The 57,521-nt window shown below is 55.4% G+C and carries 51 protein-coding genes (1 of these 51 only partly in view); 25 read left to right on the forward strand and 26 right to left on the reverse strand.

Features of this window, described 5'->3' with window-relative positions; translation table 11 throughout:
* Window positions 1–50, forward strand: the 3' end of a protein-coding gene (gene rhaR, locus OGX80_RS00280; protein WP_115182257.1) for an HTH-type transcriptional activator RhaR. Its footprint begins 799 nt before the window's first position; only the last 50 of its 849 coding nucleotides appear in the window; its start codon lies off the left edge, out of view; the stop codon is at window positions 48–50.
* Here the strand turns inward: rhaR and rhaT are convergent.
* Complete coding sequence (rhaT, locus tag OGX80_RS00285) at window positions 47–1,081, reverse strand: L-rhamnose/proton symporter RhaT (protein WP_049009553.1); 1,035 nt, start codon at window positions 1,079–1,081, stop codon at window positions 47–49. The genes rhaR and rhaT overlap by 4 nt on opposite strands.
* Window positions 1,082–1,369: 288 nt before the next feature.
* On the opposite strand from rhaT, the gene sodA reads away from it, so the two are divergent.
* Entirely contained in the window at window positions 1,370–1,990 is a 621-nt protein-coding gene (sodA, locus tag OGX80_RS00290; protein WP_115182256.1) for a superoxide dismutase [Mn], read from the forward strand.
* A gap of 389 nt (window positions 1,991–2,379) precedes the next feature.
* Window positions 2,380–3,363 carry a 2-keto-3-deoxygluconate transporter gene (gene kdgT, locus OGX80_RS00295; RefSeq protein WP_115182255.1) on the forward strand — a complete coding sequence of 328 codons (984 nt, stop codon included), beginning with the start codon at window positions 2,380–2,382 and terminating at the stop codon, window positions 3,361–3,363.
* Window positions 3,364–3,415: 52 nt separating this feature from the next.
* Here kdgT and OGX80_RS00300 read toward each other — a convergent pair whose 3' ends face one another.
* Window positions 3,416–4,306, reverse strand: a complete 891-nt coding sequence (locus tag OGX80_RS00300) for a dihydrodipicolinate synthase family protein (RefSeq protein WP_024130663.1) — start codon at window positions 4,304–4,306, stop codon at window positions 3,416–3,418.
* A gap of 153 nt (window positions 4,307–4,459) precedes the next feature.
* On the opposite strand from OGX80_RS00300, the gene yiiM reads away from it, so the two are divergent.
* Window positions 4,460–5,131: a 6-hydroxyaminopurine reductase gene (gene yiiM, locus OGX80_RS00305; RefSeq protein WP_047459839.1), complete on the forward strand. Its 672-nt coding sequence runs from the start codon at window positions 4,460–4,462 to the stop codon at window positions 5,129–5,131.
* Between the two features lie 351 nt (window positions 5,132–5,482).
* Here yiiM and cpxA read toward each other — a convergent pair whose 3' ends face one another.
* Together cpxA and cpxR are read right to left on the reverse strand one after the other, a co-directional pair.
* Entirely contained in the window at window positions 5,483–6,856 is a 1,374-nt protein-coding gene (gene cpxA / locus OGX80_RS00310) for an envelope stress sensor histidine kinase CpxA (protein ID WP_012133887.1), read from the reverse strand.
* A complete protein-coding gene (gene cpxR / locus OGX80_RS00315; protein ID WP_012133886.1) occupies window positions 6,853–7,551 on the reverse strand; it encodes an envelope stress response regulator transcription factor CpxR in 699 nt (232 codons plus the stop codon). Before cpxR ends, cpxA begins: the two co-directional genes overlap by 4 nt.
* A 150-nt stretch (window positions 7,552–7,701) precedes the next feature.
* Here cpxR and cpxP point away from each other — a divergent pair, with 150 nt between their 5' ends.
* From cpxP to OGX80_RS00345, 6 genes are all read left to right on the forward strand, one after another.
* Complete coding sequence (gene cpxP / locus OGX80_RS00320) at window positions 7,702–8,202, forward strand: cell-envelope stress modulator CpxP (protein ID WP_012133885.1); 501 nt, start codon at window positions 7,702–7,704, stop codon at window positions 8,200–8,202.
* A gap of 148 nt (window positions 8,203–8,350) precedes the next feature.
* Window positions 8,351–9,253 (forward strand): CDF family cation-efflux transporter FieF, encoded by a 903-nt coding sequence (fieF, locus tag OGX80_RS00325; RefSeq protein WP_049011792.1) that lies wholly within the window; start codon window positions 8,351–8,353, stop codon window positions 9,251–9,253.
* 190 nt (window positions 9,254–9,443) lie between these two features.
* Window positions 9,444–10,406 carry a 6-phosphofructokinase gene (gene pfkA / locus OGX80_RS00330; protein ID WP_012133883.1) on the forward strand — a complete coding sequence of 321 codons (963 nt, stop codon included), beginning with the start codon at window positions 9,444–9,446 and terminating at the stop codon, window positions 10,404–10,406.
* Window positions 10,407–10,613: 207 nt separating this feature from the next.
* On the forward strand, window positions 10,614–11,603 hold the full coding sequence (sbp, locus tag OGX80_RS00335; protein ID WP_012133881.1) for a sulfate/thiosulfate ABC transporter substrate-binding protein Sbp: 990 nt from the start codon (window positions 10,614–10,616) through the stop codon (window positions 11,601–11,603).
* Window positions 11,604–11,706: 103 nt separating this feature from the next.
* Window positions 11,707–12,456 carry a CDP-diacylglycerol diphosphatase gene (locus OGX80_RS00340; RefSeq protein ID WP_115182254.1) on the forward strand — a complete coding sequence of 250 codons (750 nt, stop codon included), beginning with the start codon at window positions 11,707–11,709 and terminating at the stop codon, window positions 12,454–12,456.
* 73 nt (window positions 12,457–12,529) lie between these two features.
* Entirely contained in the window at window positions 12,530–13,834 is a 1,305-nt protein-coding gene (locus OGX80_RS00345; protein WP_012133878.1) for an SLC13 family permease, read from the forward strand.
* Between the two features lie 83 nt (window positions 13,835–13,917).
* On the opposite strand, the gene tpiA is transcribed toward OGX80_RS00345, so the two are convergent.
* Window positions 13,918–14,685 (reverse strand): triose-phosphate isomerase, encoded by a 768-nt coding sequence (gene tpiA, locus OGX80_RS00350; protein WP_024130662.1) that lies wholly within the window; start codon window positions 14,683–14,685, stop codon window positions 13,918–13,920.
* 114 nt (window positions 14,686–14,799) lie between these two features.
* Window positions 14,800–15,396, reverse strand: coding sequence for a YiiQ family protein (locus OGX80_RS00355; RefSeq protein WP_115182253.1), 597 nt, complete (start codon window positions 15,394–15,396; stop codon window positions 14,800–14,802).
* Between the two features lie 100 nt (window positions 15,397–15,496).
* Between OGX80_RS00355 and OGX80_RS00360 the strand changes: the two genes are divergently transcribed.
* A complete protein-coding gene (locus tag OGX80_RS00360) occupies window positions 15,497–15,943 on the forward strand; it encodes a DUF805 domain-containing protein (RefSeq protein ID WP_047459829.1) in 447 nt (148 codons plus the stop codon).
* Window positions 15,944–16,018: 75 nt separating this feature from the next.
* Here OGX80_RS00360 and fpr read toward each other — a convergent pair whose 3' ends face one another.
* The 4 genes from fpr to OGX80_RS00380 all read right to left on the reverse strand — a co-directional run bounded on the left by fpr (window position 16,019) and on the right by OGX80_RS00380 (window position 20,432).
* Window positions 16,019–16,765, reverse strand: a complete 747-nt coding sequence (gene fpr, locus OGX80_RS00365) for a ferredoxin--NADP(+) reductase (protein WP_012133874.1) — start codon at window positions 16,763–16,765, stop codon at window positions 16,019–16,021.
* Window positions 16,766–16,860: 95 nt separating this feature from the next.
* Window positions 16,861–17,871 carry a class II fructose-bisphosphatase gene (gene glpX / locus OGX80_RS00370; protein ID WP_012133873.1) on the reverse strand — a complete coding sequence of 337 codons (1,011 nt, stop codon included), beginning with the start codon at window positions 17,869–17,871 and terminating at the stop codon, window positions 16,861–16,863.
* A 183-nt stretch (window positions 17,872–18,054) separates the two neighbouring features.
* Window positions 18,055–19,563 carry a glycerol kinase GlpK gene (glpK, locus tag OGX80_RS00375; RefSeq protein WP_012133870.1) on the reverse strand — a complete coding sequence of 503 codons (1,509 nt, stop codon included), beginning with the start codon at window positions 19,561–19,563 and terminating at the stop codon, window positions 18,055–18,057.
* A gap of 23 nt (window positions 19,564–19,586) precedes the next feature.
* On the reverse strand, window positions 19,587–20,432 hold the full coding sequence (locus tag OGX80_RS00380; RefSeq protein WP_012133869.1) for an MIP/aquaporin family protein: 846 nt from the start codon (window positions 20,430–20,432) through the stop codon (window positions 19,587–19,589).
* Window positions 20,433–20,822: 390 nt separating this feature from the next.
* Here OGX80_RS00380 and zapB point away from each other — a divergent pair, with 390 nt between their 5' ends.
* Window positions 20,823–21,068: a septal ring assembly protein ZapB gene (zapB, locus tag OGX80_RS00385; RefSeq protein ID WP_012133867.1), complete on the forward strand. Its 246-nt coding sequence runs from the start codon at window positions 20,823–20,825 to the stop codon at window positions 21,066–21,068.
* Window positions 21,069–21,233: 165 nt separating this feature from the next.
* On the opposite strand, the gene rraA is transcribed toward zapB, so the two are convergent.
* The 7 genes from rraA to priA all read right to left on the reverse strand — a co-directional run bounded on the left by rraA (window position 21,234) and on the right by priA (window position 29,241).
* On the reverse strand, window positions 21,234–21,719 hold the full coding sequence (gene rraA, locus OGX80_RS00390) for a ribonuclease E activity regulator RraA (protein ID WP_012133864.1): 486 nt from the start codon (window positions 21,717–21,719) through the stop codon (window positions 21,234–21,236).
* A 92-nt stretch (window positions 21,720–21,811) separates the two neighbouring features.
* The gene (menA, locus tag OGX80_RS00395; protein ID WP_047459819.1) at window positions 21,812–22,741 is read right to left on the reverse strand and encodes a 1,4-dihydroxy-2-naphthoate polyprenyltransferase; all 930 of its coding nucleotides are present in this window, start codon (window positions 22,739–22,741) and stop codon (window positions 21,812–21,814) included.
* Between the two features lie 66 nt (window positions 22,742–22,807).
* Window positions 22,808–24,139, reverse strand: coding sequence for an ATP-dependent protease ATPase subunit HslU (gene hslU / locus OGX80_RS00400; RefSeq protein WP_012133861.1), 1,332 nt, complete (start codon window positions 24,137–24,139; stop codon window positions 22,808–22,810).
* 9 nt (window positions 24,140–24,148) lie between these two features.
* Entirely contained in the window at window positions 24,149–24,679 is a 531-nt protein-coding gene (gene hslV, locus OGX80_RS00405; protein WP_012133860.1) for an ATP-dependent protease subunit HslV, read from the reverse strand.
* Between the two features lie 91 nt (window positions 24,680–24,770).
* A complete protein-coding gene (ftsN, locus tag OGX80_RS00410; protein ID WP_024130660.1) occupies window positions 24,771–25,775 on the reverse strand; it encodes a cell division protein FtsN in 1,005 nt (334 codons plus the stop codon).
* An 86-nt stretch (window positions 25,776–25,861) separates the two neighbouring features.
* On the reverse strand, window positions 25,862–26,887 hold the full coding sequence (cytR, locus tag OGX80_RS00415) for a DNA-binding transcriptional regulator CytR (RefSeq protein WP_233644236.1): 1,026 nt from the start codon (window positions 26,885–26,887) through the stop codon (window positions 25,862–25,864).
* A 155-nt stretch (window positions 26,888–27,042) separates the two neighbouring features.
* Complete coding sequence (gene priA / locus OGX80_RS00420) at window positions 27,043–29,241, reverse strand: primosomal protein N' (RefSeq protein ID WP_115182252.1); 2,199 nt, start codon at window positions 29,239–29,241, stop codon at window positions 27,043–27,045.
* A gap of 206 nt (window positions 29,242–29,447) precedes the next feature.
* Between priA and rpmE the strand changes: the two genes are divergently transcribed.
* Complete coding sequence (rpmE, locus tag OGX80_RS00425) at window positions 29,448–29,660, forward strand: 50S ribosomal protein L31 (protein ID WP_024130659.1); 213 nt, start codon at window positions 29,448–29,450, stop codon at window positions 29,658–29,660.
* Window positions 29,661–29,777: 117 nt separating this feature from the next.
* Here rpmE and metJ read toward each other — a convergent pair whose 3' ends face one another.
* Window positions 29,778–30,095, reverse strand: a complete 318-nt coding sequence (gene metJ, locus OGX80_RS00430; RefSeq protein ID WP_012133855.1) for a met regulon transcriptional regulator MetJ — start codon at window positions 30,093–30,095, stop codon at window positions 29,778–29,780.
* 267 nt (window positions 30,096–30,362) lie between these two features.
* Between metJ and metB the strand changes: the two genes are divergently transcribed.
* Together metB and metL are read left to right on the forward strand one after the other, a co-directional pair.
* Entirely contained in the window at window positions 30,363–31,523 is a 1,161-nt protein-coding gene (metB, locus tag OGX80_RS00435) for a cystathionine gamma-synthase (protein WP_047459810.1), read from the forward strand.
* Window positions 31,524–31,525: 2 nt separating this feature from the next.
* Entirely contained in the window at window positions 31,526–33,958 is a 2,433-nt protein-coding gene (gene metL, locus OGX80_RS00440) for a bifunctional aspartate kinase/homoserine dehydrogenase II (protein WP_060815949.1), read from the forward strand.
* Window positions 33,959–34,038: 80 nt separating this feature from the next.
* Here metL and OGX80_RS00445 read toward each other — a convergent pair whose 3' ends face one another.
* Window positions 34,039–34,410, reverse strand: a complete 372-nt coding sequence (locus tag OGX80_RS00445) for a carboxymuconolactone decarboxylase family protein (protein ID WP_012133851.1) — start codon at window positions 34,408–34,410, stop codon at window positions 34,039–34,041.
* Window positions 34,411–34,501: 91 nt separating this feature from the next.
* On the opposite strand from OGX80_RS00445, the gene OGX80_RS00450 reads away from it, so the two are divergent.
* From OGX80_RS00450 to katG, 3 genes are all read left to right on the forward strand, one after another.
* Window positions 34,502–35,410 (forward strand): LysR family transcriptional regulator, encoded by a 909-nt coding sequence (locus OGX80_RS00450; protein ID WP_115182251.1) that lies wholly within the window; start codon window positions 34,502–34,504, stop codon window positions 35,408–35,410.
* Window positions 35,411–35,567: 157 nt separating this feature from the next.
* On the forward strand, window positions 35,568–36,458 hold the full coding sequence (gene metF / locus OGX80_RS00455) for a methylenetetrahydrofolate reductase (RefSeq protein ID WP_012133849.1): 891 nt from the start codon (window positions 35,568–35,570) through the stop codon (window positions 36,456–36,458).
* A 162-nt stretch (window positions 36,459–36,620) separates the two neighbouring features.
* Window positions 36,621–38,801: a catalase/peroxidase HPI gene (gene katG / locus OGX80_RS00460; protein WP_115182250.1), complete on the forward strand. Its 2,181-nt coding sequence runs from the start codon at window positions 36,621–36,623 to the stop codon at window positions 38,799–38,801.
* Between the two features lie 98 nt (window positions 38,802–38,899).
* Here katG and gldA read toward each other — a convergent pair whose 3' ends face one another.
* The 3 genes from gldA to ptsP are packed head-to-tail and all read right to left on the reverse strand — an operon-like array spanning window position 38,900 to window position 43,191.
* Window positions 38,900–40,003: a bifunctional L-1,2-propanediol dehydrogenase/glycerol dehydrogenase gene (gene gldA, locus OGX80_RS00465; RefSeq protein ID WP_012133847.1), complete on the reverse strand. Its 1,104-nt coding sequence runs from the start codon at window positions 40,001–40,003 to the stop codon at window positions 38,900–38,902.
* A gap of 12 nt (window positions 40,004–40,015) precedes the next feature.
* Window positions 40,016–40,678: a fructose-6-phosphate aldolase gene (gene fsa / locus OGX80_RS00470; protein WP_058668384.1), complete on the reverse strand. Its 663-nt coding sequence runs from the start codon at window positions 40,676–40,678 to the stop codon at window positions 40,016–40,018.
* A gap of 11 nt (window positions 40,679–40,689) precedes the next feature.
* On the reverse strand, window positions 40,690–43,191 hold the full coding sequence (ptsP, locus tag OGX80_RS00475) for a phosphoenolpyruvate--protein phosphotransferase (RefSeq protein WP_115182249.1): 2,502 nt from the start codon (window positions 43,189–43,191) through the stop codon (window positions 40,690–40,692).
* Between the two features lie 308 nt (window positions 43,192–43,499).
* Between ptsP and OGX80_RS00480 the strand changes: the two genes are divergently transcribed.
* The 5 genes from OGX80_RS00480 to OGX80_RS00500 all read left to right on the forward strand — a co-directional run bounded on the left by OGX80_RS00480 (window position 43,500) and on the right by OGX80_RS00500 (window position 48,526).
* The gene (locus tag OGX80_RS00480) at window positions 43,500–44,579 is read left to right on the forward strand and encodes a PTS fructose transporter subunit EIIC (RefSeq protein ID WP_012133843.1); all 1,080 of its coding nucleotides are present in this window, start codon (window positions 43,500–43,502) and stop codon (window positions 44,577–44,579) included.
* Between the two features lie 14 nt (window positions 44,580–44,593).
* On the forward strand, window positions 44,594–44,914 hold the full coding sequence (locus tag OGX80_RS00485; protein WP_024130658.1) for a PTS fructose-like transporter subunit IIB: 321 nt from the start codon (window positions 44,594–44,596) through the stop codon (window positions 44,912–44,914).
* Between the two features lie 112 nt (window positions 44,915–45,026).
* Window positions 45,027–47,324: a formate C-acetyltransferase gene (locus tag OGX80_RS00490; RefSeq protein WP_115182248.1), complete on the forward strand. Its 2,298-nt coding sequence runs from the start codon at window positions 45,027–45,029 to the stop codon at window positions 47,322–47,324.
* Complete coding sequence (locus OGX80_RS00495) at window positions 47,290–48,168, forward strand: [formate-C-acetyltransferase]-activating enzyme (protein WP_115182247.1); 879 nt, start codon at window positions 47,290–47,292, stop codon at window positions 48,166–48,168. Before OGX80_RS00490 ends, OGX80_RS00495 begins: the two co-directional genes overlap by 35 nt.
* 1 nt (window position 48,169) lies before the next feature.
* Window positions 48,170–48,526 (forward strand): PTS fructose-like transporter subunit IIB, encoded by a 357-nt coding sequence (locus OGX80_RS00500; protein WP_112001499.1) that lies wholly within the window; start codon window positions 48,170–48,172, stop codon window positions 48,524–48,526.
* Here OGX80_RS00500 and OGX80_RS00505 read toward each other — a convergent pair.
* From OGX80_RS00505 to argE, 4 genes are all read right to left on the reverse strand, one after another.
* On the reverse strand, window positions 48,513–49,373 hold the full coding sequence (locus OGX80_RS00505; RefSeq protein WP_049008124.1) for an AraC family transcriptional regulator: 861 nt from the start codon (window positions 49,371–49,373) through the stop codon (window positions 48,513–48,515). The two genes, OGX80_RS00500 and OGX80_RS00505, sit on opposite strands and share 14 nt — an antisense overlap.
* Window positions 49,374–49,511: 138 nt before the next feature.
* Window positions 49,512–51,245, reverse strand: coding sequence for a phosphoethanolamine transferase CptA (locus OGX80_RS00510; RefSeq protein ID WP_115182246.1), 1,734 nt, complete (start codon window positions 51,243–51,245; stop codon window positions 49,512–49,514).
* A 218-nt stretch (window positions 51,246–51,463) separates the two neighbouring features.
* The gene (gene ppc, locus OGX80_RS00515) at window positions 51,464–54,115 is read right to left on the reverse strand and encodes a phosphoenolpyruvate carboxylase (protein ID WP_115182245.1); all 2,652 of its coding nucleotides are present in this window, start codon (window positions 54,113–54,115) and stop codon (window positions 51,464–51,466) included.
* A gap of 287 nt (window positions 54,116–54,402) precedes the next feature.
* The gene (argE, locus tag OGX80_RS00520; protein WP_024130656.1) at window positions 54,403–55,554 is read right to left on the reverse strand and encodes an acetylornithine deacetylase; all 1,152 of its coding nucleotides are present in this window, start codon (window positions 55,552–55,554) and stop codon (window positions 54,403–54,405) included.
* Window positions 55,555–55,708: 154 nt separating this feature from the next.
* Here argE and argC point away from each other — a divergent pair, with 154 nt between their 5' ends.
* Complete coding sequence (argC, locus tag OGX80_RS00525; protein WP_115182244.1) at window positions 55,709–56,713, forward strand: N-acetyl-gamma-glutamyl-phosphate reductase; 1,005 nt, start codon at window positions 55,709–55,711, stop codon at window positions 56,711–56,713.
* Window positions 56,714–56,720: 7 nt separating this feature from the next.
* Entirely contained in the window at window positions 56,721–57,497 is a 777-nt protein-coding gene (gene argB, locus OGX80_RS00530) for an acetylglutamate kinase (RefSeq protein ID WP_012133833.1), read from the forward strand.
* Window positions 57,498–57,521 lie beyond the last annotated feature (24 nt).

Raw genomic sequence — 57,521 nt, forward strand, 5'->3', positions numbered from 1 at the left:
CCGGGATGACGCCCAGCCAGTGGCGTCATCACAGTACGCAAAACGATTAGCTTGCCATTCCCATGCCGACGATGTTGGCGGCGATAATAATGACCACGCAACCCAGACTGAGAACGCTGACAGGACGACGACCCGCGTTTTTCCACTCTTTCAGCACCAGACCCACAATCCCACCACACAGCACGTAGAAGCTCATGTGCAGCATCCAGCTGATGTAGTCATACTGCGGCGGAATGCGAGCGTGGCCCCAGGCGTAGAAAAAGAACTGCAAATACCACATCAGGCCACCCAGCGCGGACAGCAGGATATTGGTGATGATCATCGATTTTGCCAGCGAGAAGTCGGCTTTTATCGACAAGTTTTTCACTTTTGCCAGACGAATGAAACAGAAGCCCAGGTTGATCAGCGCGCCGCCGCCCATGATGACCACGTAGCTTGGCAGAGCGACATACAGCGGATCGACGCCGAGCGCGGCGGCGGCTTCATGCATCGGTTTGGCGGCGTTCATTGCAAAGGACATCCCGGCGGAGAAAATACCGCACATCACTGCCAGCAGCAGACCTTTTTTCAGGTTAAACTCCTCGGCGGTGATCCCCATTTTGCGCTCTTTTAACTGCCCGGCGCGGGTGACGATGCCAACGCCGATCAGCGCCACCAGGACGCCCAGCAGCGTCATTCGTCCGCCTTCGGTATTGATCAGCACATCAAAGTTTCCATTGATGATGGGGGTCATCAGGGTGCCGACGATCAGCGTAATACCAATCGCGATGCCGATCCCCATCGACATGCCGAGATAGCGCATGGTCAGGCCGTAGTTAATATTACCGATGCCCCACATTGCGCCGAACAGAAATACGGGCAACAGGGTGGAGAGGTTGAAGGAACTGTAATAGGCCCAGAAATCCGGGAGCAGCAGGGCGCTGATGGTCCAGGGCAGGATAAGCCAGGAGACAATCCCACCGATTGACCACATGGTTTCCCAGGACCATTGTTTAACTTGTTTGAACGGGGCATAAAAACAGGCTGCACTGGCCGCACCTATCAAATGCCAAAAGATACCCATCGTAATCGCGTTACTCATGACTTAATCCTCATCGTTTTTATTGCCGGTGTGACCCTCCCGACCTGATGAGTGTAAAAATTGCGCAGTTGATTAACCTTTTGAGGATTGCCGACATTTCTTCCTTCCTGGCAACCAGCACGTTATACGGGTGATTTGGCTCACATATTCAAGAACATAATGAAAAGTTATATCCTTATTAAAACTACGGCATTGATAAGCATTTTCAATATCATTTAATTAACTATAATGAACCAACTGCTTACGCGGCATTAACACTTCAGCCGCTCGACAATAATGGAGATGATTATGAGTTATACACTGCCATCCCTGCCGTACGCTTATGATGCGCTGGAACCGCACTTCGATAAGCAGACGATGGAAATCCACCATACCAAACACCATCAAACTTATGTCAACAACGCTAACGCGGCGCTGGAAAACCTGCCTGAATTCGCGAACCTGCCGGTTGAAGAACTGATCACCAAACTGGATCAGCTTCCGGCGGACAAAAAAACCGTACTGCGCAATAACGCGGGCGGCCACGCTAACCACAGCCTGTTCTGGAAAGGCCTGAAAAAAGGCACCGCTTTGCAGGGCGACCTGAAAGCGGCTATCGAGCGTGATTTCGGTTCCGTTGATAACTTCAAAGCGGAGTTTGAAAAAGCGGCGGCAACGCGTTTCGGTTCCGGTTGGGCCTGGCTGGTGTTGCAGGGCGACAAACTGGCGGTTGTCTCTACCGCTAACCAGGACTCCCCGCTGATGGGCGAGGCTATTTCCGGCGCTTCCGGTTTCCCAATCCTGGGTCTGGACGTATGGGAACACGCTTACTACCTGAAATTCCAGAACCGTCGCCCGGACTACATCAAAGAGTTCTGGAACGTGGTGAACTGGGACGAAGCTGCTGCGCGTTTCGCGGCGAAAAAATAAGTCTTTTTGCCTGATGGCGCTGCGCTTATCAGGCCTACGAAGAGGATTTGTCGATTTGTAGGCCGGATAAGGTATTAGCCGCCATCCGGCACAGAGTTACAATTTGTAGGCCGGATAAGGCATTAGCCGCCATCCGGCATTGAATTCAGCCCCCGCAGGCATAACCTGCGGGGGCTTTCTTTTAGGCGCTTTTGGGCTTGCCTGGTGTGACTTACGTCAAATTAAAAACATCAATCCATAAAAAATGAAACATAGTTTTGTTATGTGGTTGGGATCACTTTTATTGTTCGAATGAATGTCTATCGTTTCTTCATCAACGCGGGTGTGCCTCAAAGTAAGGCGCATTCGCCCATAAAAATTGCCCGTTTTTATGTCTACAGGTGAAGGAAATGCAGATTAAACGCACGATAGAAAAAGTCCCGGGTGGCATGATGCTCGTTCCGTTGTTCCTCGGCGCGCTATGCCACACCTTCGCGCCAGGTGCAGGGAAATACTTCGGCTCATTCACAAACGGTATGATCACCGGTACGGTGCCGATTCTGGCGGTCTGGTTCTTTTGTATGGGCGCGTCGATCAAACTGAGCGCCACAGGCACCGTGCTGCGTAAATCCGGGACGCTGGTGGTGACCAAAATTGCGGTTGCCTGGGTGGTGGCCGCTATTGCGTCACGCGTTATCCCGGAACATGGGGTGGAAGCGGGCTTCTTCGCCGGGCTGTCGACGCTGGCGCTGGTGGCCTCTATGGACATGACCAACGGCGGGCTGTACGCCTCCATCATGCAGCAGTACGGCACCAAAGAAGAGGCTGGGGCATTTGTCCTGATGTCGCTGGAGTCAGGGCCGCTGATGACGATGGTTATTCTGGGAACCGCCGGGATTGCCTCGTTTGAACCGCATGTATTTGTGGGGGCGATATTGCCGTTCCTGATTGGTTTCGCGCTGGGGAATCTCGACCCGGAACTGCGGGAATTCTTCAGCAAAGCGGTACAGACGCTGATCCCGTTCTTCGCCTTCGCGCTGGGCAACACCATTGATTTGAGCGTGATTGCACAGACGGGCGTGCTGGGGATTCTACTGGGTGTGGCGGTCATTATTATCACCGGCATCCCGTTAATCATCGCTGACAAGTTTATCGGCGGCGGTGACGGTACGGCAGGTATTGCCGCCTCAAGTTCTGCTGGCGCCGCAGTAGCCACGCCCGTGCTGATCGCAGAGATGGTTCCGGCGTTTAAACCGATGGCGCCCGCCGCGACCTCGCTGGTTGCCACATCGGTTATCGTGACTTCGATTCTGGTGCCGATCATTACCTCAGTCTGGTCGCGGAAGGTGAAGGCCAGAGCGGCGGAAATCGATATTCGCGGTACGGTGAAATAAACCCGTTTTGCCGGATGACGGCTTATGCCTCATCCGGCGCTTCCGGTCAGAATTAACGGCCAAACACCTCATCAATTGTGCGACGCTCGTGCTCGTTCAGTTCTCCTCCCGCATTACGCGACACGCCGGTACAATAGCCGAACTTACGCGATACCACGGTTTTAATCGTGGTCACAAAATCCTCGCCAATCGCGTAAATGGACATAAACGTGCCGATTTTCTCCTGGATATCGCGCAACGTTTGCAAATCACCCTGCTTAAACGCCTCCCGCGCGCTGACAAACAGCTCCGGCATCACGTTGTTTAAGCCGGAAATAATGCCTGCGCCGCCCGCCAGCAGGTTGGGGATGTAATACTCGTCATAGCCGGAGAGCACGGCAAAATCGTCGCGTACCGCGCGGGTGGTCTGAATCATGCTGCGGGTATGGGACTGGCAGTCGACGGTATCTTTAATCCCGGCAAAATTCGGGAATTCGGCGGCAAGGGTCGCCACCAGATCCGGCGTTAAATCGCAGCCGGTGCGTGCCGGGAAATTGTAGGCAAACCATTTGCCGCTCAGGGCGTTACCAAGCTGGCGGAAGTAGCTCAGAAGCTGCTTCGACGTCTGCCCGTAGTAATACGGCGGCAGAATCATCACCGCATCGTACCCGACGCGGTACGCTTCCTGCGCCATAAGCAGGATGTCGCCGGTGCAGGTGGAGGAGACATTGGCAACCATCTTCAGCGAACTCATCGCGCGGGCCTCGCGGATCAGCATCAGCCGCTCTTCCAGCGTGAAAGACGCAAATTCGCCAATGCTGCCCATCAGCAAAATAACATCGATGTTGGCCTCGGTAAGACGTTTGAGATGCTGGCTCAGGCCGTTGAGATCGACTTTTCCGTCATTGTCCATCGGCGTAATGGAAGGACACCAGACGCCAGCAAACTGCGATTGTACTGTCACGTTGTTGACTCCTTATTATGAAATGGCGTTTCAAAATCACTTTAATTGATAGCACGTCTGCTGGCGCATCATGTGAACCCGGCTCTCATTTTGAGCGGCTGAGACAAAATAAATATGCTCTAATGAGGATTATTTGTCGGGAGAGGGAAGCTGATGCGATATCCGGTCGAGGTGTTTACGGGCAAAATTCAGGACTATGCGGGAAGTCGTCCCAGCGCCATTGCGAAAATCCAGGTTGATGGCGAGCTGATGCTTAGCGATCTGGGCCTTGCCGGTGATGAGCAGGCCGAGACGAAAATTCACGGCGGGCCCGATCGCGCGCTGTGCCATTATCCCCGTGAACACTATCTGCACTGGGCGCGTCAATTCCCGGCGCAGGCGGATCTGTTTGTCGCGCCCGCGTTTGGCGAAAACCTTTCGACCGACGGTCTGACTGAGCAAAATGTTTTTATCGGCGATATTTTTCAGTGGGGAGAGGCGCTGATTCAGGTGACTCAGCCACGTTCGCCGTGCTTTAAGCTCAACTTCCATTTCGGCATTAGCGATATGGCGACGCAAATGCAGAACGCCGGGAAAACCGGCTGGCTGTACAGCGTTATCGCGCCGGGGCAGGTATCGGCGGATGCGCCGTTAATTCTGGCGTCGCGCGTCAGCGATGTGAGCGTACAGGAGGCGATTGCGATAGCCTGGCATATGCCGTTCGACGACGACCAGTATCATCGGTTGCTGTCGGCAGCGGGGTTATCGAAAAGCTGGACCAGAACGATGCAGAAGCGCCGTTTGAGCGGCAAAATTGAAGATCAGTCACGACGTTTACGTGGATGATGTAATGCCCGATGGCGCTGCGCTTATCGGGCCTACAACGTGCGGTTTCCTGTAGGCCGGATAAGGCGTTCACGCCGCCATCCGGCGTAATGCCCGATGACGCTGCGCTTATCGGGCCTGCAACGTGCGGTTTTCGTAGGCCGGATAAGGCGTTTACGCCGCCATCCGGCGTAATGCCCGATGGTGCTGCGCTTATCGGGCCTACAACGTGCGGTTTCCGTAGGCCGGATAAGGCGTTTACGCCGCCATCCGGCGTAATGCCCGATGGCGCTACGCTTATCGAGCCTACAACGTGCGGTTTCTGTAGGCCGGATAAGGCGTTTACGCCGCCATCCGGCACCACAGCGAGACTTAAGAACGCTTATACAACGGCAGCCAGATCACCAGCCGTAAGCCGCCCAGCGGGCTGTCTTCGGCTTTCACCCAACCGCGATGCTGCTGGATCGCGGTCTCAACGATGGCCAGCCCCAACCCTGTTCCGCCGGACTCCCGATCGCGCGCTTCATCGGTACGATAAAACGGGCGGAAGATCTGTTCGCGGTCTTCAGGGCTAACGCCCGGGCCATCGTCATCAACCGTTATCGTAATGCCGTCTTTATCCACCGCGAAGCCGACTTCAATCTTCGTGTGCGAATAGCGCAGGGCGTTACGGACAATGTTCTCCAGCGCGCTTTCCAGGGTGCTAGGGTTGCCGTATAACGGCCACGGCCCCGGCGGGAAGTTTACCGTTAACGATTTGCCCATCTGCTCGGCTTCGAAGGCGGCGTTATCCAGCACGTCTCCCCACAGATGATTGGCTTTCATCGTTTCGCTGACCAGCGCGTTTTTCTGTTGATTACGCGACATCACCAGCAGGTCGTTGATCATGCTGTCCAGCCGCTGCGCTTCGGTCTCGATGCGCTCCAGCTCTTTACTCTCGCCGCTACGGCGACGCAGCAGCGCGGTGCCCAGTTGCAGACGCGTAAGCGGAGTACGTAGCTCGTGCGAGATATCCGACAGCAGACGCTGCTGCGTGGTCATCATACGTTCCAGCGCGGTCACCATCTGGTTAAAGCTGGCGCCAGCCGCAAGAAATTCCTGCGGGCCTGCTTCCAGTTCTGGATGTTGTCGCAGATTACCCTGAGCCACTTCGTCCGCCGCGTTTTTCAACTTACGCGCCGGTTTCGCCAGGCTCCAGGCCAGCCAAAGCAACAGAGGCGAACTGACCAGCATGGTGACGATCAGCAACAAGAGCGGGCGGTCAAACAGCAGATTAATAAAATCGGATTGGGAACTGCTGGCCGGTCGAATCAGATAAAGCTGGTAGTTATCTTCCCCGTCTCTGACAGAGAACGGGCCTACCATCTCAACGCGGCCATATTTCTTCTTCTGCGGATGATCGGCGTTATCCGCCTGACCAATAAAGTTACGAATGATCTGCATTTCGCTGCGTTCTGCGCCGATCACGCGTCCTTCAGTGGTCACAAGCAATAACCGCTGTCCTGGCGGCGCCCACTTGTCGATCGCACGGAACAGGCGACGCCACCACATTAAATCGTTGGGTGGATCGTTCGCGAGTTCAGCTTCTACATGTTGCTCAATCATCAACCCCTGGCGCTGTTCGCTGTCCAGTAGCTCGGTCATCTGGCGTGAGTCGAGCTTGGGTAACATCAATACCAACATCAGCACCAGCGCCAGCGTCAACCAGAAGATGGCAAAGATGCGCGCGGTTAAACTGCCTATCATGAAGCGGAAACCATCAAATAACCGCGACCACGCAGGGTTTTAAACCACGGGTGCCCGTCTTTACGCTCCGGCAGCTTACGACGCAGGTTGGAGATATGCATGTCGATCGCGCGGTCAAACGGCGTCAGGCGTTTACCCAGCACTTCCTGGCTCAAATGTTCACGCGAAACCACCTGGCCGAGATGCTGTGCCAGCAGATAGAGCAGGGTAAATTCGGTGCCGGTTAACTCCAGGGTTTGACCATCGAAGCTGGCCTCCTGGCGACCCGGATTGAGGCTTAACGCATCCACTTCCAGCGTCGGCGAGCCGTTGTCGTTGTTCTGCTGCTGTTCGCTCCAGTGCGAGCGGCGCAGAATCGCACGGATACGCGCGACCAGTTCGCGGTCGTTAAACGGTTTAGGTAAATAATCATCCGCGCCCAGCTCAAGGCCGAGTACGCGATCCAGTTCGCTGCCGCGCGCGGTCAGCATAATGACAGGGGTCTGGTGTGTCTGGCGAAGCGCTTTCAACGTATCAATACCGTTTTTCTTCGGCATCATGACATCGAGCAAAAGTAAATCAATGCTGTCGTCCAGAAGCTCAAGCGCCTGCTCCCCGTCATGGGCAACCAGCACATTGAAGCCTTCCATTTCGAGCAGCTCCTTTAACAGGGAAGTTAGCTCTCGGTCATCATCAACTAACAGGATTTTATTCATTGTTTAAGTACCTCCGAGGCAGAAATTACGTCATCAGGCGTCGCTAATCCATGACTTTACGTTGTTTTACACCCCCTGACGCATGTTTGCAGCCCGAATCGTAAACTGTCTCTCGTTGAATCGCGACAGAAAAGATTTTGGGAGCAAGTGATGCGCAAAGTTACCGCTGCCGTCATGGCCTCAACGCTGGCACTCAGTCCTTTAAGCCACGCTGCTGAAGTCGTTACAGGCGATAACTGGCATCAAGGTGAAGGACTTACGCAGCGCAGTACGCAGAGCCATATGTTCGACGGCATAAGTTTAACCGAACATCAGCGTCAACAGATGCGAGATCTGATGCAGCAGGCAAGACACGAACAGCCTCCTGTTAATGTTAGCGAAATGGAGACAATGCATCGCCTTGTCATCGCAGAAAAATTTGATGAAAACGCTGTGCGTGCTCAGGCAGAAAAAATGGCGCAAGAACAGGTTGCCCGCCAGGTCGAAATGGCCAGGGTTCGCAACCAGATGTATCGCCTGTTAACGCCGGAGCAGCAAGCGGTTTTAAATGAGAAGCATCAACAACGAATGGAGCAACTGCGCGATGTGGCGCAATGGCAAAACGGCTCCTCGTTGAAGTTATTGAGTAGTAGCAACTCACGTTCCCAGTAACAAACCCTGTTTTCCTTGCCATAGACACCATCCCTGTCTTCCCCTCCATGATGGAGGGGTTTTTTTTGTCCAAAATTTGTCATCCGGTTATTGCCTTACTGTTTTACTCCATCCGTTATACTACCGGCATGGAAAGGCAGGAGTGTTTATGAATCAAACCTATGGGCGACTGGTCAGCCGGGCGGCAATTGCCGCGACAGTGATGGCGTCACTGTTACTTTTGATCAAAATTTTTGCGTGGTGGTACACCGGGTCGGTGAGTATTCTGGCTGCGTTGGTTGACTCGCTGGTGGATATTGCCGCGTCGCTGACTAACCTGTTAGTGGTGCGCTATTCGCTGCAACCGGCGGATGATGAACACACCTTTGGACACGGCAAAGCAGAGTCGCTGGCGGCGCTGGCGCAGAGCATGTTTATTTCCGGCTCGGCGCTGTTTCTGTTTTTGACCGGTATTCAGCATCTGATTACCCCTACGCCAATGAACGAACCGGGCGTCGGGGTCGTGGTGACGCTTATCGCCCTGGTTTGTACGATCATTCTGGTCACGTTTCAGCGTTGGGTTGTGCGCAAGACGCAAAGTCAGGCAGTACGGGCAGATATGCTTCATTATCAGTCTGATGTTATGATGAACGGAGCGATTCTCGTTGCGCTTGGGCTGGCCTGGTATGGCTGGCATCGCGCGGACGCCTTGTTTGCGTTGGGAATCGGCATCTATATTCTATACAGCGCACTACGTATGGGGTATGAGGCAGTGCAGTCGTTACTGGATCGCGCGCTGCCCGATGAGGAACGTCAGGAAATTATTGATATCGTGACATCGTGGCCTGGCGTCAACGGTGCTCACGATCTTCGCACGCGGCAGTCAGGGCCGACCCGCTTTATTCAGATTCATTTGGAAATGGAAGATAATCTGCCGCTCGTTCAGGCGCATCTGGTGGCTGAACAGGTAGAGCAGGCGATTTTGCGGCGTTTTCCGGGTTCGGATGTCATTATCCACCAGGACCCCTGTTCAGTCGTACCCAGGGAAGGCAAGAGGTTTGAGCTTTCGTAATTCGTTGTAAAAAAGTGAGCAAGGCCAGCATTTTGTGTATAAATTACCGCCGTTTGGCCTGACCTGAATCAATTCAGCAGGAAGCGGTTGTTATACTATCTGCATATTCGTTGGATCGTCCCGATGTGCAGTAACAGTATCGGCTTCCGGCAACAGATTTCATTTTGCATTCCAAAGTTCAGAGGTAGTCATGATTAAGAAAATCGGTGTGTTGACAAGCGGCGGTGATGCGCCTGGCATGAACGCAGCAATCCGTGGTGTTGTACGCGCAGCGTTGACGGAAGGACTGGAAGTAATGGGTATTTATGATGGCTACCTGGGTCTGTATGAAGACCGTATGGTTCAGCTCGACCGTTACAGCGTGTCCGACATGATCAACCGTGGCGGTACTTTCCTCGGTTCCGCGCGCTTCCCGGAATTTCGCGATGAAAATGTTCGCGCAGTGGCTATCGAAAACCTGAAAAAACGTGGCATCGACGCGCTGGTTGTTATCGGCGGTGACGGTTCCTATATGGGTGCAAAACGTCTGACTGAAATGGGCTTCCCGTGCATCGGTCTGCCGGGCACGATCGACAACGACATCAAAGGCACTGACTACACCATCGGTTATTTCACCGCGCTGGGTACGGTAGTGGAAGCGATTGACCGTCTGCGTGACACCTCTTCCTCTCACCAGCGTATTTCCATCGTTGAAGTGATGGGGCGTTACTGCGGCGACCTGACCCTGGCGGCGGCTATCGCTGGGGGCTGTGAGTTTGTTGTGGTGCCGGAAGTGGAATTCAGCCGTGACGATCTGGTTGCGGAAATCAAAGCGGGCATCGCGAAAGGTAAAAAACACGCGATTGTCGCGATCACCGAACATATGTGTGACGTTGATGAACTGGCGCACTACATCGAGAAAGAGACTGGCCGTGAAACGCGTGCGACCGTACTGGGTCACATCCAGCGTGGCGGCTCTCCGGTGCCTTACGACCGTATTCTGGCTTCCCGTATGGGCTCATATGCCATTGAACTGCTGCTGGAAGGTTTTGGCGGACGTTGTGTGGGCATCCAGAACGAACAACTGGTTCACCATGACATCATCGACGCTATCGAAAACATGAAGCGTCCGTTCAAAGGTGACTGGCTGGATTGCGCTAAAAAGCTGTACTGATCGTTGTGTGTATTGTGCCGGGTGGCGACTTCGCCTTACCCGGCCTACAACAGTACGGCCTGTAGGCCGGATAAGGCGCTAGCCAGCATCCGGCAATATCCTTCATTTATTCCCTCAAGTTATAGCCAATCTTTTTTTATTCTTTAATGTTTGGATTCCTTTCTGGCACGCTTTACTCATCACAACACTACATAAGAGAGCTGGGCGATGAATAAATGGGGCGTGGGGTTAACATTATTGCTGGCATCGACCAGCGTTCTGGCGAAGGATATTCAGTTACTTAACGTGTCTTACGATCCAACGCGCGAGCTGTACGATCAGTACAACAAAGCGTTTAGCGCGCACTGGAAACAAGAAACGGGCGACAACGTGGTGATCCGTCAGTCACATGGCGGTTCCGGTAAGCAGGCGACGTCAGTCATTAACGGTATTGAGGCCGATGTGGTGACGCTGGCGCTGGCTTATGACGTTGATGCCATTGCAGAGCGCGGCCGTATCGACAAAAACTGGATCAAACGTCTGCCGGACAACTCCGCGCCGTACACGTCCACCATCGTTTTCCTGGTGCGTAAAGGCAATCCGAAGCAAATCCATGACTGGAACGACCTGGTAAAACCGGGCGTGTCGGTGATTACGCCGAACCCGAAAAGCTCTGGCGGCGCACGCTGGAACTATCTGGCTGCGTGGGGATACGCCCTGCACCACAACAACAACGATCAGGCCAAAGCGCAGGACTTCGTAAAAGCGTTATTTAAGAACGTGGAAGTGCTGGACTCTGGCGCGCGCGGTTCAACCAACACTTTTGTTGAGCGTGGGATTGGCGACGTGCTGATCGCCTGGGAGAACGAAGCGCTGTTGGCGACGAACGAACTGGGCAAAGATAAATTCGAAATCGTGACGCCGAGCGAATCAATTCTCGCAGAACCGACCGTCTCCGTGGTGGATAAAGTCGTGGAGAAAAAAGGGACGCAAGCCGTGGCGGAAGCCTATCTGAAGTATCTCTACTCGCCGGAAGGGCAGGAAATTGCGGCGAAAAACTTCTATCGCCCACGCGACCCTGAAGTGGCGAAGAAATATGAAAATGCATTTCCGAAGCTGAAACTCTTCACCATTGACGAGGAGTTTGGCGGGTGGACGAAAGCGCAGAAAGAGCATTTCTCTAATGGCGGTACGTTCGACCAAATCAGCAAACGCTAATGTAAATTGCTTTTCCTGCCCGGTGGCATCGTGCGACCGGGCTTTTTTATTTGTCATCATTTTGCGTTACTCTTGCACGTCAATAAGAGACAGGGAATGAGTAATGAAAAAAACAGGTTATTTTTTGCTGGCGGTTGTGATTGTTGCCGCCGTCGCGGGCATTGGCTACTGGAAGCTGGCCGCTAATCCGAACGCATTGCGGGATATTGTTCTGCAACAATGCGTACCGAACCAATTGCAACAGCAAAATCCTGCGCCATGCGCTGAAGTGAAACCGGATGCCGGGTATGTCGTGTTTAAAGATCGTAATGGCCCGTTGCAGTATCTGTTGATGCCGACGTACCGCATCAACGGTACGGAAAGCCCGCTGCTGGTGGAGTCCTACACGCCGAACTTCTTCTGGCTAGCCTGGCAGGCGCGCAGCTTTATGAGCCAAAAGTACGGCAAAGATATTCCAGACAGCGCCATTTCGCTGGCGATTAACTCACGCTCCGGGCGGACGCAAAACCACTTTCATATCCACATCTCCTGCCTGCGCCCTGATGTGCGAGCGCAACTGGATGATAATCTGGCGAAAGTGAGTACCCGCTGGCTGCCGCTGCCGGGCGGATTGCGTGGGAATGAATATCTGGCGCGTCGGGTGACGGAAAGCGAGCTGGCGCAACGCAGCCCGTTCATGATGCTGGCGGAAGAGGTGCCGGATGCGCGTGAGCACATGGGCAGCTATGCGCTGGCGGTGGTGCGCCAGAGCGACGACTCTTTTGTTTTGCTGGCGACGCAGCGCAACCTGCTGGCGTTTAACCTCGCTTCCGCTGAGGAAATTCAGGATCATCAATGTGAGATTTTGCAGTAACCCCACCTAATCTGGCGTTTACTCCACCTGCCTGTCTCCGTATTCTTGTTGAAAAAAACAACAGGAGACAGGCATGTCGCTCTGGCTTACACACCCTCTGTTCATTCCTTCGCTGGTGGTCGGCGTGACCATTCTGCTCTGGGCAACCTCGCTGTTGCCGGAGTTTATTACCGCGCTGCTGTTCTTTACCGTGGCGATGGTGGCGAAGATCGCGCCACCGGACGTCATTTTTGGCGGTTTTGCCTCGTCGGCTTTCTGGCTGGTCTTTAGCGGTTTTGTGCTGGGGGTGGCGATTCGCAAAACAGGGCTGGCAGACAGGGCGGCGCGCGCCTTATCCGCCAGACTGACCGACTCATGGCCGCTGATGGTGGCGAGCGTGGTGCTGCTCAGCTATGCGCTGGCGTTTGTGATGCCGTCCAATATGGGGCGTATCGCGCTGCTGATGCCCATTGTCGCGGCGATGGCGAAACGTGCCGGGATTGCCGATGGCACGCGCGCCTGGTACGGACTGGCGCTTGCGGTGGGCTTTGGAACCTTCCAGCTCTCCGCGACCATCCTGCCTGCTAACGTACCTAACCTGGTGATGAGCGGGGCGGCGGAAGGCTCGTATGGCATCCACCTGAACTATCTGCCGTATCTTCTGCTGCATACGCCTGTTCTGGGCTGGTTGAAAGGCGCGCTGTTAATCGTCCTGATTTGTTGGCTGTTTCCCGGTAAACCGCATGCGCCTCGCGACCTGACGCCGCCTGCGCCGATGAGCCGTGCGGAGAAACGGCTGGCGTGGATGCTGGCGGTGGTGCTGGCGATGTGGGTCAGCGAAAGCTGGCATGGTATTGGCCCGGCGTGGACCGGGCTGGCGGCGGCGGTGATCACGCTGTTGCCGCGCGTGGGGTTTATCAACGGGGAAGAGTTTTCCAGCGGCGTGAATATCCGCACCTGTATTTATGTGGCAGGCATTCTGGGGCTGGCGATCACCGTGACGCAAACCGGCATTGGCAATGCGGTGGGCGAGGCGCTGCTGCATGTCATGCCGCTGGACCCGGAAAAGCCCTTCACCAGTTTCCTGGCGCTGACCGGCATTACCACCGCGCTGAATTTTATTATGACGGCGAACGGCGTTCCGGCGCTGTATACCACGCTGGCGCAGAGTTTTTCCGACGCAACCGGTTTTCCACTGCTGTCGGTGATCATGATTCAGGTATTGGGATACTCCACGCCGCTGCTGCCGTATCAGGCATCGCCGATTGTGGTGGCGATGGCATTAGGGAAAGTCCCGGCAAAACCAGGCATGACGCTGTGTCTGGCACTGGCGCTGGCAACGTATCTGGTGCTGTTGCCGCTGGATTACGTGTGGTTTAGTTTACTGGGGCGTTTGTAAAAAAAAGCCCGGTGGCGTTAACGCTTACCGGGCCTGTGATTTTGTAGGGCGGGTAAGCGCACGCGCCACCCGCCACAACAGCATTAAGCTTGTTTAGCCGCTTCCGCTGCTTTAACGATCACCGCGAACGCGTCAGCTTTCAGGGAAGCACCGCCAACCAGCGCGCCGTCGATGTCCGGCTGAGCGAACAGTTCTGCCGCGTTAGCTGCGTTTACGGAACCGCCGTACTGGATGATCACTTGCTCAGCGATTTTCGCGTCAGCTTTGGCGATGTGGTCACGGATGAATTTGTGAACAGCCTGCGCCTGCGCCGGAGTGGCGGATTTGCCAGTACCGATCGCCCATACAGGTTCGTAAGCGATAACCACGCCTTCAAATGCCGCAGCGCCCTGAGTTTTCAGTACCGCGTCGATCTGACGAGCACAGACTTCTTCAGTTTTGCCGGCTTCGTTTTCTGCTTCGGTTTCACCGATGCACAGAACCGGAGTCAGACCCTGCTCTTTCAGCACAGCGAATTTCTTTGCGATCAGCTCGTCAGACTCTTTGTGGTAAGTACGACGCTCAGAGTGGCCGATGATGATGTACTGCGCGCCGATATCCTTCAGCATTTCAGCAGAAGTTTCACCGGTGAATGCGCCAGACAGGTTCAGGTCAACGTTCTGCGCGCCCAGAATGATGTGGCTACCGGCAGCGGCGTGTTTCGCCATGTCGATATACATTTCCGGCGGTGCAATCGCAACTGCACAGCCAGCAACGCCAGCCAGTTCTTTACGCAGGTTAGCCACCAGCTCGTTTACCATGTGGCGGCTGCCGTTCAGTTTCCAGTTACCCATCACTAAAGGATGTCGCATTTCATTTCTCCACGCTTTGTCAGCGAATTAAGGAAGATGGCCGCCCTTCAGGGACGGCATGGTCTGTGAAACAGTATAGAGATCCCTCCCTCGAAAGGCTTTGCTTTTTGTCACTTAATTCAGCCCTTCCAGATTCTCCGATAGCGCTAGCTTAATCGGTTCAACAGCGAAGGTCAGCCCTTTTTCCCCGTTGTCTGCGACAACATAGCGAATCGCGCCTTCCGTTTCGGCGTAGTAGTGCTTATTCTTGCCCGCTGTGAGTAATTTTTGCAGTTTTTGCTGGCTTTGCTCTTTTGTCAGAAGCGGGGCGACGGTGCGGATCACCGCCGCCATGTATTCCTGCGCTTTGGCTTTGGCGGTTTTTTGCTCGGGCCCCTGAATGGGAAGCCAGGTAATCTGCATACTTTTGATTTTTAACGTACCGCGCTCCAGCGCCGTTGAGGCGTACAGATTTTCATTGATCTTGCTGGCGGCGCGGGTCAGGTTCGCCCTGTCGCGGCTGCTGTCGATAGCACGAAATTCGTTCAGTGGAAGCCGGGGATTTTGCTGATTAAAGTTTTCGCGAAACTGGCTGATGGAGAGATCAAACGTCGGCGCGCCAGCCAGCAGGTAGGGCGCGGTCGTCGCAGACGGCGATGCCTCCGCCAGCACCGTTGTGCTCGCAGTTATGGCGGAAAACAATAATAAAAACAGTGTACACCCTGGCTTCATCAATCTTACCTTTCGTTAGGACTGCTCACGATTAAAACGATAACTGTCGGGCTTGTCAAAAGGGTAAACTGACAGCGAAGGCAATAATAAAGGAACTTACATGACCATACAGCAGTGGTTATTCTCATTTAAAGGGCGTATTGGACGCCGTGATTTCTGGATCTGGCTCGGTCTCTGGTTTGTCGGCATGCTGGTGCTGTTTTCGCTGGCGAGCAAGAATTTACTCGATATCCAGACGGCGGCATTTTGTCTGGTGTGTCTGCTCTGGCCCACGGCGGCGGTCACGGTTAAGCGTCTGCATGACCGGGGGCGCTCCGGTCTGTGGGCGTTATTGATGATTCTGGCGTGGATGCTGCTGGCCGGAAATTGGATGATGTTGCCGGGAATGTGGCAGTGGGTCGTGGGGCGCTTTGTCCCGACGCTCATTCTGGTCATGATGTTTATCGATCTGGGGGCGTTTGTCGGCACTCAGGGCGAGAATAAGTTCGGCAAAGAAACGCAGGATGTGAAGTTTAAAGCAGAGCCTCAGGCAGGCGATAAACCGTAGGCCGGATAAGGCATTTATGCCGCTATCCGGCAGAGCGCCCGGTGGCGCTGGCGCTTACCGGGCCTGCGACCGTGCTTACCAGTAGTGCTCAGCGGTCATGTGCCCAGGACGACGACGCAGGTGTTTGGTCATGTGCCGGGTCTCCTTCAGCAGCTGTTGCGTATCGCGCACCATCTGTGGATTTCCACACAGCATCACATGGCTGGTCTCGGTGTCCATCGGTAAACCGACCGCCGCTTCCAGCGCGCCGCTTTCAATCAGCGCGGGGACGCGCCCGGTAAGCGAGCCTGCGATGGTTTCCCGACTGACGACAGTTTGAATGCGCAGCTTGCCTTCGTAGCGCTTTTGCAATTCCAGCATTAACGGCAGGTAACTTAAATCAGCGGCGTAACGCGCGGCATGCACCAGTACCAGGTTGTTAAAGCGCTCCAGGTCTTTACCGAGTTGCAGAATCGACAAATAAGGGCCAATGGCCGTTCCGGTCGCCAGCATCCACAGGGTGTCGCAGTCAGGCACTTCATCCAGAACAAAGAACCCCGCCGCTTCACTCACCACCTGTACTTCATCGCCAGGTTTAAGCGCCGCCAGACGTGGGCTGAGTTTGCCTTCGGGAACCGTCACCAGGTAAAACTCTAAATCGGGATTATCGGGCGCATTCACATAGGAATAGGCGCGTTGTACGCGTTCGCCATCGATCTCCAGTCCGAGCTTGGTAAACTGGCCTGCGGTGAAGGGATGAACGGGGGCGTGAACGGTCAGACTAAACAGGGCGTCGGTCCAGTACTGTACCTTCGTGACTTTTCCTGTTACCCAATCTGCCATGATCTTCTCCTGTCTGCTGCAATACCCTTATCTTCGTTCGTTGAACGAAAGATTTCCAGCCCCGAAGGGCCGGAAGGCTCAATCGAACAAATCAGTTACAGGATATGCGCCTGCACATCCGGGTCTTTGCGATCCAGATAGTGGATGGACTGAATACGGCGGATAGTGCGCGATTTGCCGCGAATCAGCAGCGTTTCGGTGGTAGCGATATTGCCTTTGCGGCTAATCCCCTCCAGCAGATCGCCTTTGGTGATCCCGGTGGCGGAGAAGATGACGTTATCGCTGCGCGCCATTTCGTCCAGACGCAGCGCTTTACCGGCGTCAATGCCCATAGCTTTACAGCGTGCCAGCTCCTGCTCGCCAATGCGGCGGTTCTCTTCGCTGTCGCCTTTGACGTCGTGACGCGCCAGCAGACGGCCCTGCATGTCGCCATCCAGCGCACGGATTACCGCTGCGGAGACAACGCCTTCCGGCGCGCCGCCAATGCCGTACAGCACATCCACTTCACTGTCTGGCATACAGGTCAGAATAGAGGCCGCCACGTCGCCATCAGGAATAGCGAATACGCGCACGCCAAGCTGCTGCATCTCTGCAATCACCGCGTCATGACGCGGTTTGGCCAGAATCGTAACCGTCAGTTCGCTGAGCGGTTTGCTGAGGGCGGCTGCGATGTTACGCAGGTTGTCCGCCAGCGGCAGATTCAGGTCGATAGATCCTTTAGCGCCCGGCCCGACGATCAGTTTTTCCATGTACATATCCGGCGCGTTGAGGAAACAGCCTTTGTCGCCGACTGCCAGAACCGCCAGCGCGTTCGCCTGGCCCATCGCCGTCATACGGGTGCCTTCGATAGGGTCGACGGCGATATCTACCGCATCGCCACGGCCGGTGCCGACTTTCTCACCGATAAACAGCATGGGCGCTTCATCAATCTCGCCTTCGCCGATGACAATGGTGCCGTCAATATTGACCTGGTTGAGCATAATACGCATGGCGTTTACCGCCGCGCCGTCAGCGGTATTTTTGTCGCCGCGTCCCAGCCATTTATAGCCAGCCAGCGCCGCCGCTTCCGTTACGCGGGAAAATTCGATGGCAAGTTCTCGTCTCATAGCAAACTCGTAGCAGAAAGGAATGGCGCGAAGTGTAGCACAGGGGAGGGTGGGAATAATTGATATGCTCGGGGGTTACTTCCGCACAGATAACTTGCCGGGTGGCGGCGTTGCCTTACCCGGCCTACACAAGCATGTAGCCTGTAGGCCGGATAAGCGAAGCCGCCATCCGGCAGGTCAGTATTACTCTTCGTGATCTTCCCACGCCAGGGCGCGTTTGACCGCTTTTTTCCAGCCGCTGTAACGGAAGTTACGCTCGGTGGTTTCGATGCCAGGACGGAATTCACGCTCGATGACCGCTTTTTCCTGCAACTCATCCAGGTTCTGCCAGTAACCCACCGCCAGACCTGCCAGATACGCCGCACCCAGCGCCGTCACTTCGCGCACTTCCGGGCGCTCAACGCGCGTACCAAGAATGTCTGACTGGAACTGCATCAGGAAGTTGTTGGCAACCGCGCCGCCGTCAACGCGCAGGGCGTGCAGGCGAATACCGGAGTCCGCCTGCATCGCTTCCAGCACGTCACGCGTCTGGTAAGCGATCGATTCCAGCGTTGCACGGATGATGTGGTTGGAGTTTACGCCACGGGTCAGACCGAAGATGGCGCCGCGCGCATACGGGTCCCAGTACGGCGCGCCCAGACCGGTAAAGGCCGGTACAACGTATACGCCGTTGGTGTCTTTCACTTTGGTGGCGAAATATTCAGAGTCGAATGCGTCGCTGATGAGTTTCATCTCATCACGCAGCCACTGAATGGATGCGCCAGCCATAAACACCGCCCCTTCCAGCGCGTAGTTCACTTCGCCGGTCGGGCCACAGGCGATGGTGGTCAAAAGTCCGTTTTCGGACTTAACCGCTTTCTCGCCGGTGTTCATCAGCATAAAGCAGCCGGTGCCGTAAGTGTTTTTCGCCATCCCCTCTTTGACGCACAGCTGGCCGAACAGCGCCGCCTGCTGGTCACCGGCGATCCCGGCGATTGGAATACGCGTGCCGCCTTTACCCCCGATGTTCGTCTGGCCGTACACTTCTGAAGAACGACGCACTTCCGGCAGCATGGCGCGCGGGATATCCAGCGCATCCAGCATTTTGTCATCCCAGTCCAGGGTATGGATGTTGAACAGCATGGTACGTGAAGCGTTGGTGTAATCCGTGACGTGTACGCGTCCCTGCGTCATTTTCCAGATAAGCCAGGTATCCACCGTACCGAACAGCAGTTCACCGCGACGTGCGCGCTCACGGGAGCCTTCTACGTGATCGAGAATCCACTTCACTTTGGTGCCGGAGAAGTACGGGTCAATCACCAGACCGGTGTTGTTGCGGATGTAATCTTCCATGCCGTCACGCTTCAGGCGTTCGCAGATTTCGGCGGTACGGCGGCACTGCCAGACAATTGCGTTATAAATCGGTTTGCCGGTTTCACGTTCCCAGACGATGGTGGTTTCACGCTGGTTAGTAATACCGATTGCTGCGATCTGATCGGAACTGATGTCTGCTTTCGCCAGCACTTCAACCAGCGTTGAGCTTTGGGTGGCCCAGATTTCCATTGGGTCGTGTTCTACCCAGCCTGCTTTCGGGTAGATTTGCTCAAATTCACGTTGCGACACGCTAACGATATTCGCATCGTGATCCATCACGACGGCGCGGGAGCTGGTGGTGCCCTGGTCGAGCGCAACGATATATTTTTTCTCAGTCATAATTTTTTTGTCCCGTAGTCACATTACAGCGAAGCTTTTTGTTGTGCGGTAGTGGTGGTGTCCTTCTCTTCAACCACGCAAGTATCACACGGCAAATGGCGGCCAATCAGTTTACGATAGGCGAATGCGCCCAGAATGGCGCCCGCAATCGGGCCGAACATCGGCACCAGGAAGTAAGGAATATCCTTACCGCCAGTCAAGGCAACGTTCCCCCAGCCAGCGAGCCAGGCGAACAGTTTCGGGCCGAAGTCACGCGCCGGGTTCATCGCAAACCCGGTCAGCGGCCCCATAGAGGCGCCAATTACTGCGATCAGTAAACCAATGAGCAGAGGAGCCAGTGGGCCGCGCGGCACGCCGTTACCATCATCGGTCAGCGCCAGAATAAGCCCCATCAGAATAGCGGTAATTACCATCTCAACCGCGAAGGCTTGCACAAAATTGATATGTGGATTTGGATATGTTGAGAAAGTGCCAGCCAGATCAACACTTTCGATACTGCCACGGACGATGTGGTGCGTTTGTTCAAAATCAGCGAAAAGATTGTAGTAAAGCCCGTAAACTAATGCCGCTGCGCAAAACGCGCCGGCAACTTGAGAAATGATAAAAGGAACAACTTTGCGTTTGTCGAAACAGGCAAACAGCCACAGTGCGATTGTTACGGCTGGATTTAAATGTGCGCCGGAGACACCTGCTGTCAGGTAGATAGCCATCGCCACCCCCAGACCCCAGATGATACTGATTTCCCACTGACCGAAAGTAGCACCTGCTACTTTAAGAGCAGCGACACAACCCACACCGAAGAAAATCAACAACCCAGTACCGAGAAATTCAGCAATGCACTGGCCTTTTAAGGTTGATGTTTGACTCATAATCGGATCCTGAAGAGAGTTTAATGTTTATTGTTTGCGAAGAGGTCACTGACGCCTTCGATGCCTGTAGGCATACTGTTAATTTATCGTTAACGAGCAAAAACGAGAAATATCGAAATCAAAATGTGTGTACTGCGTCAATAAAATGAGCGTTATCGCGCCATGAAGCGCGTTTTACGACAAACCAGGAGTGTGAGCTGAATTATTTCATTAACCAATATGTTAACACTTTAGAGTTATGTGAGTTATGTCACCAGGACAAGGATGAAAAGTGTTGCAAACCGCAATCTACGCGGTATGTCGCTGGACAGGGATGGCGCGGCTTCATACAATCGGCACTATATATTGTGCGCGTTTACGTGAAGCGTCGCCTTGCAATTCAGGAGAGGTATGGCCATGTCATTAGAAGTGTTTGAGAAACTGGAAGCAAAAGTACAGCAGGCGATTGATACCATTACGCTTTTGCAGATGGAAATCGAAGAGCTGAAAGAAAAAAACAACAGCCTGGCGCAGGATGTACAGTCTGCTCAGCATCAGCGTGAAGAGCTGGAGCGTGAGAACAACCATCTGAAAGAACAGCAGAGCGGGTGGCAGGATCGTTTGCAGGCGCTGCTGGGTCGTATGGAAGAAGTCTGAGCCGTAGCGGTGTTGGCTGTGCTCAGCGTTGTAGGCCGGATAAGGCGTAAGCCGCCATCCGGCACTGCAATATCGCCTGATGGCGCTACGCTTATCAGGCCTACAGTCGGCATCGTTTATGAGCGGCAACGCAATAAAAAAGGCACCTTACGGTGCCTTTTTTGATCACTCGATATCAAGCGGGTCTTCGGAGAGGATTATCCCGGTATTGTCGGCGTAGAGATGATCGCCGGAGAAGAAGGTCACGCCGCCAAAATTGACGCGGACGTCGCTTTCCCCGATTCCTTCACCTGCGGCACCTACCGGAATCGCGGCAAGCGCCTGGATGCCGATATCCAGCTCTTCCAGGTCGTCTACCTGACGCACCGCGCCGTAGATGACCAGCCCTTCCCATTCATTTTGCGTAGCCAGACGCGCCAGTTCGGCGTCGACCAGCGCGCGACGGACAGAACCACCGCCATCGACCAGCAGAATGCGACCACGGCCATTCTGTTCGAGCAGATCGTAGAGCAACCCGTTGTCCTCGAAACATTTTACCGTGATGATTTGTCCGCCAAACGACGACCGCCCTCCAAAGTTAGAGAACAGTGGTTCCACGACGTTGACATCTTCCTGGTAGATGTCACAAAGCTCGGAAGTATCGTATTTCATAGGCTTAACGTTCAGTTGCTGCGAGAATTTTTAGTATATCGCGCTATGCGTACTGTTTGCAAAATCATCAATTGTTCATTGATATTTGTCAGTTAAACCGCCCACTGGCTTAAGAAAATCCCGACGACAAACAGCAGGTTAGTCAACAGCGCGGCTTTAACGGTACGTTCCAGCATCGGACGCATCGCAGCGGGTTCCATTTCGCGCATCACATAACGCGCCTGTTTAATCAGTAACGGTGCGGCCAGGATGAACAGCCATCCCCACAGGCTTTGCAGTGAAATCAGGTTAAACAGCGCCAGGCAGACCAGTGAACCCATCAACAGGCAGGCGTGATAACGACGTGCGTTAACCGCGCCTAAACGTACCACCAGCGTGTTTTTACCGTTTTCTTTATCGCTGTTGATATCGCGCAGATTGTTGATGTTGAGCACGGCGGTCGCCAGCAGTCCGCAGGCGGTAGCAGGTAAGATAAGCGCAGGAATGAGCGTATGCGCCTGTAGATACCAGCTGCCCATTACGCTGAGCCAGCCAAAGAACACCAGCACGGAAATGTCGCCCAGACCAATATAGCCGTAAGGACGGTTCCCGACGGTGTAGGTAATCGCGGCGATAATCGACAGGCCGCCCAGCACCAGGAATCCGACAAAATCCGCCAGCGTATGACATGCGACAGCCACCAGCGCCAGACCGGAGAGGCAAATCAGCGCCACGGTAATGATCAGCGCCCGCTTCATCTCCTGCCGGGTGATCACCCCTTTTTGCATCCCGCGCAGCGGCCCGATGCGGTCAGGCTTATCACTGCCTTTGACGGCGTCGCCATAATCGTTGGCAAGGTTCGATAAGATTTGCAGCAGCCCAGCGGTGATTAACGCCAGCAGCGCAACCAGGGGATCGAAGTACCCTTGCCACCATGCCAGCGCTGTACCGACGATGATTGCCGCAAACGCGAGCGGCAGCGTTTTCGGTCGTAAACTTTCCAGCCAGGCCTGGGAGCGGCTAATTTGTTGTTGTTCAGTCATATTTAGCGCCAATAAAAATGGGGCTTTTCAGCCCCATCAACAGTGATGAAAATGCATTGAACGCGATTATAGGATAAAACGACTCAGATCTTCATCTGCGACCAGCGCATCCAGATGTTTGCTCACATATTCCGCATCAATTGTTATGCTCTGACCATTCAGATCGCTGGCGTCATAGGAGATATCTTCCATCAGACGTTCCAGAACGGTATGCAGACGACGCGCACCGATGTTTTCGGTGGTTTCGTTTACCTGCCATGCCGCTTCGGCAATGCGTTTGATGCCGGATTCGGTAAACTCGATGTCCACGCCTTCAGTCGCCATCAGCGCTTTGTACTGAACGGTAACGGACGCGTTCGGCTCGGTGAGAATGCGTTCGAAATCTTCCGTCGTCAGCGCTTTCAGCTCAACGCGAATCGGCAGACGCCCCTGCAACTCGGGGATCAGATCAGACGGTTTCGCCACCTGGAACGCGCCGGAGGCGATAAACAGGATGTGGTCGGTTTTCACCATACCGTGCTTGGTAGAGACGGTGCAGCCTTCTACCAGCGGCAGCAGGTCGCGCTGTACGCCTTCGCGGGAAACGTCCGGGCCAGAGGATTCGCCGCGTTTACAGATTTTGTCGATTTCGTCGATAAACACGATTCCGTGCTGTTCAACGGCGTCGATAGCTTCCTGTTTCAGCTCTTCCGGGTTTACCAGTTTGGCCGCTTCTTCTTCAATCAGCAGCTTCATCGCGTCTTTGATTTTCAGCTTACGCGGTTTTTGTTTCTGGCCGCCCAGGTTCTGGAACATGGACTGCAACTGGCTGGTCATCTCTTCCATTCCCGGAGGCGCCATAATTTCAACGCCCATCGGTGCGGCTGCGAGATTGATCTCAATTTCTTTATCGTCGAGCTGGCCTTCACGCAGTTTTTTGCGGAATGCCTGGCGCGCGGCGGACGGCTCTTGCTGTTGCTCAGCCTGACCCCAGTTATTTTTCGCCGGAGGGATCAGCGCGTCGAGAATACGCTCTTCCGCCATTTCTTCTGCGCGGTAGCGGTTTTTCTCAATAGACTGAACGCGCACCATTTTGATCGCGGAGTCGGTCAGGTCGCGGATAATGGAATCCACTTCTTTACCCACATAACCGACTTCGGTGAATTTTGTCGCTTCAACTTTGATGAACGGCGCGTTGGCCAGTTTTGCCAGGCGACGCGCGATTTCGGTTTTACCTACGCCGGTCGGGCCGATCATCAGAATATTTTTTGGCGTCACTTCATGGCGCAGCTCTTCGTTGAGCTGCATGCGGCGCCAGCGGTTACGCAGTGCAATCGCCACGGAACGCTTGGCGTTGTCCTGGCCAATGATGTGCTTGTTCAGTTCGCTGACGATTTCGCGTGGGGTCATTTCAGACATGGGAGATCCTTACGCTTTAGACGGTAATTCTTCAATGGTGTGGAAGTGGTTGGTGTAAATGCAGATATCGCCTGCAATATCCAACGCCTTTTCAGCAATTTCGCGGGCGCCCAGTTCGGTATTTTCTAACAGTGCGCGTGCCGCAGCCTGGGCGTAGGGACCACCGGAGCCGATAGCAATCAGATCATTTTCCGGCTGTATGACATCGCCATTACCCGTGATGATCAGTGAAGCGGTTTCATCTGCGACGGCCAGCAGCGCTTCGAGCTTGCGTAGCATACGGTCGGTACGCCAGTCTTTCGCCAGTTCAACGGCGGCTTTGACCAGGTGGCCCTGATGCATTTCCAGTTTACGCTCAAACAGTTCGAACAGCGTGAATGCGTCTGCCGTTCCCCCTGCAAAGCCCGCAATGACTTTATCGTTGTACAGACGGCGAACTTTCTTCACGTTGCCTTTCATTACGGTATTGCCCAGTGTGGCCTGACCATCACCGGCGATTACCACATGGCCGTTACGGCGTACGCTTACTATTGTTGTCACGAGCAGACCCCTTGGTTACAAATGCAGAATACAGGCCCCGCACGCGGTACGGGGCATAATGCAAATATAAATGGGGGGGATTTTGGGGGTTTCAACCCCCGGAGGCGAGTCGAATGCAGTTTGTGTGGCCCGCCATCTTCAGGCGGTTAAGGGTGCTGTCTGCATTCTCTTTGCCTTTGACTGGGCCGATGACCACACGATTCCACCCGTTGTTGGTGGTGATTTTGGAGTCAAAGCCTTCAAAAGCCAACTGGGCGCGCACGGTTTCCGCTTGCTCGGCGCCTTTGAAGGAGCCGCATTGCACCATCCAGCGACGTTCATCTTTTTTCTCTGCCGTCTGTTTTGGCGCTTCAGGTTCACGCGCGATCGGCGCGGCCTGCTGCGTTTTAGGCTGAGAAGTCGTGGTGTGCGCAGGCGTCTGCAACAGGTCCTGATAAGGCTGCTGGGATGTCGTCTGCTTCGGCTGCTGCGTCTGGCGTGGCTGCTGTGCAGGCGCAGTCTGCGCCGTACGCGGTTGCTGCTGTGGCTGTTGGTACGGTTGCTCCGTCACGCGTGGCTGCGTACGCGGCTGTTGAACCGGCTGGGTGTTAGCCCACTGCTGCTGTTGTACCTGCTGCTGTGCCTGACGCTGGCGCTGCAATGTCTGCTGACGCTGTTCAGGCGTCTGTTCGTTCCACGGTACTTCGTTAAGCTGGGTCGGCTGCTGGCGCATATCCGCCTGCATTTGCGCCAGTAGCTGACGCTGCTCGCTGGTGAGCTGCTCCGGGTTCATCACTTCGCCGCCCGCAGAAGGCTCGGTTGGCGCACGCACGCCCGGCTGGCGGCTTTCCAGCTCTTTAATGTAGCGCCAGCGCTCTTCCGGCTTCGGCGGCAGCCCGTTGCCGGTCACTTTCTGGCTTTGCAGCGTTTCGGACTCTTCTTTTTTGTGATGAGTAATGAAGTACAGACCCCCGATAAAGGCCACAAGGACAGCCGCCGCAATAGCGACCATTGCGGGTGAAACCGCAGGCGTGTTGCGTTGCTTTTTCCGTGAGGTGCTCTTTTTGCGCCGCGAAGGTGCCGGTTGACCGCGACGTACATAATCTCGTTGTGCCACTATCGTTTCGCTGTATTTATTCGTTCGTCAGCCCGCCATGTTACTTAAGCGGCGGGCTTTTGACCAGATAGGTGAGTCTTAAAGGTTTAAGTTAAGGCTCGCGTCGAACCACGAATAATTAACTCGCAGTCCAGCAAGCGCGAGCCGCTGCTGACATTTTGCCCCTGTAACTGGTCGAGCAAGAGCAGCATTGCTTCGCGCCCGATATCGAAGCGCGGCTGTGAAACCGTCGTCAGAGGCGGGTCGCAAAATTCCGCCAGCGCAATGTTATCAAAGCCAATGATGGACAGATCGTCAGGGACTTTCAGACCATGACGCTTGGCCCAGGAGAGCGCGCCGAGCGCCATAACGTCGCTGTGACAGAACACGGCGGTCGGAGGCTGCGGAAGCGCAAGCAGCTGTTGCAGCGCGTGACCGCCCGCCTCGTAGGTGAAATCGCCCCGGGCGATATAATGCAGGTCGACGGTAATGCCGCAGCGACGCAGCGCCTGCACATAGCCTTGCAGACGGTAGTGGCACAGCGGCATCTCCTCCGGCCCGGCAATGCATCCGATACGCTGGTGCCCCTGTTCATGCAGATAATTCACGGCGTTAAAGGCCGCAGTCAGGTTATCAATATGAACGGTAGGCAGCTCCAGCTCCGGCGCGAATTCGTTGGCCATCACCATCGGCGGCAGATTTCGTTGCTCTTCAATGCTGGCGTCGAACGGCAGGCGTGAACCGAGCAATAACATGCCATCAATTTGTTTGGTGATGATCAAATTGATAAAGGTCTTTTCTTGCTGATTCTGGTGCGCGCAGTCACCAATCAACACCAGATATCCGTGGCTTGCGGCGGTAACCTCAATGCCCCGGATGATTTCACTGAAAAAGGGATCACAAATATCCGGGACGATCACCAGGATGGTGCGTGATTCATTCCGTTTGCTATTTCGCCCCATTGATTGCGGTAAATATCCCACCTCCATCGCCGCCTGTTCAACCCGGTTACGGGTCGACTGGGAGACTTTATCCGGGTTCATTAACGCACGGGACACGGTTGCTGTTGAGACTTTCGCCTTCATAGCAACATCTTTCATTGTAGCGGCAGCAACCTGTTTCTTCGGTTTCACACTCTCTCCTCGCCTGGGAAATCAGGCGCAGAACTATCCTTGTTTAACTCACATCGAAAACATTTTTATCAGATAGTTAATGGAAGCGGTTACAGAATTTTCATAAAAAGTGTGATGGATATTTAATTTTACGATCCGCCTCGCATCGTGACCCGTTATCCCTCAATGGGATCGACATCCAGCACCCATTTAACCTTGCGGGAATCGGGTAGCGTATTGATGAGCGCCAGCGTGCCGCTGACGATATGTTGCAGACGAATTCGCGACGGATGCTGCAACAAAATTTGCCAACGGTAGCGGCCGCCGCGTTTTGGCGCGAGCGCAGGCACTGGGCCTAATACCCAGAGCTTGTCATCGGCAAGCGGGCTGGCCTGAATCAGATTACGCAGCTGTTGCAGGAACACCGGCGCCTGCTGGTTGTTATGATCTTCCGCCCGTACAATCACATGGCTGGTCCACGGCGGAAGTTGCAGCGTTTGCCGCTCGGCCAGCGCCTGTTCAGCAAAAGCGTCATAGCCTTTGTGCAGCAAGGTTTGCAGCAAAGGGTGCTCTGGATGGTGGGTCTGCAATACCACCTCGCCCTGTTTTCCGGCGCGTCCGGCGCGGCCGGAAACCTGAGTGTAAAGCTGGGCAAAACGTTCCGCCGAACGGAAATCCGCTGAGAACAGCGCGCCGTCAACGTCCAGCAGCGCCACCAGGGTGACGTCCGGGAAGTGGTGCCCTTTCGCCAGCATTTGCGTGCCGATCAAAATGCGCGCGCCGCCGCGATGGACTTCCGCCAGATGCTGCTCCAGCGCGCCTTTACGGCTGGTGGTGTCGCGGTCGATGCGTGAGACCGGCACGCCGGGAAAGAAGGGCGTCAACGCCTGCTCAAGCTGTTCTGTCCCTAACCCGACCGGCACCATATGCGTGGAGCCGCAGGAAGGGCACTGACGCGGTATCGGGCGCTGGCTGTCGCAATGGTGGCAGCGCAGGTGGTGTTGCGCCTGGTGCAACGTGTAATAGTGATCGCAGCGCGGACATTCGGCAATCCAGCCGCAGTCGTGGCATAACAGCGCAGGAGCAAATCCCCGGCGGTTAAGGAAGAGAATGACCTGGTTATCTGCCAGCAGGTGCTGACGCATACGGGCGATAAGCGCGGGAGCCAGCCCGGCCTGGATCTTCTGGCCTTTTAAATCCAGCACATGCTGGAGGGCAGGGCGTGCGTTGCCTGCCCGGCGCGTCAGGCGCAGCATGCGGTACTTTTTTTGTCGCACGTTGCATAACGTCTCCAGCGCCGGTGTTGCCGAGCCGAGAATAATCGGGATTTGTTCGCTGTGAGCGCGGTATACCGCCAGGTCGCGAGCGTGGTAACGCCAGCCTTCCTGCTGCTTATAGGAGCTGTCATGCTCTTCGTCGATCACAATGACGCCGAGGTTTTTAAACGGCGTAAACAACGATGAGCGGGTGCCGATGACAATCGCCGCCTCGCCGTTTTTGGCTTTCAGCCAGGCTGAGAGACGTTCGCTGTCATTTAACCCGGAGTGTAGAACTTCGACGGGGGCGTTGAAGCGCTCGCGAAAGCGGGCGATGGTTTGCGGCGTCAGGCCAATTTCCGGCACCATCACCAGCGCCTGTTTGCCCTGAGCGAGGACGTTTTCCAGTACGCTGAGATAGACCTCTGTTTTACCGGAACCCGTAACGCCCGCCAGCAGCCAGGCAGAAAAGCTGTCCGACGCGCTGTGGATGGCGCCAACGGCGGTGGCCTGTTCGGTATTGAGACGCAGCCGATCGCCACAGACGGCGTAATGGGTGCGCCAGTCGCTAAAGCCGGGCGTTTCGCTCGCCAGCTCGCACAGTCCTTTTTTACGTAGCGCCTGGAGCGCCGCGTCATTAAATTCAAGATCCGCCACCTGGTCGCGCCAGATTTTCCCCTGCCGCAGCGCGGCCAGCGCCTGTTGCTGTTTAGGCGAGCGCTTCAGGCTATTGAGATCGATAGCGTGGCCGTCTTCGGTGGCGAACCAGTACCACATCGGCGTGTTGCTGGCGGGTTTCCCCTGGCGCAGCAAAATCGGCAGAGCGTGAAACAGAACGTCACCCATTGGATGATGGTAGTAATCCGCCGCCCAAAGCAGCAAACGCCAGACGGAGGGCGAAAAGACCGGCTCGCTGTCCAGTACCTCAACGACCGCTTTCAGTTCGTTAAGCGGCAGTTCGCTTTGTTCGCTGACCGACACCACAATCCCGACACGTTCCTGCTGTTTGCCAAACGGCACGCGCACCCGACACCCGGCTTTGACGGTCATGCCTTCTGGCAAGAGATAGTCAAAGGTGCGGGGTAGCGGAACGGGCAAGGCAACGTGCGCGACGGGCATGTAATCATCCTGGCTGACTTGAATTCTGGCGGGTTAGTATACACATTGTGATGAGGGAGCGCGGATCAGTTTGCATACGCTGGTCAAATTCTGTATGATTCGCCGCCTTTGATACACATTTGTATCATCGACCTATACTATCAACATCGCGTGGTGTCTGGCGTTAGGGCTGGAAGAGCGACGCGGCCTTAAACCGAGGTTTCCCCATGAAAAAAGATATTCACCCGAAATACGAAGAAATTACTGCAAACTGCTCTTGCGGTAATGTCATCAAAATCCGCTCTACTGCAGGTCACGACCTGAACCTGGACGTGTGCGGTAAATGCCACCCGTTCTACACTGGCAAACAGCGTGATGTTGCTACCGGTGGCCGTGTTGACCGCTTCAACAAGCGTTTCAGCATCCCGGGCAGCAAATAAGTTATTGCTGTCAAAGAAAAAAGCGCCGAAAGGCGCTTTTTTTGTCTTTGCCTGATGGCGTTGACGCTTATCAGTACCTGCGGTACTGAATCCTTCCGCCGCTATCCGGCAAAAAAATCAATACTCCCACGTATCCGGGTCGATCCCCAGTTCACGCATGATGATTTTGGCCTCTTCCGGTATTTCATCACTGCGCTCTTTACGCAAGTCTTCATCGTTCGGCAATGGTTGCCCGGTAAAGGCATGCAGAAACGCTTCACACAGCAGTTCGCTGTTGGTGGCGTGACGCAGGTTGTTCACCTGACGACGCGTGCGTTCATCGGTGAGGATTTTTAACACCTTCAGAGGAATGGAAACCGTAATCTTTTTGACTTGCTCACTCTTCTTACCGTGCTCAGCGTATGGGCTGATATATTCGCCGCTCCATTCAGCCATGAGATACCTTTAATCTTCTCGTCATTAGTTAAGGGCCAGAATCGTCGTGCCTGGCCGTAATCCCGCATAGTTTACCGTACAGGCGATATCGTGACACGGGTTAAGCGTCTGTAGATGTGCGCTAATGCATATAATTTTAACGGCTATTTCCAGTTTGCTCAATCTATACGCAAAGAGGTTTAGATGTCCAGATGTATTGACGTCTATTGTAACAATGTTTACTCTGGTGCCTGACTTTTCACCGATTCAGCCCAGGAACTTCTCAACATGACGCGTAAACAGGCCACCATCGCAGTGCGTAGCGGGTTAAATGACGACGAGCAGTACGGTTGCGTTGTCCCGCCGATTCACCTTTCCAGCACCTATAACTTCACTGGTTTTAATGAACCTCGCGCCCATGACTATTCGCGACGTGGAAATCCGACGCGTGATGTAGTTCAGCGCGCGCTGGCGGAGCTGGAGGGCGGTACGGGCGCGGTGCTGACCAATACCGGGATGTCGGCCATTCTGCTGGTGACGACCGTGTTCCTGAAGCCGGGCGATCTGCTGGTGGCGCCGCACGACTGCTACGGCGGCAGCTATCGCCTGTTTGACAGCCTGGCGAAGCGGGGCTGTTATCGCGTGCTGTTTGTCGATCAAGGCGATGAGCAGGCGCTGAAAGCGGCGCTGGCGGAAAAACCGAAGCTGGTGCTGGTGGAAAGCCCCAGTAATCCGTTGTTACGCGTGGTAGATATTGCGAAAATCTGCCAGCTGTCGCGAGAAGCGGGCGCGGTGAGCGTTGTGGACAACACGTTTTTAAGCCCTGCACTGCAAAATCCGCTGGCGTTGGGCGCCGATCTGGTGTTGCATTCATGCACGAAATATTTAAACGGCCATTCGGATGTGGTGGCTGGCGTGGTGATTGCGAAAGATCCAGAGATTGTCACCGAACTGGCATGGTGGGCCAATAATATTGGCGTCACCGGCGGCGCGTTTGATAGCTATCTGCTGCTACGTGGGCTGCGTACTCTGGCGCCGCGAATGGACGTGGCTCAGCGCAATGCCCAGGCCATTGTGGACTATCTGCAAACCCAACCGCTGGTGAAAAAACTGTACCATCCGTCGCTGCCGGATAATCAAGGGCACGAGATTGCCGCGCGCCAGCAAAAAGGCTTTGGCGCAATGTTGAGTTTTGAACTGGATGGCGATGAGCAGACGCTGCGTCGTTTCCTGGGCGGGCTGTCGTTGTTTACGCTGGCGGAATCCTTAGGGGGTGTTGAAAGCCTGATCTCCCACGCCGCAACGATGACACATGCAGGCATGGCGCCAGAAGCGCGTGCTGCCGCCGGAATTTCAGAGACGCTGCTGCGTATCTCCACCGGTATTGAAGATGGCGAAGATTTAATTGCCGACCTGGAAAATGGCTTCCGGGCTGCAAACAAGGGGTAAACATGAGTGTGATTGCGCAGGCAGGGGCGAAGGGTCGTCAACTGCATAAATTTGGTGGCAGTAGTCTGGCAGACGTGAAATGTTATCTGCGTGTCGCAGGCATTATGGCGGAGTACTCGCAGCCTGACGATATGATGGTTGTTTCCGCCGCCGGTAGTACCACCAACCAGTTGATTAGCTGGCTGAAGTTAAGCCAGACCGACCGCCTCTCCGCGCATCAGGTGCAACAGACGTTACGCCGCTATCAGAGCGATCTGATCAGCGGGCTGCTTCCCGCCGACGTTGCGGATGGCCTGATCAGCGCTTTCATTAGCGATCTGGAGCGTCTTGCCGCGCTGCTCGACAGCGGCGTGACCGATGCCGTTTATGCCGAAGTCGTCGGGCATGGCGAAATCTGGTCTGCGCGTCTGATGTCCGCAGTGCTGAATGAGCAAGGACTGGCGTCGGCATGGCTGGACGCGCGTGAGTTTTTACGCGCTGAACGCGCCGCGCAGCCGCAGGTAGATGAAGGTCTCTCTTACCCGTTACTGCAACAGTTGCTGGTGCAGCATCCGGGCAAGCGCCTGGTCGTTACCGGTTTTATCAGTCGCAGCAATGCGGGCGAGACGGTGCTGCTGGGCCGTAACGGCTCTGACTATTCCGCCACGCAAATTGGCGCGCTGGCGGGTGTTTCCCGCGTCACCATCTGGAGCGATGTGGCCGGGGTTTACAGCGCCGACCCGCGTAAAGTGAAAGATGCCTGCCTGCTGCCGCTGCTGCGTCTGGATGAAGCCAGCGAGCTGGCGCGTCTGGCCGCGCCGGTTCTGCACGCCCGTACCCTACAGCCGGTTTCCGGCAGCGATATCGATTTGCAGTTGCGCTGTAGCTACACGCCGGATCAGGGGTCCACGCGCATTGAACGCGTGCTGGCGTCCGGCACCGGGGCGCGTATCGTCACCAGCCATGATGACGTTTGCCTGATTGAGTTTCAGGTGCCCGCCAGCCAGGACTTTAAACTGGCCTGGAGAGACGTCGACCAGATTCTGAAACGGGCGCAGGTGCGTCCGCTGGCGGTTGGCGTGCATAACGATCGCCATCTGCTGCAATTCTGCTACACCTCTGAAGTCGCTGATAGCGCATTAAAAATTCTTGATGAAGCGGGCCTGCCGGGCGAATTGCGCCTGCGTCAGGGGCTGGCGCTGGTCGCGATGGTTGGCGCTGGCGTCACCCGTAACCCGCTGCACTGCCACCGCTTCTGGCAACAGCTGAAAGGCCAGCCGGTTGAATTTACCTGGCAGTCGGAAGAGGGGATCAGCCTGGTGGCCGTACTGCGCACCGGCCCGACCGAAAGCCTGATTCAGGGGCTGCACCAGTCTATTTTCCGCGCGGAAAAACGCATCGGCCTGGTGCTGTTCGGCAAAGGCAACATCGGTTCCCGCTGGCTGGAACTGTTTGCCCGCGAGCAGAGTACGCTCTCCGCGCGTACCGGGTTTGAATTTGTCCTGGCGGGCGTGGTGGATAGCCGTCGCAGCCTGCTGAACTACGAAGGGCTGGATGCCAGCCGTGCGCTGGCGTTCTTCAACGACGAAGCGATTGAGCAGGATGAAGAGTCGCTGTTCCTGTGGATGCGCGCCCACCCGTATGACGATCTGGTGGTGCTGGATGTCACCGCCAGCGAGCAACTGGCCGATCAGTATCTTGATTTCGCCAGCCACGGCTTCCACGTCATCAGCGCCAATAAACTGGCGGGGGCGAGCACCAGCGATAAATATCGCCAGATCCACGACGCGTTCGAAAAAACCGGGCGTCACTGGCTGTATAACGCGACCGTCGGCGCGGGCCTGCCGATCAACTATACGGTGCGCGATCTGATTGACAGCGGCGATGCCATTCTGTCGATCAGCGGGATCTTCTCCGGCACGCTGTCGTGGCTGTTCCTGCAATTTGACGGTTCCATACCGTTTACCGATCTGGTGGATCAGGCCTGGCAGCAGGGGCTGACCGAGCCGGACCCGCGTGTTGACCTTTCTGGTAAAGATGTGATGCGCAAGCTGGTGATTCTGGCGCGTGAAGCGGGTTACGACATCGAGCCGGACCAGGTGCGCGTTGAATCGCTGGTGCCCGCACACTGCGAAGAGGGATCTGTCGATCACTTCTTTGAAAATGGCGATGAGCTGAATGAGCAGATGGTACAGCGTCTGGAAGCCGCTCGTGAAATGGGGCTGGTGCTGCGCTACGTGGCGCGTTTCGACGCCAACGGTAAAGCGCGCGTTGGCGTTGAAGCGGTGCGCCCGGAACATCCGCTGGCGGCGCTGCTGCCGTGCGATAACGTCTTTGCCATCGAAAGCCGTTGGTATCGCGACAATCCGCTGGTGATCCGCGGGCCGGGGGCCGGTCGTGACGTCACCGCCGGGGCGATTCAGTCGGATATCAACCGCCTGGCGCAGCTGCTGTAGTATTTGTTGCCGGATGGCGCTGCGCTTATCTGGTCTACGGAATATGTAGGCCGGATAAGGCAACGCCGCCACCCGGCGATTCACCGAGTTGCAAACACCTCTTTTGCGGCGAACAGACCGTTCAGCGCAGCCGGAAAACCGGCATAAACCGCCATCTGCATTATCACTTCGATAATTTCCTCCTGCGTTAACCCCACATGTCGCGCGGCGGCAATATGTACCTTCAACTGCGGCGTAGCATTGCCCAGCGCGGTTAACGCGGCGACGGTTGCGATTTCCCGACTGCGTAAATCCAGCCCTGGCCGGGAATAGATATCGCCAAACGGAAATTCGATCAGATAGCGGGCAAAATCTGGCGCAATGTCTTGCAAACTTTCGATCACCGCATCGCCACCCTTGCCATCCACCTGTTGCAGCATTTTCTGACCGGTAATAAAGCGTTCTGAATGCATAGTGTATTCCTCGTTTGTCTGGAGTCTGTGGCGTGAGGATAGGGGGTGCGGAATGATTTGGATAATACCGTTTCCGTGATACCTTTTCGGTATGACAACATCCCCTCTGCACTCTCTGGATATCCGCCTGCTACGCTACTTTGTCGTGGTGGCGGAAGAGAACAATATGAGCCGCGCGGCACAGCGACTGTTTATGTCGCAACCGCCGCTGAGCCGCCATATTCGCCAGCTTGAAGAACGTCTGGGGGTGACGCTTTTTGTCCGTCATACTCGTGGACTTACGCTGACGGATGAGGGTCTGCGCGCGCTGGAAATCGTCCGCCCGCTATTGGCGCAGCAGGACAAAACGTATGCTGCGCTGAATCAACTGGCGCAAACCGGCGCGCAATCGCTGCGTTTAGGGCTGAGCACCGCGTTTGAGCAGGGGATTTTTGCCCCCCTGGAAGCGCAGCTGAATACGCGTGTGGAGAGGCTGCATATTGTGCGTCATGGTTCGCCTGAACTGGTACGCCAGGTGCGTCGGGGAAAACTGGATGCGGCGCTGGTGGCGCTGCCGCTTGAGGCCACAGGGTTAACCGTCACGCCGCTCGACTGGCAAGAACCGTTGATTGCCGCATTACCCTCCGTCTGGCCGGAAGCGAGCCTGACGTCGCTCTCCTTAACTGCGCTTAACCACCGCCCACTGTTCTGGTTCAAACGGGAACGTAATCCGGCCTTTTTTGACTACACCCGGCACATTTTCCGTCGCGCTGGTTACGCCCCCTCCTGCCTTGAAGAACCGCTGGAACATGATGTGCTGCTCGCGCGAATCGCCCACGGCGATGGCCTGAGCTTGCTCCCGGGCTCGTTTGCCGCTATTCAGCGCCAGGGCGTGATATTCCGCGCACTTAGCGACACTGAATTACGTATTCGTGCCGGGCTGGTGATGCTGCCTGAGAACGCTGTACGGTTGCGGTGGTTAAATACGCTTGCGATGCAATCCTTCATTATTTCGGACTGATTTGAATTTTTTTCACGTTGTCTGAGTATTCCTCACCTTTAACAGTGATTTTTCTGTTGACGGCATCCCACTTTTCGGTCATTTTTACATCCAGACGTCTAAACGGATAGATGTTCACAACACAACATATAATGACATGCGATTGATGAGGTAAGGTATGAGCTTTTTTCACGCCAACCAGCGGGAAGCCCTGAATCAGAGCCTGGCGGAAGTTCAGGGTCAGATTAATGTTTCGTTCGAGTTTTTCCCGCCGCGCACCAGTGAAATGGAGCAAACCTTGTGGAACTCTATCGATCGACTGAGCAGCCTGAAACCGAAGTTTGTCTCCGTGACCTACGGCGCCAACTCCGGTGAGCGCGACCGTACGCACAGCATCATCAAAGGCATTAAAGAGCGTACGGGCCTGGAAGCCGCGCCGCACCTGACCTGCATCGACGCCACCCGCGATGAACTGCGTACCATTGCCCAGGATTACTGGAATAACGGTATCCGCCATATTGTTGCCCTGCGCGGTGACCTGCCGCCGGGGAGCGGCAAGCCGGATATGTATGCCGCTGACCTGGTCAGCTTACTGAAAGAGGTTGCCGATTTTGATATCTCCGTCGCCGCTTACCCGGAAGTCCACCCGGAAGCGAAAAGCGCGCAGGCGGATCTGCTCAACCTGAAACGCAAAGTCGATGCTGGCGCTAACCGCGCAATTACCCAGTTTTTCTTCGATGTGGAAAGCTACCTGCGTTTTCGCGATCGCTGCGTCTCTGCGGGTATTGATGTCGAAATTATTCCGGGCATTCTGCCGGTCTCCAACTTTAAGCAGGCGAAGAAATTCGCTGATATGACTAACGTGCGCATTCCGGCGTGGATGTCACAGATGTTTGACGGCCTGGATGACGATGCGGAAACCCGTAAGCTGGTCGGGGCGAATATCGCGATGGACATGGTGAAGATCCTGAGCCGTGAAGGCGTGAAAGATTTCCACTTCTACACCCTGAACCGCGCTGAAATGAGTTACGCCATTTGCCACACGTTGGGTGTGCGGCCCGGCCTGTAACATGATTAGCCCTCTTCGGAGGGCTTTTTTATGCACATTTTGATCTGACGCCTGATACATAAATTTAAAAGATATTAGCTATCGAATCTGTGGGTTATTTCAACTATATCTTATCGTTGGTGATGTATATCGTAACGATAACACTGTAGAGGGAGCATATAGATGAGCATGTCTGACGATACCCATAATTCATTGTCTACCGGGAAGTGCCCTTTCCATCAGGGCAGCCACGACCGTAGCGCGGGTGCTGGCACCAGCAGCCACGACTGGTGGCCTAACCAACTCCGTGTAGATCTTTTGAATCAGCACTCCAACCGTTCGAACCCGCTGGGTGAGGACTTCGACTACCGCAAAGAATTTAGCAAACTCGACTATTCCGCCCTGAAAGGGGACCTTAAAGCTCTCCTGTCCGATTCTCAGCCGTGGTGGCCTGCGGACTGGGGCAGCTATGCCGGTCTGTTTATTCGTATGGCATGGCATGGCGCGGGCACTTATCGTTCCGTCGACGGGCGCGGTGGCGCCGGACGCGGGCAGCAGCGTTTTGCACCGCTGAACTCCTGGCCGGACAACGTCAGCCTGGATAAGGCGCGTCGTCTGCTGTGGCCTGTCAAGCAGAAATATGGCCAGAAAATCTCCTGGGCCGACCTGTTTATTCTGGCGGGTAACGTGGCGCTGGAGAACTCCGGTTTCCGTACGTTCGGTTTTGGCGCCGGGCGTGAAGATGTGTGGGAACCGGATCTTGATGTGAACTGGGGGGATGAGAAAGCCTGGCTGACGCACCGTCATCCCGAAGCGCTGGCGAAAGCGCCGTTAGGCGCTACCGAAATGGGGCTTATCTACGTTAACCCGGAAGGGCCGGATCACAGCGGTGAACCACTTTCCGCCGCTGCGGCTATCCGCGCGACGTTCGGCAATATGGGCATGAACGATGAAGAAACCGTGGCGCTGATTGGCGGCGGTCACACGCTGGGTAAAACCCACGGTGCGGCGGCGGCGTCCCATGTTGGCGTTGATCCAGAAGCCGCGCCGATTGAATTGCAGGGGCTGGGCTGGAGCAGTGACTACGGCAGCGGCGTAGGCGGCGATGCGATTACCTCGGGTCTGGAAGTGGTCTGGTCGCAGACGCCGACCCAGTGGAGTAATTACTTTTTCGAAAACCTGTTCAAATACGAGTGGGTGCAGACGCGCAGCCCGGCGGGCGCGATCCAGTTCGAAGCGGTTGATGCGCCAGAAATCATTCCCGATCCGTTCGATCCATCGAAGAAACGTAAACCCACCATGCTGGTGACTGACCTGACGCTGCGTTTCGATCCAGAATTCGAGAAAATTTCCCGTCGTTTCCTCAACGATCCGCAGGCGTTTAACGAAGCATTCGCCCGCGCATGGTTCAAACTGACGCACAGGGATATGGGGCCAAAAGCGCGCTATATCGGGCCGGAAGTACCGAAAGAAGATCTGATTTGGCAGGACCCGCTGCCGCAGCCGGTATTTAATCCGAGCCAGGAAGACATCGTCAACCTGAAGGCCGCGATTGCCGCGTCCGGGCTTTCCGTCAGCGAACTGGTGTCGGTTGCATGGGCATCTGCGTCAACCTTCCGTGGCGGCGATAAACGTGGCGGCGCCAACGGCGCTCGCCTGGCTTTAGCACCGCAGCGAGACTGGGATGTGAACGCCGCTGCGGCGCGCGTTCTGCCGGTTCTGGAAGAGATTCAGAAATCGTCCGGGAAGGCGTCTCTGGCCGATATCATCGTCCTTGCGGGCGTTGTCGGTGTGGAGCAGGCAGCAAGTGCGGCGGGTGTCAGCATCAGCGTGCCGTTCGCGCCAGGCCGTGTGGATGCTCGTCAGGATCAGACGGATATCGAGATGTTTGAGCTTCTCGAACCGATCGCAGACGGCTTCCGTAACTATCGCGCACGGCTTGATGTGTCGACCACCGAGTCACTGCTGATTGATAAAGCGCAGCAACTGACGCTGACCGCGCCGGAGATGACGGCGCTGGTGGGTGGGATGCGCGTTCTGGGCGCTAACTTTGATGGCAGCCAGAATGGCGTGTTTACCGACCGCCCGGGCGTACTCAGCAATGATTTCTTTGTGAATCTGCTGGATATGCGTAACGAGTGGAAAGCGGCGGACGAATCGAAAGAGCTGTTCGAAGGCCGCGATCGCCTGAGCGGTGAGGTGAAATTCACGGCGACCCGCGCAGACCTGGTATTCGGTTCTAACTCGGTACTGCGTGCCCTGGCGGAAGTTTACGCCAGCAGCGATGCGCGCGAGAAATTCGTGAAGGATTTCGTCGCGGCATGGGTGAAAGTGATGAACCTGGATCGTTTCGATCTGCTGTAAGCCATCTCAGTAAAATGTGTAGGCCGGATGAGCGCCAGCGCCATCCGGCAAATAAAAAAAGCCCGCACTATCTGCGGGCTTTTTGTCTCTCCTGATCGTTATTCCCACTCTTGCAGGAAACGTTGACCATACTGGTCGGCAACCAGCAGGGCGGCGTAAACCTGATCCGGCGTGGCGCCGCCAGGCATGTTGTGAATGGTTTCGCCTTCCGCGCAGGAGGCTTCCGCCACCGTGCGCATCTTCGCCGGAATGTCCTGCTTAATATCCAGTTGCGCCAGCGTGATCGGCAGGCCAACGGAATGGCACAACGCCGCAGCGGTTTCGATCTCTTCAACCGGCGCGTTTTCCAGTACCAGTTGCGTCAGCGTGCCGAACGCCACTTTCTCACCGTGATAGTAGTGATGCGCGTCTGGAATCGCCGTCAGTCCGTTATGTATGGCATGCGCCGCCGCCAGACCGCCGCTTTCAAAACCGACGCCGCTCAGGTAAGTGTTGGCTTCAATCACGCGTTCCAGCGCCGGCGTGACGACATGCTGCTCAGCCGCCAGCATGGCCTTTTCGCCCTCTTCGATCAGCGTGTTATAGCACAACTCCGCCAGCGCGAGCGCCGCCTGTGTACACTTGCCGCCCGCCATCGTGGTCGCGCCGCTGCGTGAACAGGCGCGCGCTTCAAACCAGGTCGCCAGCGCATCGCCGATACCGGCAGCCAGCAGACGCGCGGGCGCGCCCGCGACAATTTTGGTATCAACAATCACCATATTCGGGTTACGCGGCAGCATCAGATAGCGTTCAAACTCGCCTGCATCGGTGTAGATCACGGAAAGCGCGCTACAGGGGGCATCGGTAGAGGCGATGGTCGGCGCGATAGCGACCGGGACATCCATAAAGTGGGCCAGCGCTTTCGCGGTATCCAGCGTTTTGCCGCCGCCGATGCCGAGAACGGCGCCGCACTGCGCTTTATCTGCGACGATACGCAGACGATCGATTTCATTTTGCGAACATTCGCCGCCAAATGGCGCGATTTCCAGAGCCAGTCCGGCATCCTGGAAGCTTTTCTCCAGCGCGGATTGGGCAAAATTTAAGACAAACTTGTCTCCGACCACCAGCCAGCGTTCGGCCAGGGGTTTGAGATATTCCCCAAGACGTGTGATGACATCTGCACCCTGGATGTATTTACCAGGAGATTGAATAATGTGATCCATACTTTATTTCCCTCACAGGTTGATGTGGCCAAATGCGTTATTCCAGTCTTGCTCAAACTTCCCTATAGCTGACTCTACCGCAGGGGTATTGAGCATTTGTTGAGCTACATCTAAAGGAAGGGTGATTGCTTCGCATCCTGCGAGTAAGCAATCCAGCGCCTGACGCGGCGTTTTAAAGCTGGCGGCCAGTACCATGCTGCCCGGCGCATGCATCTCCAGCAAGGTTTGCAGTTCCTGCACCATACGGATGCCGTCGCCGCCCTGGGCATCAACCCGATTGACATACGGGGCGACGTATTTTGCGCCTGCCAGCGCCGCCAGCAAGCCCTGCGCTGCGCTGTAGACAGCCGTCCCCAGCGTCGTAATACCTTCTTTTTTGAGCTGTTTGATCGCCGCCAGACCTTCAGCAGTGACCGGAATCTTCACCACAATACCGGGAATGGCATTGCTCAGGCGTTTGGCTTCTTCCACCATTCCTTGCGCATCGCGGCTCATCGTCTGGGCAAATAGCGTTCCCTCTTCGCCGATGGCTTTTTGCAGGCGAGGCAGTACATCCCAGATGGATTCTTTACTCGCCGCCACAATGCTTGGGTTGGTGGTGACGCCAGCAACAGGGAAGATGCGCGCCAGACGTTCGACTTCCGCGACGTTCGCGGTATCCAGATAGAGTTCCATTTTGCTCCCTCTTAGAGTTCAAGTTCATGTTGCAACAGGCTGGCAATTGCCTCGGCAGATGCGGCGTTGACCAGCGCGTTGCGGAATTCTTCGTGCATAATGCGGCGGGCCAGGCGTGAGAAAATGCGCATATGCTGGTCGCCTGCGGCGTGTTTGTTGAGTGTCAGCATGATGATGAACTGCGCATCGTCATCGCCCCAGCGTACCGGCGCTTTCAGACGCGCTACGCTGATGGTGGACTGCTCAATGTGTTCAGATTTGCTGTGTGGAATGGCGAAGCTAAACCCTAACCCGGTGGAGAACACGGCTTCACGCGCCCACAGGTCGGCCTCCAGCTTGCGCGGGTAGCGACAGCGGCTTGCCAGCAGCAGGTTGTCGGTCATCCCCTTGATCACCTCTTCTTTGCTGCGCCAGTCGCTATCAAGCGTGATGCACTGGGCGGTGACCAGCGGCGCGTCCTGCTGGGTCATGCGGAATTGCGCCAGCAGATGCTCCACTTCCAGCGAGGTGCGACAGGCCATCGCCTGATTCAGCAACTGGCGGCAGGCACGACTGTCGAGCTGCGCCATTCGCGCTTTAGCGGCAGGAATTGACGGCGCGCTCATGCTGATCTCGTCCAGCCCCAGTCCGACCAGCAGCGGCAACACTGACCCCTTCGCGCCGAGTTCGCCGCACAGGCCAATCCATTTCCCCTGACGATGTACCGCCTGTACGGCGAAATCCAGCGCGCGCAGGAAGGCCGGATTCAGGCTGTTGTAGTGACGAGTGACTTTGGCGTTGTCGCGATCGACCGCCAGCAGGTATTGCGTCAGGTCATTGCTGCCAATACTGAAGAAATCAATTTCTTCACAGCACTGGTCGATGATGAACATCACCGATGGCACTTCCAGCATGATGCCGAGGGGGATCTTTTCATCAAACGGGACGTGCTCGTTGCGTAACTGCTGTTTAGCCTCCGCCAGCTTCTCTTTGACCCACAGGATCTCTTCCATTGAGGAGATCATCGGGATCATGATTTTCAGGCTACCGTGTGCGGAAGCGCGGAGGATCGATCGCAGCTGCGTGGTAAACAGCGTGGCGTACTCTTCATAAATACGTACGGCGCGATAGCCGAGGAACGGGTTGGCTTCCGCAGGAATGTTCAGATAATCAACGGGCTTGTCACCGCCGATATCCATCGTGCGCACAATAATGCTACGGCCCTGTGCGGACTCCAGCGCCTGGCAAAAAATGTTGTACAGCTCGTTCTCGCAAGGTGCGCTGGTTCTGTCCATATACAGCATTTCTGTACGGAACAGACCAACCGCTTCCGCGCCGTTGCCGAATGCCGCTTGCGCTTCGACGGAGTGCGCAATGTTGGCGGCCACTTCCATACGGATACCGTCGGCAGTGCGCGCTTGTTGGGTCAGCCAGATACGCTGTTGCTCGCGTAAAGCGTCCTGCACGCGGGCTTCCTGTTGGTAGTAACGGGTGACGGGTTCATCTGGCGCAACGACAATCGCACCGGCGTTGCCGTCGATATAGACCGTCTGGTGCAGCCACGGCGTTAGCGCCTCAATATCCACGCCAACCAGCGTGGGAATGTTGAATGAGCGGGCAAGAATAACCGTGTGCGAAGTCGTACCGCCGCTTTTTAACAACAAGCCTTTGAGGAACGTTTTATCCAGTTCGAGGAACTGGCTTGGGGTGAGTTCATCGGCCATACAGACGGTGGGTTGGGTCAGTTTGCCTGGCGCCGGGAAGCGTTGTTCGCCATAAATTTGTTGCAGGAGCTGGAAGCAGACGTCGCGTACGTCCAGCGCGCGTTCCTGTAAATAGTGGCTGCTGGAACGGGCAAACTCATCACAAAAGTGTCCGGCGCTTTCGACTATCGCCTGCGCACAGCTTAAACCGCGCGCAACGCCTGCCAGCAAATGTTGGCGCAGGGAGGTGTCGCCAGCCAGCGAACGGTGGGCTTCCAGAATAGCGCTGGTGGCGCCGTCGCTGTCGAGCTGGCGGAACGCAATATTCTTTATCAGCAGCGTTAAGCCGTTATCCAGCGCAGATTGCTCGGTCTCTATATCACTGGCAGCAGGGAGTTCGCCGAGCGTATTGAGATCCAGCGAGGATAGCTGCGTCAGAACGCCGCCCGCGCTGCCGGTGCAGACGGCGCGGGCGCGAAAAAACAGCGGGTTCAGGTTTGTCAGCGATGCCGGAAGCGGCTCCAGCTCACTGTTTTTGATCTCCGCCAGAGGCGCATCGCAAAGGGGGAATTCATCGCGCAGCCATTGGCTCAGGCGCTGGTGGGCATCCTGTTCGTCCGTACCTGAAATCAATAACTGACAGGCGTCGCCTGCCAGCGTGTCGGTGCCAATCAGCGCCAGCGCGCTTTTGGCGTTGCCTTTACGGTCGGTGCGCAGGTTATGCCACTCAATGTGTGAGGTAAAGGTGTTGCACAGCGTCTCAACGTGGCTTGCCGGGCGGGCGTGTACGCCATTGGGCAGCTCACAGGTAAATTCCACAATCAGGGCCATTGCCTTTCTCCCATAACGATTTTCTGGCTACAGGATAAAAGGGCGTTGCCGCATAGTGCCATGTGACAAAACTGCCAAACGCTGGACAAATGTAACATACACGTCAAATTGCGAGACACTTCACAAGTCGGAGTGCGGCATCTTATTTCTGAGGTTTGATAAGTTATGAGGCGGATCGCATTTTTGTACTGATATTACAAAAATCCAGTAAATGGCCTTTTTATCCACTGTCTGCGCCGCGTTGGATTGCCTATTGTTTGCCACAACAACGTTATGGATAGGGGCCTGAAGTGGCCCGGGAGCGACTTATGAAAGAGTTGGTGCAGATCCTGAAAAACACCCGTCAACATCTGATGACCGGTGTTTCGCATATGATCCCCTTCGTCGTAGCGGGTGGGATCTTGCTGGCGGTTTCCGTCATGCTGTATGGCAAAGGCGCTGTTCCCGATGCCGCGACCGATCCTAATCTCAAGAAGCTTTTTGATATTGGCGTCGCAGGGCTGACGCTGATGGTGCCTTTTCTCGCCGCCTATATCGGTTACTCCATTGCTGAACGTTCCGCGCTGGCGCCTTGCGCGATCGGCGCCTGGGTGGGCAACAGCTTTGGCGCCGGGTTCTTTGGCGCGCTCATTGCCGGGATTATCGGCGGTATCGTCGTGCATTATCTGAAGAAAATCCCGGTGCATAAGGTATTGCGCTCGGTGATGCCTATCTTCGTTATCCCTATCGTCGGCACCTTCATTACCGCAGGCATCATGATGTGGGGGCTGGGCGAACCGGTTGGCGCGTTAACCACTAGCCTGACCCAATGGCTGCAAGGAATGCAGCAGGGCAGCATCGTGCTGCTGGCGGTCATCATGGGGCTGATGCTGGCCTTCGATATGGGCGGCCCGATTAATAAAGTGGCCTACGCCTTCATGCTGATTTGCGTGGCGCAGGGCGTATACAGCGTGGTGGCGATTGCTGCGGTGGGTATCTGCGTTCCGCCGCTGGGTCTGGGTCTGGCAACGCTGGTTGGCCGTAAAAATTTCTCTTCTGAAGAACGTGAAGCCGGTAAAGCCGCGCTGGTAATGGGCTGCGTTGGGGTCACGGAAGGCGCGATTCCTTTCGCCGCCGCCGATCCGCTGCGCGTGATCCCGTCCATTATGGTTGGCTCTGCCTGTGGTGCGGTAACGGCTGCGCTGTTTGGCGCGCAGTGTTATGCCGGCTGGGGCGGGCTGATTGTTCTGCCGGTTGTGGAAGGGAAACTGGGTTATATCGCGGCAGTCGCTGTCGGGGCGGTAGTGACGGCAATCTGCGTTAACGTGCTGAAAAGTCTGGCGCGTAAGAAAGTGTCTCAGGTTGATGAGAAAGAAGACGACCTGGATTTAGAGTTTGAGATGAATTAAGTGAGGAATGAGCCATGACGAAGATTATCGCAGTAACAGCATGTCCTTCTGGTGTCGCACACACCTATATGGCGGCCGAAGCGCTGGAAAGCGCGGCCAAAGCGAAAGGCTGGGAAGTCAAAGTCGAGACCCAGGGCTCGATTGGTCTGGAAAACGAACTGACTGCGGCGGATGTGGCGGATGCGGATATGGTGATTCTGACCAAAGATATCGGCATCAAGTTTGAGGAACGCTTTGCGGGTAAAACCATTGTCCGCGTCAACATCAGCGATGCGGTAAAACGCGCCGATGCCATTATGAACAAAATTGACGCGCATCTTTCGCAAATTGCTTAACGTTAGAATGCCCGATGGCGCAAGCTTATCGAGCCTACGATGTTAATCCCCGTAGGCCGGATAAGGCGCTCACGCCGCCATCCGGCAACAAGCTTGCCTACAGGAGTTCCTCATGACGAATCGTACCCAGCGCCTTAAAGCCGCACTTTTCCAGAATAACCGTGAAATTTCGCTTGAGCGCGCGCAGCTGTATACCGCCAGCTATCAGCAGACAGAGGGAGAGCCGGTCATATTGCGTCGCGCTAAAGCGACGGCGTATATCCTTGAGCATGTTGAAATTTCGATTCGTGATGAGGAGTTGATTGCCGGGAACCGTACGGTGAAACCGCGGGCGGGGATTATGTCGCCGGAAATGGACCCGTACTGGTTACTTAACGAGTTAGATCAGTTCCCGACGCGTCCGCAGGACCGTTTTGACATCAGCGAGGACGATAAGCGCCTCTACCGCGAGGTGCTGTTCCCGTACTGGGAAAAACGGTCGATGAAGGATTTCATCAACGGCCAGATGACCGATGACGTGAAAGCCGCCGTCAGCACGCAGATTTTTAGCGTTAACCAGACGGATAAAGGGCAGGGGCACATTATTATTGATTACCCGCGGCTGTTGAATCACGGTCTGGGTGAACTGGTGGCGCAAGTGCGGCAACACTGCCAGCAGCAGCCGGACAATCACTTTTACCAGGCGGCGTTGCTGCTGCTGGAGGCTTCGCAAGGCCACATTCTGCGTTACGCGATGCTGGCGGAGAAAATGGCGGAAAGCTGCCTGGATGCGCGTCGGCGTCAGGAGTTGCTCACCATTGCCGCGAACTCCCGACATAACATGCAGCACAAGCCGCAAACCTTCTGGCAGGCGTGCCAGCTGTTCTGGTACATGAACATCATTCTGCAATATGAGTCTAACGCCAGCTCGCTCTCGCTGGGGCGTTTTGACCAGTATATGCTGCCGTTTTATCAGGCATCGCTGACCCAGGGCGAAGACCCGGCATTTTTAAAAGAACTCCTCGAATCGCTGTGGGTAAAATGTAACGACATCGTGCTGTTACGTTCGACCAGTAGCGCACGCTATTTCGCAGGATTCCCGACCGGTTACACCGCATTGCTTGGGGGATTGACGGAGAACGGACGCAGTGCGGTGAACGTGCTCTCTTTTCTCTGTCTTGATGCGTACCAGAATGTGCAACTGCCGCAGCCGAACCTTGGCGTGCGTACCAATGCGCTGATTGACACGCCCTTCCTGATGAAAACGGCGGAGACGATTCGCCTCGGCACCGGTATTCCGCAGATCTTTAATGATGAAGTGGTTGTGCCTGCGTTCCTGAACCGGGGTGTTTCGCTGGAGGACGCCCGTGATTACGCGGTAGTGGGGTGTGTGGAGCTGTCGATTCCGGGCAGAACCTACGGCCTGCACGACATCGCCATGTTCAACCTGCTGAAAGTGATGGAAATCAGCCTGTATGAGAATGAAGGAAACCGCACGCTGACGTACGAAGATCTGTTGGCGTATATTCGCGCCAAAATCAGCCATTACATTACGCTGATGGTGGAAGGCAGTAATATTTGCGATATCGGCCACCGTGACTGGGCGCCGGTACCGCTGCTTTCCTCGTTTATCAGCGACTGCCTGGATAAAGGCCGTGATATTACCGATGGCGGCGCGCGTTATAACTTCTCTGGCGTACAGGGGATTGGCATTGCTAATCTGAGCGACTCCCTGCACGCGTTAAAAGGGCTGGTATTTGATCAGCAACGTTTACGTTTCGATGAACTGCTGGCGGTGTTAAAGGCGAACTTTGCGACGCCGGAAGGTGAGCGAATCCGTGCCCGGCTGATTAACCGCTTCGAGAAATACGGTAATGATATTGATGATGTGGATAACATCAGCGCTGAACTGCTGCGCCATTACTGTAAAGAGGTGGAGAAATACCAGAACCCGCGCGGTGGGCAATTTACACCGGGTTCATACACCGTCTCCGCGCATGTGCCGCTGGGTTCGGTGGTGGGGGCGACGCCGGATGGCCGTTTTGCCGGGGAACAGCTGGCAGACGGCGGGTTGTCGCCAATGCTCGGCCAGGATATGCAGGGGCCGACGGCGGTGCTGAAATCAGTAAGTAAACTGGATAACACGCTGCTTTCTAACGGTACGCTGCTCAACGTGAAGTTTACGCCCGCGACGCTGGAAGGTGAGGCCGGCTTGCGCAAACTGGCGGATTTTCTGCGTGCCTTTACCCAGCTTAAGCTACAGCATATTCAGTTTAACGTGTTGAATGCGGATACGTTGCGTGAAGCGCAATTGCGCCCGCAGGATTTCGCCGGGCTGGTGGTGCGCGTGGCGGGTTACAGTGCCTTCTTTGTCGAGCTGTCGAAGGAGATCCAGGATGACATCATTCGCCGCACCGCGCATCAGCTGTAAGAATCTGGAAACGAGCGCTGATGATGTTGCACGTATTTTCAACATTCAGCGTTATTCGTTGAATGACGGGCAGGGAATTCGTACGGTGGTCTTTTTTAAAGGCTGCCCGCATACCTGTCCGTGGTGCGCCAATCCAGAGTCTATTTCGCCACGCATCGAAACGGTGCGGCGGGAGAGTAAATGTCTGCACTGCTCGCCCTGCTTGCGTGATGTGGATGAGTGCCCTTCCGGGGCGTTTGAACGTATCGGGCGCGATATTACGCTGGATGAACTGGAACGCGAGGTGATGAAAGACGAACTCTTTTTTCGCACCTCCGGCGGCGGCGTCACGCTTTCTGGCGGTGAAGTATTAATGCAGGCGGCGTTTGCCACGCGGTTTTTGCAACGTCTGCGACGTTTCGGCATTTCCTGCGCGATTGAAACCGCAGGCGATGCGCCTGCCAGCCGGTTGCTACCGCTGGCTAAAGCGTGTGATGAAGTGCTGTTTGATTTAAAGATTATGGAGCCGCGCCGGGCGCATGAGGTGGTCAAAATGAATTTACCACGCGTGCTGGATAACCTGCGTTTACTGGTAAACGAGGGGATTACGGTCATCCCCCGTTTGCCGTTGATTCCGGGCTACACGCTCAACGTTGAGAATATGCAGCGAGCGTTAGCAGTGTTGCTATCGTCAGGGATTAATCAGGTGCACCTGCTACCGTTTCATCAGTATGGTGAAGCGAAATACCGTCTGCTTGGGCAGCCGTGGGCAATGAAAGATGTGCCTGTACCCTCGCCGCAAGAAGTGGCGGAAATGCAGACGTTGGCAGAGCGAGCCGGGTTTCTGGTTACTGTGGGAGGTTAATATGACAGTCTCAACTGTACGCTATCTGGTTGCCGTTACCGCCTGCGTCAGTGGCGTGGCGCATACCTATATGGCCGCCGAACGCCTGGAGAAGCTCTGCCAGCAGGAAAAATGGAACATTAAAATTGAAACCCAGGGGGCGCTGGGCACGGAAAACCGCTTAACGGAGGAGGATATCAACCGTGCGGATGTTGTGTTGCTGATTACGGATATTGAACTGGCGGGCGCGGAGCGTTTTGTTCAGAGTCGGTATGTTCAGTCAGGAATTAACGCCTTTCTTCGCGAACCTCAGCGGGTGATGAGCGCCGTGCGTAAACTGCTCACTGCGCCGCAGCATACGCATCTTATTCTGGAGTAGCCTTCTTTTCCGTCAACTGGCTGTGGTACTGCCGACGATATTCTGACGGCGAACGCTCCGTATTTTTACGAAACAGGCGGCAGAAATAGTTGCTGTCGACAAATCCACAGGTGTGAGCCACTTCTTTGACTTTCAGATCGTAACCCTTCAGCAGCGTTTTCGCGTGTTCCAGCCGTGTGTGATTCAGATATTCGTTAAAGCCGATAGCGCCTGTTTTTTGAAACAGATGAGAAAGGTAGTTTGGCGAAATATAAAACGCCTGCGCCACCGATTCGCGGGTGAGCGGGGAAGCGTAACGCTCATCGATATAGCTGCGAATCGCTTCAAAAAGCGCCTGACTCCGTGACGCCGTCTGGATTTGGCTGCCCAGCAGGTCGCGGCAGTGGCTCAACAGGCTGGCGACAATTAATCGGGCCGTCTGCTGTTCCTGCGGCTGCATCTGCATTTCATTGAGCGTTTGCAGCAGGAAGGAGCCAATACGTGGGCCTCGACGTGCGACATGCTGCTTTGCAAGATTCTGATATTGTTTGCCGTCCCAGTGAACAACGCTGAAACCTAATTGCTGCTTGCCGAACAGGATGCTGAGCGTGGTGACGGGCGTTTGCCACTGCGGGAAGTTCCAGCTGCCTGCCGGAACATACAGAACGTCGCCAGCGATGAGTGTCACGGGCGCGGCCGGGATGCCTGTATCGGTGAACTCTCCCTCCAGCACCATCTCCAGGCGTGGAAAATCAACCTGATACGCCAGTTCGGGCGCCGTACCGCTGGTATTGGCGAAAAAAACCTGCCGCAGCGCCATAGGGCCGTTAATCAGACGGGAGAGAAGGTGGCTGACGTCGTGATACATGTTGATACCTTGCAGAGCGCAGACAGAGGAAACAGTAACGTTGAACGTAAACCGCCTCAAGCGATAATTGCCGGATGGCGGTACACGGGTTATGCATTTTGTAGGCCGGATAAGCGTCAGCGTTATCCGGCGATGCCGTTACTGATTCCCGACACGATCCCCGTAAGGCAGGGTATCGTAATCAATCAACGCGTTTTTCTTATACGGGTTGCCAATCCAGCGCGTGATCGCCTTAAACTGCGGGCTGGTGATGGAGCGCGTCGGGTCGAACCCGTCGTAGGTCAGCCCCGCTAAGTCGGACCAGGTATGGATAAGTTCAGAGCTGCTGTACTTGCGGTCAACATACGCCGAGAGATCGCGCGGGTGTGCGGCCTGCCACTTTTCTGACGTCCATAACAGGAACGGCACCGTATACATATGACGCGTAGGGTTGTCTTCGTTACGTCCCTGCGTTTTGTGCGGCGGCGTGTCATACACTTCTTCACCGTGATCGGAGAAGTAGAGCAGAAAACCGTTCGGGTCAGTCGCTTTATAGTCCTTAATCAGGCTGGCGACGACATGGTCGTTATACAGATTCGCGTTATCGTAATCGTTATAAATATCCTGTTCGTCTTCGCTCACGCCCGCAGGGATATGATCGGTTTGACCGTCAAATTTTCCCTGATTCTCCGGGTAGCGGAATTTGTATTTGATATGTGTTCCCAACAGGTGAACGATAATAAATTTCTTCAGCGCCGGGTCGGCCATTACGTCTTTAAAGGGCGCCAGAACGTTGGTGTCATATTCCCGCGCGCTTTGAGTACGCTGCTGATTCATATAAAACTGCTTGTCGGTCTGTTTCGAGAATACGGTCAGCATCGTATTACGCGCGGTCATCGTCTGCTGATTGGTGATCCAGAACGTCTTATAACCTGCCTGTTTCATCATGTTCATCAGCGACGGTTTCGTCAGATACAGATCCGGGTTCTTTTCATTGGCGAAGGTCAGCGCCTGTTGCAGAATTTCAATCGTGTATGGCCGGGAGGTGACGACGTTATTGAATACGGTCAGACCCGGATCGCTTTTATGCAACGCGTCCAGCTCTGGCGTGGTTTCACGCGGATAACCGTACAGACTCATGCGACCACGCTGGGTTGACTCGCCGATAACCAGCACTAACGTACGCGGCGCATCACCGGAGTTATCTTTAAAATTCGTTAACGGAGGCAGCGCGTTGTTCTCGTTAAGCAGGCTATTCAGCGACGTGAGTTGCTGATTATATTGATAATAGCCATTGATAAACTGCCACGGCGCAGCGGGTTCCATACGCGAGGCGAGGCCGCCTAATGTCTGCTCAAACGGCTTATGTTTGATAAACGTCCCGACGGCGATCGGATGCAGAATAAGGCCGTATAACAATGCAAAGGAGACTAACCAGCGCCACGGCGCGGGAATATATATGGGCTTTAAACGCGTCCACAGCAGGATTGCCACGGCGGTATAGGCCAGGGCGATAAGGATAATCTTCAGACTGAAATACTGGCTCAAGTACTCGCTGGCTTCGTTCGCGTTTGTTTCAAACATGACATACAGAACGCTTTGCGAGAATTCCTGCCCGTAAATGACATAATAACTGAGCGCCGCCAGCGAAGAGGCCCAGAGTACAACGCCAATAACGGCGGCAATCGCGCGGGTATGACGGGGAAATAAAAATACCGGGATCAGCCAGAGCGAACTGAAAAGCAGTGAATCACGCAGCCCGTTGGTGCCGCTATAGCCGCTGATGCAAATAACGGCCTGAAGTAATGTAGAGAAGAACCAAAAATAGAGTAGCGCCCAGCCAAGGGCTTTCCAGCTAAACGAAGGTTTAGCAGATGTGTGTGTGAAGAACATATATGAAGCCTGTTTTTATTCGAGTCGCCAACGTAGCGACAAATCATTAAGAGAACCTTAAGTATGGCGATGCCAGTGACCTATTCTTGTTGATGGCGTATTCAGCAGAGTGAACAAAACGCAGGCAGGAATATATTGAAAAACAGGCGATTATTACAGAAATATTTCAAAGCCCTCTCGCCCGGGCGGGCGAGAGGGGATATGACGATGCGTGTGGGTTAGCCGGTATTACGCATCCCCGCAGCCACGCCCGCAATCGTGACCATCAGCGCCTGTTCGACGCGCGGGTCTGGATCTTTGCCTTGCTCTTCTGCAAGACGGGAACGGTGTAAAAGCTCCGCCTGCAATACGTTCAGCGGGTCGGTATACACATTCCTTAACTGGATAGACTCGGCAATCCACGGCAGGTCGGCCATCAGATGGGAATCGTTGGCAATCGCCAGCACCACTTTGATGTCCTCTGCCAGCAGGTTGCGTAACTCTTCACCCAGTGGCCACAGCGCTTTTTTGACCAGGCGTTGATCGTAGTATTCCGCCAGCCACAGGTCGGCTTTAGAGAACACCATCTCCAGCATGCCGAGGCGCGTGGAGAAGAACGGCCAGTCGCGGCACATGGCTTCCAGTTCGCTTTGCTTGCCATCTTCAACGACTTTTTGCAGCGCAGTGCCCGCACCCAGCCAGGCCGGGAGCATCAGGCGGTTTTGCGTCCAGGCGAAGATCCAGGGAATGGCGCGCAGGGATTCAACCCCGCCTGTCGGGCGACGTTTTGCCGGGCGCGAACCGAGCGGCAGCTTGCCCAGTTCCTGTTCTGGCGTTGCGGAACGGAAGTACGGGACGAAGTCTTTATTCTCACGGACATAGCCGCGATACAGGTCGCAGGAGATCACGGACAGCTCGTCCATGATATGACGCCACGAATTTTTCGGCTCCGGCGGCGGCAGCAGGTTGGCTTCCAGAATCGCGCCGGTGTACAGAGACAGGCTGCTGATGGTGACTTCAGGCAGGCCGTACTTAAAGCGGATCATCTCACCCTGTTCGGTCACGCGCAGGCCGCCTTTCAGACTGCCCGGCGGTTGGGAAAGCAGCGCCGCATGGGCAGGCGCGCCGCCACGGCCAATGGAACCGCCGCGACCGTGGAACAGCGTCAGTTCAATTCCGGCTTTTTCACAGGTTTTGATCAGCGCGTCCTGAGCCTGATACTGCGCCCAGGAAGCGGCCATTACGCCTGCGTCTTTCGCCGAGTCAGAGTAGCCAATCATGACCATCTGTTTGCCCTGAATAAAGCCGCGATACCAGTCGATATTCAGCAACTGAGTCATTACCGCGTCGGCGTTGTTCAGGTCGTCCAGCGTTTCGAACAGCGGCGCAACCGGCATGGCAAAGCTAATCCCGGCTTCTTTCAACAACAGATGCACGGCCAGCACGTCGGACGGCGTTTTCGCCATAGAGATAACGTAAGCGGCGATGGAACCCAGCGGCGCTTCGGCAATCACTTGACAGGTCTCAAGCACTTCGCGGGTGTCGTCGCTCGGTTCCCACTGACGAGGCAGCAGCGGACGCTTGGAGTTGAGTTCGCGGATCAGGAAAGCCTGTTTATCGGCTTCGGACCAGCTTTCATAATCGCCGATGCCCAGATAACGCGTCAGCTCGCCCAGCGCTTCGGTATGGCGGGTACTCTCCTGGCGAATATCAATGCGCACCAGCGGCACGCCAAAGCATTTCACCCGGCGCAGGGTATCAAGCAGTTCGCCATTGGCGATGATGCCCATGCCGCACGCTTGCAGAGACTGATAACAGGCGTACAGCGGCTCCCACAGCTGCTCGTTTTGCGTCAGCAGGCCAGCGGGTTTCGGCAGTTTCTCGCCTTTCAGACGCGCTTCCAGCCAGGCTTGCGTTGCCATCAGGCGGGAACGCAGGCTTTTCATCAGGTAGCGGTAAGGTTCTGATGCGCCTTCTTCGCCGACCAGCGCCATCAGTTCCGGCGTGGCGTCGACCATCGACAGCTCAGAAATCAGAACCTGAATATCTTTCAGGAACAGATCGGTGGCTTTCCAGCGGCTCAACAGGAGAACGTGGCGGGTGACATCAGCCGTTACGTTCGGGTTGCCGTCACGGTCGCCGCCCATCCAGGAGGTGAAACGCACCGGAACAAAATCCACCGGCAGTTTGTAGCCCAGATGTTCTTCCAGTTGTTCGTTCAACTCACGTAGATAATTTGGCACCCCTTCCCACAGGCTGTTTTCAACCACCGCAAAGCCCCATTTGGCTTCGTCGACCGGACTTGGGCGGTTTTTACGGATTTCATCCGTATGCCAGGACTGGGCGATCAGCTGGCGCAGACGGCGCATGAGCTGATTACGTTCGTAATCCGCGATCTCTTTGTTATCGAGCTGCTTCAGACAGGCGTTGACCTCGCCCATTTTGTGAATCAGCGTGCGGCGAGTGATCTCGGTAGGGTGTGCGGTCAGTACCAGTTCCAGAGATAACGACTCCACCGCGTTTTTGATGGTGGCTTCGTCGAGATTGGGTTGATCTTTCAGTTTACGCAGGGTGCGGGCAATCACTTCCGGGTTGCTGGCAGCTTCGCCCTGCGGCGAAATGCTGTGGTACTGCTCGGCGGTATTGGCCAGGTTCAGGAACTGACTAAACGCGCGGGCAACAGGCAGCAGCTCGTCGTTGGACAGATTCTGTAGCGTGGTGAGCAACTCCTGGCGATTCGCTTCATTGCCAGCGCGAGATGATTTAGACAGCTTACGGATTGTTTCTACGCGATCAAGAATGTTCTCTCCCAGCGCATCCTTGATGGTTTCTCCCAGCACTTTGCCGAGCATACTGACATTACTACGCAACGCGGAATATTGTTCGTTCATATGATCCCAGACACCCCATCTGTTTTGAATATGTCCTGTATCTTTCGCGTCACAGCGGCGTTGGTTGCAACGTGAAATCTTTCGGACTTTAATTTTTTACATCACTTCTTATCTTTATAAAGCCACGTAAAACACCTGACGTCAATTGCTGCGAAATCGGTTCAGCAAACGAATAAATGACGGGAATTTACGTAATTTAATTCACATCGAATCAAATAAGCGTTGCTTATGGAAATGTTAATAAATCACCTCGCTTACCACTAAAGGGTTGGCGAGGTGATAAGCAGTTAATGCCAGCAGAAATGATGGACAACCTGCGTAATCAGCTCGCGGGTTGGCTTGATAAAACGCGTTTCCAGATATTCATCCGGCTGGTGCGCCTGATTAATCGAACCCGGGCCAAGCACCAGCGTCGGGCACAAGGTCTGGATAAACGGCGCTTCGGTGCAGTAGTTCACCACTTCGGTTTGCGCGCCCAGCAGTTTCTCGACCACTTCCACCAGTTGATGGTCAGGCGGGCATTCGTAGCCGGGAATCGGCGGATGCAGTTCGGACACCGTCAGACGACCCGGCCAGCGCTCGCTCACGGGCGCCAGCGCATCGTTGAGCAATCCGTTGAGATCGTTCAGCGTCATGCCCGGCAGCGGGCGAATATCCATATGCAACTCGCAACAGGCGCAGATACGGTTCGCGGCGTCGCCACCGTGAATGTGGCCCAGGTTTAATGTCGGATAAGGAACGGTAAACGCCGCGTAGTGATAACGTTCTTTCAGGTCATCGCGCAGCTGCATGATGCGGCCAATGGCGTCGTGCATCAGCTCAATGGCGTTAACCCCGCGCGCCGGATCGCTGGAGTGGCCCGATTGCCCCAGAATGCGGATGGCGTTTGAAATGTGGCCTTTGTGCGCGCGCACCGGTTGCAGGGACGTTGGTTCACCGATGATCGCGCAGTCCGGGCGCAGGGCGGTGGTTTCAGCAAAATAGCGCGCGCCCGCCATGCTGGTTTCTTCATCGGCGGTAGCCAGAATATACAGCGGTTTTTTCAGCGTCGTCACATCCACGTCACGCAGGGCATCGAGGATAAAAGCAAAGAAGCCTTTCATGTCCGCCGTACCCAGCCCGTAGAGCTTGTTATCGTGCTCGGTCAGCGTGAACGGATCGCGCGTCCAGCGTCCGTCGTCAAAGGGAACGGTATCGGTATGGCCCGCCAGCAACAAACCGCCAGCACCCTGTCCGGTGCTTGCCAGCATATTGAATTTATTGCGCGTACCGGGGACTGCCTGAACCTCAACCTTGAAGCCCAGATCTTTAAACCAGTCTGCCAGCAGAGTGATTAAAGACGCATTACTTTGATCGAGCGCTTCTTCGGTAGCGCTAATCGATGGTGTGGCAATCAGAGCGCGGTAAATCTCGATAAATGGCGGTAAAGTGTTTTTCATTGTTGACACACCTCGGGTCATGATAGTATCAATATTCATGCATTATTTGTGAATAAAAATACATTAACGTTGAGCGTAAGAAAACCCACCAACTGTAAGGTGAAGTTGTTACGGCTTAACCAGGCAACCAGACATAAGAAGGTGAACAGCCCCGATGTTGAATACGCTGATTGTGGGTGCCAGCGGTTACGCTGGCGCAGAGCTTGTGACCTATGTAAATCGTCATCCTGATATGACCATAACCGCTTTAACCGTCTCAGCGCAAAGCAATGATGCAGGAAAGCTAATCTCTGATTTACATCCGCAGTTAAAAGGCATTGTCGATCTGCCATTGCAGCCAATGTCTGATATTAGCGAGTTCAGCGGCGGGGTGGATGTGGTGTTTCTCGCCACCGCGCATGAAGTGAGCCACGACCTGGCCCCGCAGTTCCTGAATGCGGGCTGCGTTGTGTTTGATCTCTCCGGTGCGTTCCGGGTTAATGATAGCGCCTTCTACGAAAAATATTATGGCTTTACCCATCAGCACCCTGAGTTGCTGGAACAGGCGGTGTATGGCCTGGCGGAGTGGAGCGCGGACAAGCTAAAAGAAGCGAATCTGATTGCGGTGCCGGGATGCTATCCGACGGCGGCGCAATTGTCGTTAAAACCGCTGATTGACGCAGGTCTGCTGGATCTCAACCAGTGGCCGGTCATTAACGCAACCAGCGGCGTGAGCGGCGCCGGGCGTAAGGCGGCGCTTTCGAACAGTTTCTGTGAAGTCAGCCTGCAACCGTATGGCGTCTTTACCCATCGTCATCAGCCGGAAATCGCCACCCATCTGGGGGCAGAGGTTATTTTCACGCCGCATCTGGGGAACTTCCCGCGCGGGATTCTGGAAACGATCACCTGCCGCCTGAAAGCTGGCGTTACCCATACTCAGGTGGCGCAAGCGTTGCAGTTGGCGTATGGCGGCAAGCCGCTGGTGCGGCTATATGACAAGGGCGTTCCGGCGCTGAAGAATGTGGTCGGGCTGCCGTTCTGCGATATTGGCTTTGCCGTTCAGGGCGAGCACCTGATCGTGGTGGCGACCGAAGATAACCTGTTGAAAGGCGCAGCGGCGCAGGCAGTGCAGTGCGCAAATATCCGTTTCGGCTTTGCTGAAACGCAGTCTCTTATTTAAGGGTGCAATGATGAATCCATTAATTATCAAGCTGGGCGGCGTATTACTGGATAGCGAAGAGGCGCTGGAGCGTCTGTTTACCGCGCTGGTCAATTACCGCGAGTCGCATCAGCGTCCGCTGATTATCGTGCACGGCGGCGGCTGCGTTGTGGATGAGCTGATGAAACAGTTAAATTTGCCGGTGAAAAAGAAAAATGGCCTGCGCGTGACGCCCGCCGATCAGATCGACATCATCACCGGCGCGCTGGCGGGAACCGCCAATAAAACCTTGCTGGCGTGGGCGAAAAAACACCATATCGCGTCCGTTGGCCTGTATCTCGGCGACGGCGATAGCGTAAAAGTGACTCAGCTCGATGAAGAGTTGGGCCACGTTGGACTGGCGCAGCCGGGTTCGCCTAAGCTGATTAACACGCTGCTGGAAGGCGGCTTCTTGCCGGTGGTCAGTTCCATTGGCGTGACCGAAGAAGGGCAACTGATGAACGTCAATGCCGATCAGGCGGCGACGGCGCTGGCGGCAACGCTGGGGGCGGATCTGATCCTGCTTTCTGATGTAAGCGGTATTCTGGATGGCAAAGGTCAGCGTATTGCCGAGATGACGGCGGCCAAAGCGGAACAGCTGATCGATCAGGGCATCATTACCGACGGCATGATTGTGAAGGTGAATGCGGCGCTGGATGCCGCCCGCACGCTGGGGCGCCCGGTGGATATCGCCTCCTGGCGTCATGCCGAGCAGCTTCCGGCGTTGTTTAACGGTACGCCGATCGGTACGCGTATTCTGGCTTAAACTATTTTGTGCCCGATGGCGGCC

The organism is Citrobacter sp. CK194 (genome assembly GCF_030333395.1).
In the GTDB taxonomy this organism is placed as follows: Bacteria; Pseudomonadota; Gammaproteobacteria; order Enterobacterales; family Enterobacteriaceae; genus Citrobacter_B; species Citrobacter_B koseri.

What these genes read in the sequence shown, in the direction of transcription:
- menA (WP_047459819.1), bottom strand. Translation starts at nt 22,741, where the DNA reads ATGACTGAACAACAACAAATTAGCCGCTCCCAGGCCTGGCTGGAAAGT.
- OGX80_RS00360 (WP_047459829.1), top strand. Translation starts at nt 15,497, where the DNA reads ATGACCATACAGCAGTGGTTATTCTCATTTAAAGGGCGTATTGGACGC.
- tpiA (WP_024130662.1), bottom strand. Translation starts at nt 14,685, where the DNA reads ATGCGACATCCTTTAGTGATGGGTAACTGGAAACTGAACGGCAGCCGC.
- OGX80_RS00490 (WP_115182248.1), top strand. Translation starts at nt 45,027, where the DNA reads ATGACGAATCGTACCCAGCGCCTTAAAGCCGCACTTTTCCAGAATAAC.
- katG (WP_115182250.1), top strand. Translation starts at nt 36,621, where the DNA reads ATGAGCATGTCTGACGATACCCATAATTCATTGTCTACCGGGAAGTGC.
- zapB (WP_012133867.1), top strand. Translation starts at nt 20,823, where the DNA reads ATGGCCATGTCATTAGAAGTGTTTGAGAAACTGGAAGCAAAAGTACAG.
- cpxA (WP_012133887.1), bottom strand. Translation starts at nt 6,856, where the DNA reads ATGATAGGCAGTTTAACCGCGCGCATCTTTGCCATCTTCTGGTTGACG.
- kdgT (WP_115182255.1), top strand. Translation starts at nt 2,380, where the DNA reads ATGCAGATTAAACGCACGATAGAAAAAGTCCCGGGTGGCATGATGCTC.
- fieF (WP_049011792.1), top strand. Translation starts at nt 8,351, where the DNA reads ATGAATCAAACCTATGGGCGACTGGTCAGCCGGGCGGCAATTGCCGCG.
- OGX80_RS00345 (WP_012133878.1), top strand. Translation starts at nt 12,530, where the DNA reads ATGTCGCTCTGGCTTACACACCCTCTGTTCATTCCTTCGCTGGTGGTC.
- metF (WP_012133849.1), top strand. Translation starts at nt 35,568, where the DNA reads ATGAGCTTTTTTCACGCCAACCAGCGGGAAGCCCTGAATCAGAGCCTG.
- priA (WP_115182252.1), bottom strand. Translation starts at nt 29,241, where the DNA reads ATGCCCGTCGCGCACGTTGCCTTGCCCGTTCCGCTACCCCGCACCTTT.
- OGX80_RS00505 (WP_049008124.1), bottom strand. Translation starts at nt 49,373, where the DNA reads ATGTATCACGACGTCAGCCACCTTCTCTCCCGTCTGATTAACGGCCCT.
- OGX80_RS00355 (WP_115182253.1), bottom strand. Translation starts at nt 15,396, where the DNA reads ATGAAGCCAGGGTGTACACTGTTTTTATTATTGTTTTCCGCCATAACT.
- glpX (WP_012133873.1), bottom strand. Translation starts at nt 17,871, where the DNA reads ATGAGACGAGAACTTGCCATCGAATTTTCCCGCGTAACGGAAGCGGCG.
- ppc (WP_115182245.1), bottom strand. Translation starts at nt 54,115, where the DNA reads ATGAACGAACAATATTCCGCGTTGCGTAGTAATGTCAGTATGCTCGGC.
- sodA (WP_115182256.1), top strand. Translation starts at nt 1,370, where the DNA reads ATGAGTTATACACTGCCATCCCTGCCGTACGCTTATGATGCGCTGGAA.
- glpK (WP_012133870.1), bottom strand. Translation starts at nt 19,563, where the DNA reads ATGACTGAGAAAAAATATATCGTTGCGCTCGACCAGGGCACCACCAGC.
- OGX80_RS00480 (WP_012133843.1), top strand. Translation starts at nt 43,500, where the DNA reads ATGAAAGAGTTGGTGCAGATCCTGAAAAACACCCGTCAACATCTGATG.
- argE (WP_024130656.1), bottom strand. Translation starts at nt 55,554, where the DNA reads ATGAAAAACACTTTACCGCCATTTATCGAGATTTACCGCGCTCTGATT.
- argC (WP_115182244.1), top strand. Translation starts at nt 55,709, where the DNA reads ATGTTGAATACGCTGATTGTGGGTGCCAGCGGTTACGCTGGCGCAGAG.
- rhaT (WP_049009553.1), bottom strand. Translation starts at nt 1,081, where the DNA reads ATGAGTAACGCGATTACGATGGGTATCTTTTGGCATTTGATAGGTGCG.
- OGX80_RS00445 (WP_012133851.1), bottom strand. Translation starts at nt 34,410, where the DNA reads ATGCATTCAGAACGCTTTATTACCGGTCAGAAAATGCTGCAACAGGTG.
- OGX80_RS00450 (WP_115182251.1), top strand. Translation starts at nt 34,502, where the DNA reads ATGACAACATCCCCTCTGCACTCTCTGGATATCCGCCTGCTACGCTAC.
- hslU (WP_012133861.1), bottom strand. Translation starts at nt 24,139, where the DNA reads ATGTCTGAAATGACCCCACGCGAAATCGTCAGCGAACTGAACAAGCAC.
- argB (WP_012133833.1), top strand. Translation starts at nt 56,721, where the DNA reads ATGATGAATCCATTAATTATCAAGCTGGGCGGCGTATTACTGGATAGC.
- pfkA (WP_012133883.1), top strand. Translation starts at nt 9,444, where the DNA reads ATGATTAAGAAAATCGGTGTGTTGACAAGCGGCGGTGATGCGCCTGGC.
- OGX80_RS00485 (WP_024130658.1), top strand. Translation starts at nt 44,594, where the DNA reads ATGACGAAGATTATCGCAGTAACAGCATGTCCTTCTGGTGTCGCACAC.
- metJ (WP_012133855.1), bottom strand. Translation starts at nt 30,095, where the DNA reads ATGGCTGAATGGAGCGGCGAATATATCAGCCCATACGCTGAGCACGGT.
- OGX80_RS00510 (WP_115182246.1), bottom strand. Translation starts at nt 51,245, where the DNA reads ATGTTCTTCACACACACATCTGCTAAACCTTCGTTTAGCTGGAAAGCC.
- metL (WP_060815949.1), top strand. Translation starts at nt 31,526, where the DNA reads ATGAGTGTGATTGCGCAGGCAGGGGCGAAGGGTCGTCAACTGCATAAA.
- cpxR (WP_012133886.1), bottom strand. Translation starts at nt 7,551, where the DNA reads ATGAATAAAATCCTGTTAGTTGATGATGACCGAGAGCTAACTTCCCTG.
- fsa (WP_058668384.1), bottom strand. Translation starts at nt 40,678, where the DNA reads ATGGAACTCTATCTGGATACCGCGAACGTCGCGGAAGTCGAACGTCTG.
- ptsP (WP_115182249.1), bottom strand. Translation starts at nt 43,191, where the DNA reads ATGGCCCTGATTGTGGAATTTACCTGTGAGCTGCCCAATGGCGTACAC.
- cpxP (WP_012133885.1), top strand. Translation starts at nt 7,702, where the DNA reads ATGCGCAAAGTTACCGCTGCCGTCATGGCCTCAACGCTGGCACTCAGT.
- OGX80_RS00380 (WP_012133869.1), bottom strand. Translation starts at nt 20,432, where the DNA reads ATGAGTCAAACATCAACCTTAAAAGGCCAGTGCATTGCTGAATTTCTC.
- rraA (WP_012133864.1), bottom strand. Translation starts at nt 21,719, where the DNA reads ATGAAATACGATACTTCCGAGCTTTGTGACATCTACCAGGAAGATGTC.
- yiiM (WP_047459839.1), top strand. Translation starts at nt 4,460, where the DNA reads ATGCGATATCCGGTCGAGGTGTTTACGGGCAAAATTCAGGACTATGCG.
- OGX80_RS00340 (WP_115182254.1), top strand. Translation starts at nt 11,707, where the DNA reads ATGAAAAAAACAGGTTATTTTTTGCTGGCGGTTGTGATTGTTGCCGCC.
- fpr (WP_012133874.1), bottom strand. Translation starts at nt 16,765, where the DNA reads ATGGCAGATTGGGTAACAGGAAAAGTCACGAAGGTACAGTACTGGACC.
- sbp (WP_012133881.1), top strand. Translation starts at nt 10,614, where the DNA reads ATGAATAAATGGGGCGTGGGGTTAACATTATTGCTGGCATCGACCAGC.
- metB (WP_047459810.1), top strand. Translation starts at nt 30,363, where the DNA reads ATGACGCGTAAACAGGCCACCATCGCAGTGCGTAGCGGGTTAAATGAC.
- rpmE (WP_024130659.1), top strand. Translation starts at nt 29,448, where the DNA reads ATGAAAAAAGATATTCACCCGAAATACGAAGAAATTACTGCAAACTGC.
- gldA (WP_012133847.1), bottom strand. Translation starts at nt 40,003, where the DNA reads ATGGATCACATTATTCAATCTCCTGGTAAATACATCCAGGGTGCAGAT.
- OGX80_RS00500 (WP_112001499.1), top strand. Translation starts at nt 48,170, where the DNA reads ATGACAGTCTCAACTGTACGCTATCTGGTTGCCGTTACCGCCTGCGTC.
- OGX80_RS00495 (WP_115182247.1), top strand. Translation starts at nt 47,290, where the DNA reads ATGACATCATTCGCCGCACCGCGCATCAGCTGTAAGAATCTGGAAACG.